Below are 57,671 nucleotides of genomic sequence, written 5' to 3' on the forward strand. Positions count from 1 at the left end.
ACTGCAACCAATCCTTCACTGAAACTTTGGTAGATATATTCATCCATACCATTTTCAACATCATACTTAATCGGTATTACCAGTTTGCCAGTAGCATCAATAAAGCCTTGCTTCGCCTTATATTCTTCTGAGCTATCAAGTTCTTCTTTGCCGACATAAGCCATGCCGTCTGACATCTCTCCGCAGCTATCGTATGTTCCAACAGCAACAACGACTTTCCCAGCATCGTTTTTGTATCCGCACCCATCAACGTTGCCTGAGTGATCATAAATGGGATGTAAGTCAGCCATAGCCATTGACGCACTAGATAACATGATTGCGCCTAGTGACGCTGTTAGTAATCGATTCATTGTCATATCTGTCCTTGCTTTCTGTTGTTGGTTGGATTGTTCTGCCCAGAAAACCGCAATTAAGCGGCTTAAAGAGGTCGGTAACCAGCTGACAGGGACACTTATTGCTTAGATACTGGAAACTTTACTTCGAACCCCAATTCTAACCTTTTCACCTAACAAAAGCATAAAATGTAATAACCTCTTAACGCTATATTTTCTATAGCGTTAAGAGGTTTTTTTATGTCTAAAATAATACTAACTGTTTAATAGTATTAATTATTTTACGATTTTAAGCTCCACAAAACTAAAGCGTTTGACACCTGAGTGGTTATTATATAACATGAATTATATTCACTAATATTTATTATATGATGAAAAATAATAAGTTTAAGGTTGGGCAAAAACTTACCAACACTAGTAAGGATGATTTGTATGTACATCCGTACGCTAGAGCCGCTTTATGTGTTTGGCAGAGACTGAGACCTAAAACTACTTATATCAATATGAAGTTTTTGGATAACTTCTACCGTCCACCACTTCGCCTAGTTGATGGAAAGAACGATGTTTTTTATTTCTTTAATGATTTCGAGAGAGTCGATCAGGTCTTAAGATTCGAGAATGATAGTGATTACCCATGTTTAATCATCCCTGAAAGTATCAATGATATTCAGCAGCTAGCATGGCGAGACGTAGTCAGTTTGATTTCCTTGAAAGATGTCAATCATCCTGATTTATTCAAGGCACTGAAAAATAACGCGCCTCAAAGTGTTATATGTCAGTTGATGCGTATTAAATATTTGACCGTAAAGGAATACTGCCGCTTTGCACGTATTAGCCAGAGCAACTATGAGTATCAACAATGCAAGTTTGCATCAGAAGAGCGTGTCATAGGCATGCCTAAAAGCATGGACTGGCTGAGTGAGGCACGCTAATGAATATGCATAAATTTGATATTGATAATGCTGAATTACAGAGAGTCCTAGAACAGCTAGTACCCTCTAACTCACCGCACTATATAAAAGTGCAAAATCTGATTGTTAATCTGCTGGATATCAATCCAAACTTTTACCTGCACATTGGTGAACATGCCAGCCTAGATACACAGGTATTGACACCGTCTGAATGTGAAGCTATTGCCTGTACAGTTATCAAAGAGAAAAGGATTGAGGATTGGGCCGTCACTTATATGCTGGTTTTGTTTTACCAGAGACATGGTCAAGTACATATTAATAATGAAGCATGGCAGTTTATGAGTGCATACCTGCAAGTCATTATTATGATTGCTGCACGTAAAGATGAGCACTCTGCCAAAATCAATCAGCTAAGTGTGCGTCTTAGAATGGGATTAAAGAACAACAACCCACAATCTAAAATCGTCGACAAGTTAATTACTATTCATGATCAACATGATTCAATGGCAAACGTACTATCAGCGTTACGTCAGTATGAAGCTCAGACAAAAAATGACGAAGCATTGGGCAAAGTCATTAATCAAAAATTAGCGGGTAAAATTGGGCAAATACGACTTGCTTATGAAGTGGTTGCAGAGAATAAAGTCTTTGTAGGTAAAACCTATACCAATTCAAAAGATAATGAGCCTAGCAAAGAACACTTTAATACGCTGTACCTTGATAGTACTGACGAACCACTAAGAGCGACAGTATTTGGCAACACCCATAAAGATGATAATGTTGCTTATGATGAAAATATTGCTGACGACGAACCACCTAAACTTTTAGACAATGACTTCAAACCTTCCAAGACAACAGCCAAATCCTCAGAGTTGCAGCAATGGAAGCTAAAAAATAACTATAGACATGCCCGCCGCAATCAATTTAATTTACCCACTAATATTCGTCAACTCAGCCTATTAAGCTATCAACTGCTATTTGCTCGGGTGTGGCAGCTTTTTACCACTGTCAGCTATAAACAGCGTCAGATTTATGTCGTTATATTACTATCAATGCTAAGTGGACGTAAGATTCAAGAAGTGGTTCATGAGCTGCAGTTGGATAAAAGTCAGCGCAAGTGGCTGAGTCATGAGAGCGGTTCGGCTAATGATAGTTATGCTATGAGTAACACTATTAACGTGACCTCGAATCGTAGAAGTCACTTATTACCGTATCGTCAGAGTTACGATAATAAATTTAAATTACCTCTGCCAATTAGATTACAAGCGGTCATTGAGAATAAGTTTTTGGTAAATAGTAATGAGATCTCTGAAGTGCTGGCAAGCTTAAAAATGCAACTAGATCTACCAGCATTATCAAACCAGCATATTGATGCTTGCCTATATACGATTATCAAGAATGAGCTTCAAGAGCCACTCCATGCCGAGATTCTGACTGGGGTTGATGTGAAGCACAGCTCACCTTTGTACTACACCAGTATTGAGACGATAAGCTTAGAGCAGACATACAGCAATGCTATACATCTATTGACCCAATATTGTACAGCGGACGTTCAGAATGAAGTTCGACCATTTATTCTATCTAGCACGAAAAGTAATCAGTACAAAAAATATATCGGTAGTGACATGACTTTGAATACTGATATCTGCCAAAGGTTCTTTGATGGTCTTGCTGAGGCAGTTGAGAGTTATAACGGTCGATTAAAACGGAACATTAATATACGGCAGGACCGTTATATTGAGCAGTTTAATACTTATGGTGTCTGGCTATGGCACATCATATTTATTCAGACTGGAATTAGACCCGTAAAGCATGCGCCTGGGCTTTTAAATCAATTTGATTTTAGGCAGCGGTTGTTATGGGTGTCCGATAAAGAAGAGCGTCAGGGACAAGGGCAAGGAAGACTCATTCCTCTAAGTGATTTCTTGATCACAGCCATTCAAAACTATATTGAATATATCAATCAATTTGCAGTCCTCCATAATGTAATTTATCCAAATGACCAATTCCCACTAGACGACATATTGAACTCTAAACAGCCAATCATTCAGCTTTTCAGTAAAAATCCTAAAGGGTTTTCTGGTATTGCGCCTAGTAAAATTCGTTATCAGACAAGGCATTTTTTTAGCCATCAAGATAATTGGCTAAGGCATCAATTACGCTCAATGCTAACAAATAAGTCTCCTGAGCATTTAATCTGCGCCTTATATGGTCATGAACATCCAGATCAGGAGGCTATGCATCCCATGTCGTCACTATCTATTAATGAGCTAAAAGAACTATCTTCTGACTTAGATAAAGTTGCAGTTGAGCTTAACCTACGACAAGTTGAGGTGAATGTATATGGATAATGCCGTTGCTCATCAGTTAAGAGAAGAAAATAGAAGCAAAAGTCATGAAGCTATCAAAAATGAGGCAAAAGTTTTGATAGCGTCGTATGTTGATGACAATCACATAACGACAGAAATAGACCTAGTTGAATGCTATCAAGCAATCGATAACGTGCTTAAGGTACGCTTTGATACCGCCCATACTTACTACTTAGCCAGACAAGGTTTTTTAGCATTCATTCGGAGTTATAACAAAAAGAATGGTACTGATTTAGATGAACCTGTGGTGCCCGTCATCGCAGAGCGCGATAATTTAATCATCTCTTATGATTGGATGGTGAATGGCGCTCAAGTAAGCCTTGCTAGTCAGCAAATGATTGAAATATGGCAACGAAAAAGAAGATTCTCAAATAATGACTTAATTGAGTCAGCACTCTACTGTAGCGTGGTATATGGTGGATTGAATGACGTAGACGCACTAAAAGCGCTCTATCAGTGGCTGCTAGGCGAACGTGAGATATATCAATTGCAGCTACCAGCAACTGATGAATTATCAGGTTCAGGTGTCAGTAGCGAGAGTTTGGCGCTAATTTTGCTCAGTATTGATGATGACAATTACGGTTGTTCTTATACGCAAGGATATACCTCAGAGGATGTATCTGCTACAAGCTTACAGCGCTATATAGAGTACATACCTGATGATATGACACTTTGCTTTTTATACGCGCTAAAAGATAAAAAGTTAAAAAAAGAAGATGTGAAGTCGTTTGAAACCATTATCAGTGATATTTGTAAAAAGCTAAAACTACAAAATAAAGATAAAAGCAAACCGCATTTATCGCAGTTAATAAAATACGCTGACTATCATTGGCGGCAGATGAAGGGTGCCGATATAGATAGTGCGCTGTCTATTGTTAGACAGGGAAAAATTAAAACGACTGGCTTAACTACAAATAAGCTTATTAATTATAATCAAGAGGTGATTAGCTCAAACCCGCTACCACTTACGTGGTCAGAGCTGTTTGTAGCAAGTTATTCAGGATCAAATAAAAGAAGTACCAATAAAAGTAATTATCCAAGCTTTAGCAAAAATCTTGTTAAAAAGGTGCAAGATGCTCTCAAATGCAGCAGGGCATCAGCTATTTTGCATATAGAGTTATTACAACAGGAGTTTACTCAACCGAATGCCATGCGTCTTTTAGGGTGGGTAAGAAGCTTATTGAACACTAGCAATAACAGGTTAAATACCATCAGTAAATACGTGGGCTGTATTGGTCGTGATTGGCTGATGCTAACGATGGATGAGACTCTTGATGAATGGTCGGATGATGACTTTGAAGCTATCTATGAGGAGATTATTCAAAGTAAGATTAAGGATGGTCGTAAATCTTCGCTACTTAAAAAAGATTCTGATTTCAACGATGAAGCTATAAGTAACATAAATGAAGATGGAGGCATTATCGAAAATGAGGTACCTGATTCCCCAAGCGTATTAAATGAGCTGGCAAGTGACATTAAAGTATCTTACTTAGATCAGCTTAAAGATACTCAAAAATTTACCTATGGTCGCCTGAGAGCATTTCATGATTATCAAATAGAGTATTACGATGCTCCATATGTGTATTTTCCATGGGGTAATAAACGTCAGGTTATAAAGGCGAGTATGATATCGCCTCGTATATATCATGCGATGAAAGAGTATCTGGTCACCTCGGATCTAGACTATGAACAGAAAAACCTTTGCTTAGTAGTCTTAAATCTGGCATACCGAACAGGAATGCGAATAAAGGAACTCATCGGTATTAAAGTTGCTGATGTAGCAGATATCTATGCTGATGAGCATGGACAACGAATAGAGCAACCACAAATATGGCTAAGACCGAATCGCTATCGAAGATTGAAAAGTAGCAGTGCAAGTAGGCTTATACCGGTTGATTGCTTACTTAAGCAAGACGAGCTGGAACAATTTATTCAGTTATATTATCAGCAGAAAAGACTAAAGCGACGTTACTTGTTTTCTCAAGGATCCGGTGATCAGCCGTTACCCAGTGTATTTGTTAGCAATCTCATGAAGTTAATTTGGGATAGATTGCTAGGAGAGCACGACTTCACATTTCATAGCTTTAGACATACTGCTATTAGTCAACTGGCATTAGTGCTACGTGAATCTTCATTGGCACAGGTGATGACGGATTATAATAACGACCAGTGCGAAAAAATAGTGAAAGGAATTCTTGGTTATCACAAAGAGCAGGGCGCTTGGTTTGGGCTGGCAAGTCTTGCAGGGCATTTAACGTGCGACACAACCTTCGAGCATTACATTCATACTGCTCACTTGCTAGCAGGGGAACAGCTCAGCAGAGCGTGCTTGCAGCTACCTATAGCCGTTTTAGAGTTAATAACAGGGCTTGGTTATTCAGCTATATATAGACAAAATAAAACTGCTTATGATGCAACGACAAAGATGGTGCAGCTAAATAAGATAAGACCATATTTACTTAAAAAGATAGCTTCCAATAAAGTACCATTATTCAAGAATATAGATGAACATGAACATAATGCTAGCCAGCAACTGTTAAACGATAATTTGAATGGATTTAAAGAGTCGAATACAAATTCAATTTTCATTCATCCTAAATATTCGGACGTCATAGGTTTTTTAGAGGAATTACAGAAGTTAAATATCAACTCTAGAAATGAGCTGTTACCTGAGATTGCTATTAGACATGGTATCAGTCTAAATGAATCTAAATGTTTATATCTGCGCGCTAGCGAGCTGTTTGATGATGACAGGCTATTACTAAGTAGGCCTAAAGGTAACAAAAATCAAGAAGTAATAATTAGAGCATTGGATAGAGCTTATCAGATGTCCACAAAGAATCCTGAGAAGTTGAGAATGTTTATTGAAATATTTGCACATAAACATAACTTAAATAACTCATCGATTCATTTTGGTATTAAGGAGACCCAGCTTGAGACGCTACAGAGTTTTATGCTAATAGGTTGTCAGCTTATTGATGCCAGTCATTGGCAGGTTAGGGCATATAGCGAGCAAGTTGTAAGTGATGTTAAAAAAGACTTGAGTCTGAACAGCTCAATACGTGTCGGTGCTCGTGAAAACTTCCACGGCTATGAGGTAAGGGTAGTGCAGAAAAAGCGTAAACGTTCTGATAAGAATTTGGCTATTACTGATGATTACTACGCTTCGTCGGGGGTGCTCAAATACCTAGGTTATTTGTTAATAGTATTGGCTATCTTTTAGTGAGATTTTAAAAGCTATGGACTAGGTTCGGTCTATAAATTTGATAAGAATTGCAGCTTTGATCTATATGAGTGCTTTTATGAAATCGCTTTGTGTCATGCCAAGATGCTCACAGTAAAAGGACTCTATTGAGTTTAAAGCGTCTCTTAACTGTCTTTGTGACACTTGAACATACTGTAGGGTAACATCATCGCTTGATTTAGTTTCGCGGTGATTGAGCAAGCGTTTAAGGACTGGATAGCTGATGCTTAAGCTATTAGCTACCGTTCCAAAAGTACGGCGTAAGTCATGTGGCCTGATATGTAGATCGATTTGTTTATCTATAGCTTTATAACTGGCACTCAAATCCTTTACATGGTCGTCGCTGGCTTGCAAAGCGCTTGGAAACACCCAACGTTTATCAGTGCTTAACCTCCACCTTTCTTTAAGTATAGCGTATAAAATATCACTAGTAGGTATCTCATGATTGTACCCATTTTTTGTATCTTTGAATGTTATTTTACCAACTTTGAGATCGATATCTGACCACTTTAAAGACTGCGCTTCGTTTAAACGCACGCCAGTCAACATAAAAAACAACATAATATCTCGTGCATTATTGCTATGAGGTGCTTGCATGTGTGAGCTTCTATCAACATAATTTAGAAGTGTTTTAAGGTACGTACCTAAATATTCTTCTTCTACATGTTTAGTGCGTGGCTTTACCTTATTCCAATCTTTCTTAGCATTGAGTATGCGCACAGGTTGCTCTTTGATTAAAAAGTCTTCGTCATCATCTAAAAAGCTATCACGGCAATAATTCCAAACTGATCGCAGAGCTCTCATCGTTGCATTAGCCTGAGCTGCGCTATACTTGCTTATCTCCTTATGTTTATCACTTATCATTGACTTGGTGATATCATTTAGAGAGATATTTAGCCAGTCTTTCAGCTTATGTAGTATTTGACGGTCATAAGTGGTAATAGTGCCTTCAGCTAAGCCAGTCTTCGTTGATTTAAAGTAGTCATAAGCTTCTTGCAGTGTTGGCACATTATTGGTCTTATCTTTCGGGTCTTCTAGGTTTTCATGAAGCCCATCATAAACATGCATGCCTTTTTTGATGTTAGCCATCATTATACTGGCTTTTTCACGTGCTTCAGTTAGTGTAATTAAATGCGTTTCTTCTACTTCGTCTCTATACAGCTTTCCATTGATGCGCTTATGCAATGTATAGCGCTTTGACTGCTTACCTACACGCAGCGCAAAACCAGTTAGTACATCGTCCATATAGATTTCGGTACCTTTAGCGGTATAGTCTATTGAATCAATAAGTTTTTTGGTAAGTTTAACTTTCATATATCACCCATGCAGCAGTATATAACCATAGTGTTAGTAGTCATCATACTTTAATTACTACAAGGGTCAAAGTATCAAGATAGTATCAAAAAATTAATTATATCAGTGCACTTGCATGAAATTTAGACAATAAAAAACCCTTACAAGTCAATTACTGTAAGGGTTTGAATTTGGTGGGCCCAGTAGGACTTGAACCTACGACCAAAGGATTATGAGTCCTCTGCTCTAACCAACTGAGCTATGGGCCCTAACGTTAGACGCACAATGATACCTGATTTTTTGAATTTTTCAAGTAAAAGATAACAAGTAATCAATAAATTTTTTATCAGTTTTGATGGTGATCAAACGCTACCGCCAGCTAGGGTCAAACTACGGCCACCATCCACTGTGATAATCTCGCCTGTGACATAACTTGCTTGTACCAAGTACAGTACGCTATGAGCAATCTCCTCAGGTTTGCCGATTCTTTGCATAGGAACTGAGGCAATAATATCTTGTTGTTTTACATTATCAAGTGCTTGATCACTATCAGACTCAGGCAAGATATTGACGCCAGGAGCGACACCATTGACACGTATGTCTGGTGCCAGCTCTAACGCTAACGACTGCACCATCATTCGATGCGCAGCCTTTGCCATATTATAGACCGTATAATTACTGAACGGTCTATCCTGCGCATGTATGTCCAATAAGCTGATAATACAACCTTGCTGATGTTTCAGATAGGGCACTAGCGCTTGACTCAATAATAAAGGTGCCTTGGCATTGGTCAGAAGTAATTCATCCCACTGGGTATAATCAATGTTACCAAGCGGGCTTGGGTAGAACCGTGACGCATTATGTACCAGTACATCTAGCTGCCCAAACGCTTCTATGATATTTTTAACAAAATCCTCTAACGCTGCACCATGATTGACTACTGCCAAATCTGCAACAATAACCACTGCGCTGTTAGCACGGCTTTTATTAAGTTGGTCAGCTAAGCTATTAGCTTCTTTTTCGCTACGATGACAGTGAATAATGACACGGTAGCCTTGACTGTGTGCTGCTCTGATAATCGCCGCACCGATGCGCTTCGCACTACCAGTTACCAGCATCACCGGAGGTTGGGTGTCAGTATTCTTTGATGGCAGAGCGTTGGATTCTTGGTTCATAGTGACAATGCTTTTTAAAATACTTTTTAATAGGCGTCATGCGCTTGTAAGTGTTCAATTCTGCTTTGACGTAATGCTGCCCCAATGGCTGGCCCTTTGAGATCTGGTGCAATATCTGTCATACCGATTGCATGAAAGCTATTCAGTGCTAGCATCATCTGACGGTGCTGCGTTGCCAACTGTAAGACGTGACTGCAGACAAGGAGCTGTGACAGCTTATCTGGCTCTTTATGAGCACTACAAGCTTGTATAAGGTCAATCTTTTTGGCAGCGCTCAGACTGTTTATCATGCTTAGCGTTTCGGCTTGCTGAGCGAATAGGGTAGCGAACTGTGTATGCGCTTTGGGGACTTTAGCTTTATTACCGATATCATTGATATCTCTTAGCGCTTTTGATTGGTCATGCGTATGTTCATTATTAAATAGTGACGGGGTCAGGCTGACTATTAACAGTGCCCAACGCTGTGCCAAGTTTAGGCGCATTTGGCCTGCAAAATATAATGCTGTCTGAACCGTCTCTCGTATATGAGTGTCCTCCCAAGCATCATGCAATGGGGCAAAATACTCTGTGAGCGCACCAATCTCAAACAATTGCTGCCAGTATACTTGCGGTGATAGTTGCATCGTTGCACGGCTCGATTCTTGCCAGATACGTTCCGCACTCAAATGAGCAAGCTCTCCTGAGTTGACCAGTTGACGCATTAGGGTCAAGGTGTCTTCCGCAATGGTAAAGCCTAAATCATAATAACGCCCATAAAATCGAGCTGTCCTTAGAACTCGTAATGGGTCTTCGCTAAAAGCGTCAGATACATGACGTAGCGTTTTGTTCTCTAAATCTTGTAACCCACCATAATAGTCAATGACTTCGCCACTGATTGGAGTGTCATCAGCGAGACTAGTGACTTCGATAGCCATCGCATTGATAGTCAAATCACGACGTTGTAAATCATCCTCTAAGCTCACATCAGGGCTGGCATGTACGCTAAAGCCTTTATATCCTGAACCTTGCTTACGCTCTGTACGTGCAAGGGCATATTCTTCGTGAGTGGTGGGATGCAAAAACACAGGAAAGTCGGCACCTACCTGCTGAAACCCTGCATCAAGCATCTCTGCGACGGTGGCACCAACGACAACGAAGTCTTTATCTTTGATGGGTTGTTTGAGCAGTCGATCACGGACAGCGCCGCCCACAAGGTAAATTTGCATAGTAGCCTCTTTTTGTTGAGCTATACGTCACCAGCTCAATTTTTATTCATCAAAAAAAACAGCCAATGCTTTATAAGTTGCATTGACTGGTTTTAGTATAGCAGAAGGGCTCTGTCAATGGATGACAGAGCCCTTTTGAACCACATATTCATACAGCGTACGACGTGTGATTACTTCTCGTTTTCTAGGTCTTGAGCTTCCGTGACCGTAAGCGCAGTCATATTGACAATACCACGTGCGGTCGCTGATGGCGTCAAGATATGTACTGGCTTATTAGTACCTAATAAGATAGGCCCAATAGAAGCGCTACCAGTCGCTGTCTTAAGTAGGTTAAAGGCAATGTTTGATGCATCAAGGGTTGGCAAGATTAGCAAGTTTGCTGCACCTTTTAGTGGGCTTGATGGCATATCATTTAGGCGGATATGTTCATTGAGTGCTGCATCCCCTTGCATTTCGCCTTCAAACTCAAAGTCTACATTCATATTGGTAAGCAGTTCATGAACCTTACGCATTTTGACAGCGCTGGCACGATTTGAAGCACCGAAGTTAGAATGAGAGACCAACGCAACACGTGGCGTGATACCAAAACGGCGTATTTGATCAGCAGCCAAAACAGTCATTTCTGCCAACTGTTCAGCGGTTGGATCTTCGTGAACATAAGTATCAGCGATAAAGATATTACGATCTTGCATCAGTACAGCATTCATCGCATAAAAATCATTGACACCTTCTTTTTTGCCAATGACGTTTTCGACATATTTTAGGTGCATCTGATAGTCACTAAACGTACCACAAACCATACCATCAGCATCACCGTTGTCGACCAATAAAGAACCAATCAAAGTGGTTTTGCGACGAACATCACGACGAGCAAGCTCAATACTGACACCGCGACGTTTGTTTTTCTCGTAATAACCCTGCCAGTAGTCTTTGTAACGAGGATCGTCATCAACGTTGACGATGGTAATATTCTCGCCAGCCTTTAGACGTAGGCCTAGCTTTTGGATATTGGCTTCGATAACTGAAGGGCGGCCAACCAAGATAGGTTGCGCTAGCTTCTCATCAACGACAACTTGCACAGCGAGCAAGATATTGTTGTCTTCACCTTCACAGTAAACGATACGTTTTGGCTCGGCTTTGGCACGAGCAAAGATTGGCTTCATCACAAACGCTGAGTTATAAACAAACTCAGACAGACGCTGACGATAGGCTTGCATGTCATCGATCGGTAGCGTGGCAACGCCTGAATCCATCGCTGCTTTAGCAACAGCAGACGCAATCTCAATGATTAGATTTGGCTCTAGAGGGCCAGGAATCAAGTAATCACGACCAAAACTCTGCATCTTTTCGATATTTCTAGCACTGGTAGTTGGCGTAGCTTCGACGTGTGCCATTGCAGCGATTGCTTTTACGCAAGCGACTTTCATCTCTTCGTTGACAGTTGTCGCACCAACATCCAATGCACCGCGGAAGATGTATGGGAAGCATAGCGCGTTGTTGACTTGGTTTGGATAGTCTGAGCGACCGGTTGCCATGATGACGTCTGGACGTACCGCATGTGCCAATTCTGGCATGATTTCAGGTGTTGGGTTGGCAAGTGCAAAGACGATTGGGTCTTTTGCCATACGGCGAACCATATCTTCTGATAGTGTACCGGGCATTGATAGGCCTAGGAACATATCAACATCGTCCATGACTTCTTCAATAGAAGTAGCTGTGATATCACGAGCATAGCGCTGTTTGGTTTCATCGAGGTTTTCACGGCTAGTGCTGATGATACCGCGTGAATCTGAAACAATAATGTTGTTTTTATCAACACCAAGTGCGCAAATGATATCTAAGCAAGAAATGGCTGCTGCACCCGCGCCTGAACAAACAATTTTAATCTCTTCGATTTTTTTGCCAGTAATCAACAAAGCGTTTAGCATCGCTGCGGCAACAATGATTGAGGTACCATGTTGGTCATCATGGAACACAGGAATGTTCATACGCTCGCGTAATACACGCTCAATTTTGAAACATTCTGGTGCTTTGATATCTTCTAAGTTGATACCCCCAAAGGTAGGCTCAAGAGAAGCAACCGCTTCGATGAACTTATCTGGATCATTTTGATCGATTTCAATATCAAAAACGTCGATACCTGCGAACTTTTTGAATAGAACGCCTTTACCTTCCATCACTGGTTTTGATGCCAATGGACCGATATTACCCAGACCTAGTACAGCAGTACCGTTAGTGATGACACCAACTAAGTTGTTACGTGCTGTATATTTAGAAGCGAGCTTTGGGTCTTTTTGGATCTCAAGACAAGGTACAGCAACGCCTGGAGAGTAGGCGAGTGCTAAATCACGTTGGTTGGCTAGCTGCTTAGTAGGGGTTACCGAAATTTTACCTGGGCGTGGAAACTCATGGTAATGTAAGGCAGCTTGTTCAAACTGCTCTTTTTCTGTACTGAGGTTATCCGTATTCGAAGTGGTATCGTCATTCATAATAATTGCCATGGTTGGAATAAATTGGAATAAATTAAATGGTGATAAAAAACAACGTCTAACCCTCCAAAAATCATTGAATGATAATAATTGGAAGGTATAAAAACGTTAAACGACTCACGACCATCAGAATCATGGTCGACGATCAAAGATCAGGTCAAAAAAGCAAACTAGCTAAAATATTCATTCTAGCATTATTGCCAATTCACTGCCTAGTCAACAACAATGAATTATGCGAATAATATAATAAAATGATATTCGTTATTTATCTCGTTGATAATGCCAAAAAATGCAGCTAGATATCAACCTTAATTTCATAATATTTCAAAATATTACAGAATTGAAAGATGTTAAGACGGGCAGCTACTAAGACGAGCAACTAATAGGCATCTGCGGTGTATCAGGTGCAGGCGCACTGCTATCTAGATCATTAGCGATATCTTGCACGCTGTAAGGATTGGCTAATAAACGAAACACTCGATCAACTTCTTCAAACTGACCTTGCTCTGCGGCAGTAATTGCACGCTGCGCCATGCTATTACGAAGGACATAAACAGGATTGTTAGTCTGCATGTCGTTAACTGCCTGCTCAAGTGGCAGCTGCTCAATCTGTGCCAGATAACGTGCTGACCAGTCTTGCCATACTTGCTGCGCCTCACTGCTTAATTCAGTGGTCATATTAGCCAGTAGCTTTTGCTCATAAGGATGATCGTTCGGCGCGACCAAACCGAGGAGCGCGCGGAAACTATTGGTATAATCGAGCAAGTTGTCTTCTAACAACGTTAACCATTCAAAAGCCAAGCTCAAGCTGTCGCTTTGGTGTGGTAGTCCAAGCTTGCGGCATAGACCTTGCTGATAATGCTGCATAAAGGTCGCTTCGTAAGGTGCCAAGCACTCAGAGAGCGTCTCACGGCTGATACCTTGCAAGCGCATAAAATGCGGCAGCCAAACGTTCAGATTCCAATGACCGATAGCGGGTTGGTTTTGGTAGGCGTAGCGACCAGTATGGTCAGAGTGATTGTTAATCCATGCAGGATTGAAGCGCTCCATAAAGCCAAACGGCCCGAAATCCAAAGTGCTACCTGTAATAGATAAGTTATCCGTGTTCATCACGCCATGTGCAAAGCCAATCAGTTGCCAGTCAGCAATCATGCGTGCAGTGCGCTCAACGACTGAGGTCAAAAACGCTGCTGTGGGCGCATCGCTATTGCGACACTCTGGATAATAAGTATCAATCATATAGTCGGTAAACTCACTGAGTAAGTCAGGTGCAAAGCTGGCAATCCATTCAACATGACCAAGGCGAATATGGCTATCAGCGACACGCATCAATGCCGCACCCGCTTCGATACGCTCACGGCGCACTCTCGTATTAGAGACAACAAACCCCAAGGCATTAGAAGAGGGGATACCAAGCTGCGTCAATGCGTGACCGCATAAGTACTCTCGAATCGTACTACGTAAGACCGCACGTCCGTCACCCATACGTGAGTAGGGTGTCAGGCCAGCCCCTTTGAGATGCAAGTCTTGAGGTTGTCCATTGCTATCGAGCACTTGCGCCATCAGCAAACCGCGTCCGTCACCCAGTTGCCCAGCCCATTGTCCGAACTGATGACCTGCATAGGCCATTGCCAATGGTTTAAAGTCAGATGGCACATATTGACCACCCAATATCTCAACCCAATTGGTCATTAGGTCTTCATTGTCTACCCAACCTAACTGCTGTGCGACTTGGGCATTGAAGTGTCCAGCACGGGGAGTGTCCAGTGGCGTGGGCGGCTGCTCATGATAAAGGCGCGTGTCGAGATTGACATAAGTATTTTGATAACGCATACAGGCCGTTTCCATTAAAATATAAAAGTGAGAATGTCACTATAACATAGCACTCATATGGCATCGTTGCACTCTGTCCATCTCTTGTAATATCTAGCCAAAAAATAAAATTAGCTACTTTGGGTGAGCTGAGTTTAGTGGATTAGTTGGTTACTGTCTCTAGGTTGGAGATCGCAACGATTGAGCCTGTATATTCCACCATTTACTACGATGATAAGATTATTAAAAGTAGAGGCAGTGACATAAACCATAAATTATAAACAAAAAAATCCCCCTATCTAGGACGGATAGGGGGAAGGAGAAACGTTACGATTATAGTAGCTGATTATGCTATTTAAGCGGCTTTTTGGCTGACACCAATAGAACGGAAAGCATTTTTCAAGTTATTGTTATGCTCAAGAATTTTTTGCTCAATCTTGGCATAATCATGCTTTAACTTATCATCAGCTTCATGCAAGCGATCAGCGAACTCTGTCTTTTTGAGTTCAATCGTTTTTGCTTTTAGCGCCTGCCACTCTGCAACAGTCTGTGTAAAGGCATCATATTCAAACTTAATACGATCTTGGAAGCTCTTCATCGCGTGAGGAAGATCAATGCCGCTATTGGTAGCCGTATCAATTTGCTGCTGTGCTGTTTTGAATTGCATTTGAACTTCAGCATGTTTGATCGTCGTATCATCCACAGTACGTAGATCAGAAGCCAAACCAATCTTTGACAAACCAGCGATCAACCATTTGGTTGGATCATACTGCCACCATTTTACACCATTACGATAGTCGTATTGGAAGAAGTGATGATAATTGTGATAACCCTCACCCCACGTAAAGATAGCCAAGAAAAAGTTATCACGTGCAGTGTTGGTATCCGTATAAGGACGATTACCAAGCATATGGCATAAAGAGTTGATAAAGAACGTAAAATGATGCGTCAGTACTAAGCGTAGTAGCCCTGCGATAACCAATGTACCCCAGACATCACCAAGCAACCAGCCAATAGCGGCAACCATACCAACGTTCATAGCAACGACCCACAGACCATAATACTTATGCTGTATCTGTAGTACTCTGTCTTTGGTCAAGTCAGGAATATTTTTGTAGTCGAACTTGCCACTAGGATAATTACGCAGCATCCAGCCGATATGACTGAACCAGAACCCGCGTTTTGCTGAATACGGATCTTCTAAACGATCATCGACATGACGATGATGGACACGGTGACCAGAGACCCAGTCAAACGCAGAGCCCTGTACCGCTAGGGTAGAACCAAGCAATAAAAAGTTTTTAACGACTGGGTGCGCTTTATAAGCACGGTGCGCCAATAGACGATGGTAACCCGCTGTGATGCTCATACCTGTCCATACCATGAAGGCACCAAATACGCCCCAAACAGGTGCGCTCACTTCATGAGTAAATAAGTACCATGGTGTAATGATAGCAGCAGCGATTGGCGTCGCTACCAAAATAGTCGCTGGAATCCAGTTGATCGGCGCTTTTGTAAATTCAAACTCGCGCATATCAATGCTTTGCTCTTTTGTCAGAACATCAGTTTGCTCAGAAGCGTTAGCGTAGTTGCGTTTTGCGGTAGGCTGCTCGTCAAGAGCCATTTGCGCTTTCTTTTCATCAAAACGAGTCTTGAAACGCGTGACTTGAGTGCTGGCGTTCTTTACAAACGTATCGCCAGATTTGATAGCGAAACGTAAGCCTTTCAGCGGTAAGCCAAGTGCTTTTTTTGCAATCATATAATATCCCTAACGGTATTAATTTAAGTCCCCATAGTACCTGAAAAAACGTATAAAGTGAACACTTATACACTATAAAAATATTGCTAAATAACAATAACTTGTATGAATTATAGACTGTATGAGTCAAAAATGCCGGTGACTTGTCAGGCATTAAGGGAAAGTGTAAGTAACGCTATAGATATGTAGGGACTGTGAGGGTGAAAAAAGAGATTTATTCAAAAGTGGGAAAATATGGATAGACGGTTCAAGGTAATAATAAATGACGTGGAAAGTCAGTAATAATCACGTCGGTATTCCAGCTTATAAGCTGCTCGATCGTATGGATATCATTGACCGTCCAAGCGCTCACAGGCAACCCATAACGGTGACTATGTTTGATAACGGATTGCGTCAACAAAGGATAATGAATACCTAACTGAATACAACCAAGCTGCAAAGCGGTGTTTGTCGCTCCTGCCAAGGCATCTGGCGTGCGAATCAATAATCCTCGTGGTATGCGAGATAATAGTTTGTGGCGTTGTAACCGATTATGCAGCTCTACATCAAAGCTGGTCAGCACCACTGGTAAGCTGGCAAGCGGTGTATCGATAAGCTCTTGAGCCAGTGCATTAACCAACACTGCATAATTGGTTCTATTGTGAGTTTTAATCTCAAGCTCAATCACCCTAAATCCGCTCAATACAGGTGCTATATTGGCTAAAGTCATGATTGGCTGCCCAAACTGTAAGCGGCACTGAATCTCTGTGAGCCCGAGCTGATCAACTCGCGACTGTTGACCGCACATACGCTCCAAATCATCATCATGGAACACAATCAAGTGACCATCCGCATTCAGTTGAATATCAAATTCAACCCCTGCCAAGCCTTGTGAAGTCAGATTTTGAGAATACTTAAAGCCTGAAAAGGTATTCTCTAAACTCTCTCCGCGAGCGCCACGATGACCTAATAAACGCGTGTTTTTAAAATTTACCATATCACATGACTACTGACTGATTTTACGACTCATCATATATTGTCATGACATTAACGTCTAATAGAATTTATGGCGTGACCAATGCACTTTGTGTCTGATGATTTTCTAGTATTTGTTATGTTTTTGCAACCAAACGCAGGTTTTACCCATAATGAGGGGCGCTATTTGTATATCCATGGGCTACACTAATGACCATTTCAACCAAACACCGTATAATGATGTGGTTTTCAAATCTATCGCAGACAGTTAATGACACCATTGTTTTATAAGTCTGCAATGCAGTTTGAGTGTTAAATACTGTCCATCAGTGGCGGTAAGAACCAGTAAATTGGGAGTAAAGTAAATATGAGCGTAGCAAATATAAGTTTGAGCAAGTGGCATAAAGTGGCTGGAATCGGAATAGTATGTAGTTTGGCGCTTGCAGGCTGTGATCGCTCAGAGAAAGAAGATACTGCCGATACGGCAGAGATGACGGAACAAGAGCCAGTAGCGACCGAAAGTACCGTCGCTCCTGCGATCAATTGTGATGACCCGATGGTACAAGACCGTCTAAAGTCTGCTTTAAAAAATACACTCAACCAGCAAGCACAAGCGTTGGCTGCTAATTATGCAAATGATGCCGAGATTAGCCTAGAAAGCGGCGTTGTTACTGAAAAAATAAATGGCGTGGTTATCGATGTACAAAACGCTGCCATACTACAAAAAGCCAATGACAATGGTATGACAACGTGCCAAGCAAGTGTCAGCATGACACTGCCAAGTGAAGATTTGTATCAAGCCAGTCAAGTGCAAGCGGCTAACAATCAGCCAAGCCTGCAATCTCGTTTGGCGCAAGACAATATCCGTATCAATAACAACATGCTTGTTGATGACGCCTTTACTTATGTTGTCGGTACTCAAGGCGGGCAAGTGCGCACACGTATTGCTGGACAGCCAGCATTGATTACTGTGGTTTCAGATGTGATGGCAGGCTCTGTGTTGAAATCTGCGATGGATGAGGAGCGTGCTGAGCGCCGTGCAGCAGCCCAAAGCAGTAACAATAATACTCAAGCAGCACCCGCTCGTCAGCAGCCTAGAACCATCACGCCAGTTGAGCCAATTCGTCCTACTGAACCTGCGACGCCGCCAACCATCAATAAACCGACCAGCAACCAAAACAGCTCGACAGAAAACAATCAAGCAGCGGCTACTACTGAGACCAAAAAACCAGTAACGCCAGCGACGCCAAAAGCAGTGCCGAAAGATGAAACCATCGATATGGTTATCATTGAAGATGATAGCGCTACTTATTAATTTGCAATTTTATGAGTAGTTAGCAACTGGTAGTTGATAGATGCTGCTAGGTAATAAAAACCCCGCAACATGAGTGCTGCGGGGTTTTTTATCAGCGAAAAATCAACCTAGTTTAAAGAATGCTAGCAAGATTAGGTTTGATTCACTAGCGGTTGTCAGCGAAGTTTTGCAAGACTTGACTGTCCCATAGTACTTCAGAGACTTGTTCGGGATCCGTACAAAAGCGCGCGGCGACAAACAACCAATCAGATAAGCGATTGATAAAGCTGATGGCAGTACGGCGTATGGCTGCCGGGCGCTGCTCCTGCAATAACACAGCTTGGCGCTCAGCTCGGCGGCACACACTACGTGCTACATGCAACTGGCTCACTAGTACAGAACCTGTGGGTAAAATAAAGTCTTTTAGTGGTGGCAGCGTGGTATTCATCATATCGATTTGTTGCTCTAGCCACTCGATATGAGTGGCATTGACGCCCTCATATTCTGGCATGGCAAGCTCACCGCCGATATTGAACAATAGATGCTGAATAATAACTAGGGCTTGAGAAAAATCCTTGCTGATAGACTGGCCTTTGTTTCTTTGTAGTTGAGCACGCACCAGTCCGATATGTGAGTTGAGCTCGTCGATATCACCCATGACACCGAACAGATTGTCAGCTTTACTGAGTCGACTGCCATCAGCCATACCAGTGCTGCCATCATCTCCAGTACGCGTGTATATTTTGCTTAATCGATTGCCCATCTTTATATCCTTAACGGTTTTTATGATTGAATGGTGGTAGTTGCCTACTCATTGTAGTATTTTACGCCTGTTTTCGCTAAGATAATGGGTTACGTTAAAATTATAATCATACTATCAGTACGGCTTGCTTATTTGCTGCGGCTGATATTTTCAATCTATTTATTTTATTTATGCTAAAAGGCTCTTTTATTATGACCACACCACTTGCAGATGCGATGTCTCAACTTGCTATTTATGACTCACTGACTGGCGGCAAGCGTCCGTTTGAACCACTCAAAGCAGGTAAAGTGGGTATGTATGTGTGTGGCATGACCGTCTATGATTATTGTCATATCGGGCACGCTCGAATGATGATTGGGTTTGATATGGTGGTACGTTGGCTCACTCAATTGGGTTATGACGTCAATTACGTGCGTAATATCACTGATATTGATGACAAAATCATTGCGCGCGCTGCCGAGAATGGCGAAGAGATTGGGGCGTTGACCCAGCGCTTTATTACAGCGATGCATGAGGATTTTGCAGCCCTTGGCTGTTTGGCGCCTGATGCTGAGCCGCGCGCGACCGACCATATTGATGATATGCAAACCATGATCGAGACGCTGGTCACAGGTGACTATGCCTATGCAGGCGACAATGGCGATGTTTACTATGCTGTCGATAGTTTTGCGGATTATGGCAAACTGTCGAAGCGCAATCTTGATGAGATGCAGGCAGGTTCACGTGTTGATGTCGAAAATGATAAGCGCAATCCATTTGACTTTGTGCTCTGGAAAGCGGCGAAACCTGATGAGCCGCAGTGGGCCTCACCTTGGGGGCAGGGGCGTCCGGGTTGGCATATTGAATGCTCGGCCATGTCTACCAAGTGCTTGGGCAATACCTTTGATATTCATGGCGGCGGTCACGACTTGCAGTTCCCGCATCATGAGAACGAAATTGCCCAGTCCGAGGCGGCAACAGGTTGTGAGTACGCGCGTAATTGGATGCATGTTGGGTTTATCAATGTTGATGGCGAAAAAATGTCCAAGTCGTTGGCTAACTTTTCAACCATTCGCGATGTCATAGCAAAATATCTGCCCGAAACCGTGCGTTTTTTCTTGCTATCTAGCCATTATCGTAGCCAAGTTAATTTCTCTGATAGCGCATTAGATGAAGCTCATAATAGCCTAAGCAGGCTATATAATGCATTAAAATTGGCTGAACAGCAAAAAGGGCAAGCAATCGTAATTGATAAAAACTTGACCACCGAAGCTTATCGTACGGCTGCTGGACAAGATTTTATCAAAGCCATGAATGATGACTTCAATAGCTCAACGGCGATTAGTGTTTTATTTGGTCTGGCACGCGACATCAATAAAGCCATCAAAGCTGAAGAAGTCGATACAGCATGGCAGTTGGCGCAGCAATTAAAAGCATTGGCACAGGTATTGAATATCTTACAACAACCCGTGCAGCAGTTTTTGCAAGCGGTGATTGGTGATAAAGCAGAAGATGGTTTGACTGATACGGCTATTGATGGGTTAATCGCCGAGCGTGCAGATGCCAAAACCAACAAAAACTTTGCGCGTGCTGATGAAATACGCGAGCAGCTAAAAGAGGCTGGTATTGAACTTGAAGACAGCCGTGCAGGCACCACATGGCGCCGTGCATAGATATTATATAGACGCTGTGCATCAGATTACATACGCATGCTAATAAATTAAGTCAGCTCACGCTGGCTTTTTTTTGCAGAGTGCTTTAGGTTAAAGCATACCGAATGCACTTTTTATATCCGTTCCTTTTGTGGACCAGTGGCTTTGAAAATATGAATACTCTTAAAAATAGTAATGCTGATGATCGTGGCATAGCAATGGATATTGACGGTGGTCACCGCCGCGATGTAGAGCGTAATAGCACCCGCTACAATGCACTGCAGGTAGTTTTAGGGTTTCTTATTATAGCCATCAGCGCTATCTATGTACCTGCCAGTGCGGCAAATGAGGCAGTCCCAAATGAGGAAGGCCGCTCACAAGTCGCTAGCAAACCTGACAATTTGGCTGAGTACGCTGTCCAACAAATAAATACAATCAAAGACGAAAATATTAGCGTCTCTGGTATTACTGAAGAGATATTTGATCCCACTGAGCGTAGCGCGGTACAGCAAGCAGGGACATTGCAAGGTGATGTGGGACTGACAGGGGAGTATAGCGAGAATTATTACTTACTCAACAAGCTCAATGTCGGGTTACCACCATTAGCTGAGCCACCAAATTTGGCGACGCCGCTTGCGACTTTGGAGTTTTTTCAATCTGCGGTGATGAAGCAGCAGTATGATTTGGCCGCTTATGCACTCAATATGAATCTGATTGATGAGCAAAACCAGCGTACCCGTTCGCTTGATTTGACCAAGCAGCTTGATTTTTTACTATCCGAAAAAGAGCTATACGTATTTGATGATATGCCCGATCGTCCTGATGGTCTGATCGAGCCACCACTGGGTAACGATAGTAGTGTCATGGGTATTCCTAGACGCTCTATCCAGCTGGGTTATATCGAGTACCGAGAACGCCGTGTTCCTGTTTACTTGGAGCGGGTAAGGGTAGGTGATCAGGCGCCAGTTTGGATGTTCTCTGCACAGACAGTGGGTAATATTGAAAACTTATATAAACAATATCATCCATCAGAGTTTGAGCGTTATCTACCTACTTGGTTAAAATTCCAGTTTTTTGGTATTGCCTTATGGGAGTTTTCAGCGCTCATCCTGTTTTTCTTATTTACCATGGGCGTCGGTTGGATATTAAGTAAAAGCACGGAAAAACTCATCAGCCGTTATGTTGATAATGAAAAATACAACATCTCTGCTAGCAGTGCCAATGGTGTGGCAGATTTGGTCAGCAAACTGACCGTGCCACTAACCTTTACTATCAGTTTTTCGCTCGTTTTTACCTTAGTCTCTGGTGGTTTTCCTTATCTAGATGCAGTGGCTTCATCAACTCGTCCGCTGATTTGGACGGGGTTGGTATTCAGTGCGATGTGGCTAGGCATTCGTGCCATCAATTTCTTTGCCAACCGTTACCAAGACATGCAGATTGAAAACCTAGGAGAGGAGCATTTTGATAAAGTGCGCCGTCGTCGCACTTATGTGTCGATATTCCGCCGCGTTTTCATTTTTGTCATGATATTGGGTAGTATCTGGATAGGACTGAGTGAGTTTGCCAATATGGAAGGTCTTGGCAAAACCTTACTGACTTCAGCTGGTATTGCTGGCGTGGTCATTGGTATCGCCGCTCAGCCCATATTGGGTAACATTATTGCTGGGGTGCAGGTGGCAGTGACGCAGCCTGTACGGATTGGCGATAGCGTGATAATGGATGGCAATTTCAGTACTGTGGAAGATTTGCGTTACACTTATGCCGTACTCAAAACATGGGATGAACGCCGACTAATCGTGCCGATGCGTGAGTTGATTACCGAAAAAGTTGAGAACTGGTCTCATACCGAAGTGCACCAGACCTGTCCTGTGTTTTTATACATCGACTATGGTGCAGATATTGAGGCCATTCGCCAACAGTTCATATCAGTGACAAAGGATAATGAGCTATGGGACAATAAAACTGAGCCTGTAGTCTTTGTGGTTGAAGTGACAGAAAACACCATTCAGCTGCGCGGCGCTGTTGCCTCAGTAGGCCCCATTGAAGCATGGACGCTCGCTTGTGAAGTACGAGAGCAGATGCTTGGCTACTTGCATGAGCAGCAGAATAAGTATTTACCGACAGAACGTTTTACGTTAACAGAAAATCCTTAACGCTCAGAGAGAGTTAGTCGCTATAAAAAAGCGTCATTAACTATACAGTGCATGTTTGTCATCGGCAAAGATGTAGAAGATGTATTTGTGTAAAATAATCTGACAAATATAGTATGTCAGAGGGGTGCTTATTTGTTATAATGTGGCGTTATTTTTATAGGATAACTGAGTGGTTAGCCATGAGTCAGCACTGTGTATGCAGTTGCAATGATTGATATGCCTAACTCTGAGCTCCTACCCATCAAAATAACCACCACTAGGGGTCTGTATGTTGCGAATTGTCGATGAAGCCTTAACCTTTGATGACGTTTTATTATTGCCAGCCTATTCTGAAGTTCTGCCAAAAACTGCCGATCTGTCTACCCGTTTGACCAAAAACATCACGCTAAACCTTCCGCTGATCTCTGCGGCTATGGATACAGTCACTGAGTCTGAGATGGCCATTACTATGGCACAGCTTGGCGGCATGGGTATCTTGCACAAGAGTATGGATATCGAAAAGCAAGCAACACAAGTACGCCGCGTCAAAAAATTTGAAGCGGGTACGGTTGTTGACCCAATCACGGTACACCCAGAGATGACGATTGGTGAATTGCTACGCTTGACGCAAGACAATAATATCTCAGGCGTACCTGTGGTCGAAAAGGGTACAGATAACGTAGTAGGTATTGTTACTCACAGAGATTGGCGTTTTGAGACCAACTTGTCATTGCCAGTTAGTCAGATCATGACACCAAAAGAGCAGTTGGTCACCGTACATGAAGGTGAGAGCAACGAGAATATCAAAAGGTTGCTACATGAGCATCGCATCGAAAAAGTCATCGTTATCGACGACAACTTCCGTTTACGTGGCTTAATTACGGTCAATGACTTTGCCAAAGCCGAAAACAATCCAAATGCGTGTAAAGACGAGAAAGGTCGCCTGCGTGTCGGTGCAGCGGTTGGTACAGGTGCAGACACGCAAGCACGCGTCGAAGCATTAATCGCTGCTGATGTTGATGTGATCGTAGTAGATACGGCGCATGGTCACTCAAAAGGCGTGATTGATAAAGTTTCTTGGATCAAGAAAAACTATCCGCATGTTCAAGTTATCGGTGGCAACATCGCAACAGGTGAAGCGGCACTTGCACTACGTGATGCTGGCGCTGATGCGGTAAAAGTTGGTATCGGCCCTGGATCTATCTGTACCACGCGTATCATTGCCGGTATCGGTGTACCACAAATATCAGCTATTGATAATGTTGCTAGTGCATTGAAAGACAGTATTCCATTGATCGCTGACGGCGGTATCCGCTACTCAGGTGATATGGCAAAAGCGATTGCGGCTGGTGCATCGTGCATCATGGTAGGCTCATTGATGGCTGGTACAGAAGAGGCACCAGGTGAAGTTGAGCTGTTCCAAGGTCGTTATTACAAAGCTTACCGCGGTATGGGTAGTCTGGGTGCGATGTCAGGATCAAACGGCTCATCAGATCGTTATTTCCAAGATGCCAAAGATGGTGTAGAGAAACTCGTACCAGAAGGTATTGAAGGCCGCGTTCCTTACAAAGGACCTGTCGCTGGTATTGTCAACCAATTGGTTGGTGGCCTACGCTCATCAATGGGCTATACAGGCTCTGCGACTATCGAAGATATGCGCACCAACCCACAGTTTATCAAAGTCACATCGGCAGGCATGAAAGAGTCGCATGTTCATGATGTACAGATCACTAAAGAAGCGCCGAACTACCGAGTAAACTAATCAATATTTTATAGCTCTGCATTGTTTGAGAACTGGCTCAGTTGCAGAGCTGTAGTGACGTTGAGATACAAACAGCCAACAATGCTCTGTTATTGTTGGCTGTTTTTTTGTAGAATATAAAAGCATATTATTACAATAGCAGTATTGCCTGCGTATACGCTTGGCCTTTTATTTTTAGACTTGAGGAACATACATAATGAGTTACTTTGGCACTGATGGTATCCGTGGAACATTTGGTGAATTGCCTATTACCCCTGACTTTATTTTAAAACTGGGTTATGTGACTGGACAAGTGCTCATAGAAGCCAACGAAAATTCTACGCGTAAACCAAGTGTGGTCATCGGCAAAGATACGCGTCTCTCAGGTTATGTCATTGAAGGTGCTCTGCAAGCAGGTTTTAACGCGGCTGGCGTCGATGTTTATATGCTTGGTCCATTACCAACGCCAGCGATTGCACATTTGACTCGCAGTTTTAATGCCGATGCGGGTGTGGTTATCTCGGCGTCACATAACCCTTACTATGACAATGGCATCAAGTTCTTTTCAGGTAGTGGTAAAAAAATTAGTGATGAGATGCAGATAGCCATCAATGACAGATTAACGGCAATCATGAGTGATGCTAATAGCAACAATGCCACGATGCCCATCCTTGACCCTGCAAACCTAGGAAAAAACCGCCGGATTGACGATGCAAAAGGTCGATACATTGAATTTTGCAAAGGCAGCTTCCCATATCAGTATGATCTCAGCCATCTGACCGTCGTGGTTGATTGTGCCAATGGTGCAGGCTATAGCGTCGCACCTAGAGTCATGCGGGAGCTTGGTGCTAATGTTATCGCTATCAATAATACTCCAGACGGCATCAATATCAATGCTGAGTGTGGCTCTACCCATCCTGAAGGTCTGCAAAAAGCGGTGCTTGAGCATGAAGCAGATGTCGGTATCGCGCTTGACGGTGATGGCGATCGCATTGTGATGGTTGATGAGACAGGTAAGCTGGTTGATGGTGACGGTATCTTATATGTGCTCGCGACCCAAGGACTCACCAAAGCGAAAGGCGTCGTTGGTACGCTCATGAGTAATATGGGATTAGAGTTGGCATTAAAAGCAGCAGATATTGACTTTACTCGTGCAAAAGTAGGTGACCGCTATGTCATGCAAGATCTGGAAGCCAATGGCTGGATACTAGGCGGTGAGCCGTCTGGACATATTCTGTGTCTAGACAAAAGCCGTACAGGTGATGCGATCATAGCAGGGTTGCAAGTATTGGCTGTGATGCAAGCGCAAGGACGTGCACTGAGTGAGCTGGTCGAAGGGTTTGACGTACTACCACAGAAGCTGGTCAATGTACGCTTGTCTCAGATGCAAGACCCATACAAGCATGAAGAACTGGTCGCCGCTTTTGACAAAGCACAGACGACTTTAGAAGGTCGTGGTCGTCTTCTTATTCGCCAATCAGGCACAGAGCCTATGATTCGAGTCATGGTTGAGTCCGATGATGAAATAGAGTGTGATGTAATGGCAAATGATTTGGCCGATCTTATTAAGTCAGTGCTAGGCTAATAGTATTCAAGACTTAATACTCAAAACTTAGTATTCAAAGCTTAACACTCAAGATAACAATGTTGAAATGTCATAATTTTATAATAAGGAATGACCATGAGCATGGACTTTACCGACCAGCGCCTTTCATATGAAAAAGGTGAGCTTGATCAACAGTCAGTACCAGCGTCACCATTTGAGCTATTTAAGGCTTGGATGGATGAGGCAATAGCGCAAAAAGTGCAAGAACCTTATGCTATGAGTTTGGCAACCTGCGGTGCAGACAATAAACCTAGCGTCCGTATTGTGTTACTACGTGAAATTACGGATACAGGTATCGTTTTTTATACCAATTATGACAGCGCAAAAGGACAGGACATTGTAGAAAATCCCAATGCTGAAGCGCTGTTTTTTTGGCATGAGCTGGAGCGTCAAGTTCGTATCAGCGGTCGTATTGCTAAAATTGATGCTGAAAAATCTGCTGCCTATTTCCAAAAACGTCCACACGATAGCCAGATAGGTGCTTGGGTCAGTCAACCGCAAAGTGGTGAAGTGGCGAATCGTGAAGTGATGGAGCAAACGTTCGAGCAACTGCAATCAGAGTATTCAAATGGTACTAGCGTACCAACACCAGCGTTTTGGGGTGGGTATGAGATTACGGTTGAAAAGATTGAGTTTTGGCAAGGTCGCGCCAACCGTATGCATGACCGCATCGTATATACGCAAAATAATGATGATAGTGAGAGCGTTGAACGCTGGACGACCAAGCGTCTACTACCATAGTGTTTGGCTGATTTTGAAATCCTAGATCATTTAAAAATATGAAAAAGCCACTCTAAATCCAGTTTCTCGGGTATTTAGAGTGGCTTTTTTATATCAGTTATTTGCTTTATTTAGCATTGGTATCGACATCCACAGAGACCGACATACCAGGACGCAAGCGTGCAAGCTCAGGTTGATTTGGATCCAAGTCGATACGTACCGGAATGCGCTGCGCAATTTTTATATAGTTACCTGTCGCAGGGTTGGCAGCACCTGCACTAAACTCACTGCCAGTGGCTGGTGAGATGTTGCTCACGTGACCAGTAAATTTGGCACCGCCAAGCGCATCCACATGAATAGTAGCTGGTTCGCCGATTGCCATACTGGCTATTTGGGTTTCCTTAAAGTTTGCGATAATCCAAATGCCTTTTGGCACGATATACATGAGCTGAGTGCCCGCGCTAACGTACTGGCCTTCTTTGACACTGACTTGGCTCAGCTGACCGGACTCAGGTGCTGTGATGATTGTATTATCGAGATTAATTTGTGCTTGCTTTACACCTGCCTCAGCACTTTTGATATTTGCATCTAGCGAGGGTTGGGTGCCACTGGTTTTGGCGCGGTTTTGTTGCGCGGCTTGTAAATTGGCTTCAGCCTGTTGCACACTTGCCTGTGCTTGAGCAAGTTGCGCCTTGATATGAGCCACTTCTGCTTTTGATACCGCACCGATAGCATCTAAGCCTTGATAGCGATTGACGTCTTCACGAGCGCTCTCGACATTGATTTTGGCACTATATAAGTCTGCTTTTCGTGCTTCGATTTGTGCTTGACTGGATTGCGTGTCTTGATCATTGGTAGAGCGACTGGTGATAGCCACTTCAGTATTGGCCTCTGCTTGTTCAAGTTGCTGCTGAAACGTTCGATCATCTATTTTTATCAGTAGATCGCCCGCTTTTACATCAGCAAAATCCTGCACCGCCACTTCGGTGACATAGCCGGAGACTTGCGGACTAATAATAGTGGTTTGACCTTTGACAAAGGCGTTATTGGTTTGTTGCACCGTAGGCGTAAATGGTGGCAGCTTCCAAGCATATAAAATCAAGGCTACACCAATGACAATCAGCACAATCAATAATCCTAAATTTAGGTAGGATTTTTTCTTGGGAGACCAGCCAGCCGTATTTGAGATCGGCTCTTTTGGCGGCATAGGCGTTTCATTATCATCGTCTTGATTTTCTATAGAGCCGTCTACAGAGTTGTCCTCACGCACGCTATCAGGCGTATCAGTAGCTGCTTGTATCTCGGATGTATCAGTTTTCTTTTGCGTAGCGCTTGCAGCGGTTTCTGCTGGAACCGTAGCAGACTCTGTACGTGTGTCTGTTGCTGGAGCATCAGTTGACGTCTGAGGTATTTTATTAAGCTCATTTGGTTTTTCTTGGCTCATGACGTACTCCTAAATGTTAATAAGCAAATATCTGAATATTCTGACTGTAAATGAATATGATAAAAAATCACTAATATAATAAGTTGAATTATTTTGTTTCGCGCATCTTGGCGATGACAGCGAGCTCTTTGGCCAGTGGATTGCGCTTATGATAACGGTTATAAAGATAATTGAGCAGCAAAATAATCGTAACGGCAGTAGCAAGACAGGCCATCAGAAAAAACAGATCGCTGTATGCTGCGACCGTTGCTTGGCGCTGAATGCCTTGCAGTACTTGGCTAACTGCACCGATATTTGCTTGGGCCGCGTCAGTGGTCTGATTCGACAGCATATTACGAGTGCCTGCCACCTGAGCGCTAAATGCAGGATCGCCCAAATTCAATGAGCTGACCATATCTGCATAATGCATTTGTGTACGAATGGTCGTAAATGCTTGAATGGCTGCCGCACCTGCCAGTCCGCCAACTGTTTGGGAGATGCCAAAAATCACTGAAAAACTAATAATATACGCAGGACCACTGCCAATAGCCCGCAAAAACCCTTCAAAAACCAAAGGCCCCATGAAATACACCGCAGCAAAGGCAATCAAAAACTGGCTGAGATAAAACATATAGGGTGCTGAATTAATTGACACACCGACATCCATCCAAGACCCTAAGGCAATCAATGCCACTGCAAAAATAACCGGTCGGCGCAAATCCATCGCGTTGGTACTAAAAATACTAATAATCAAAGCCAGTGCACTGGCGGCTATAATAACAGCATAAAAAGTAACCAGCTGATCGTTACCGTAGCCAAGGTTAGCGAGTAATCCTGCCGCGCCGACGTTTTGCTCAGATAACAAAATCCGCATGACAGCGCCCGTCACCATAAAGGCAATAATATTGCGGCTACGCATCCAGCGCACTTGTAGCATCGGGTTTTTGCGATGCGTCTCAATCCATAACGCGATGCTAATCCCGACGATAGCAATCATCAGTGGATAGACGAGCCAAGGTGTCGTCCACCATAAAATCCTACCTTGTACCAAAACGACAGCCAATGCAGCCAGACCACTGGCAAAAAAACCAAAGCTTACAAAATCCAATTTCTCAAATACTTTTTCTGTATTCCCTGGTGGTAGCTCTAATATATTAATCAGCCCAAAACAAATCAGCGCCAGACCAAATTGAAATAAAAATAAGTTCTCAAGCTGACCGTCGATGGCGAGGTAGGGTGAGATGACACGTGATAATGGAATACCAAACTGCACCAGACCAAAACCCAATATGAGGCCACTAGTACGTTTGACGGTTGGCATACCTTGCAGACAATAAAATAAGCCCAATACGGTCATACCACTTGCCACCATACCACTAAGGCCCCTAGCGACAATCTCTAAATAGTAGGGCTCAATGCTAATATTAGGTGTGTCTAAAAAGTGACTACTGATCAGCCACTGTAGACTGGTGGCGGCTAACAAAAATGACAGGGTAATTTTGCTAAAAAGCGACATGCCAAATTGCTGACGAATTTTGTACAGTAGAACGGTGATACAGGCATTGGTCATATTGTAACTGACCGATATCCAACCACCTTCAGCTGGCGTTAAACCCAGCTGACCCTGAATTTGCGTCAGATTTGCGACAAGTAGACCATTTTGGAAGCTGGCTGTGAGACCCACAAAAATACCAATAAGCAAGTAAAATACTTTACGGCGTGCCGGATGGTCAGGATTGGCTGGAGAGCCCACCATTATTGGCTGTTCGTGGGGCTTAAACTGGTATTCGTTACTCATGGGCGTACCACAATCTGTATAAGGAAATAGAGTGACATAAGACAGATGCCAGACGGAGAGTCAGGTCAGTGCAGTTGGTATGTATAGCGTAAAACGCCAGTCAACTCACTGATGGTATCTGAAAGATAACCCAAAAAATTCAGAAAGGATTTTATCACAACTTTTATCGTGCTTTTGTCATCGACACGTAATTCATGGATGGTGTCAGACAATTTGTTTGGTTGCTCTATAGCTTAATGCTCTCATATGACATTGATGACTATAATGCGATGGTTATTCATGCAAGCACAAAATAAAGCACGCATAAAAAACAGCTCTATACAGAGCTGTTTGTATGTATCAGAAAATTGGTCTGTCAGTTATGATGAAATGCTAAACAGATTGATCGTACTTAGCCTCTAGCTGCATAGCGCGCTGATAGCTATCGAGACTGGCCAGTTGTTCAGCATACTGTCTGATATGCGGATAAGCGTCGAGTTTTTGGCGCTTAGCGAGAATGATTAAGTCAAATGACAACATAAAGTCAGCACCACTTAGCTTATCACCCACAATGAACGACTTGCCTTTGACCGAAGCATCCAGATATTCAAACAATCTGGTTTTTTCTGTATCGATATAACCATTCAAAAACTCATTGTCATCAATGCCTGCTTTTTTGGTAAATAGCTCAAGCATTAATGGCAACATCAGCGAGCTTTCTGCAAAGTCAATCCACTGCAAATAGTATCCATAATCTGAACTATCTGTAGCAGGGCGCAGACGCTCTGGCGCGAATCGTTCAATCAATAACTCAGTAATCGCACCGGACTCAGCGTAAATCTGTCCATCCATCTCGATAACCGGAGATTTACCGAGTGGATGTACTGCCTTCAGTGAGTCTGGTGCCAAATGAGTCTTGGCATCGCGCTGATGACTGATCACTTCATAAGGCACGCCGAGCTCTTCTAAGAGCCAAAGCGTACGTAATGAGCGAGATTGATTAAGATGATGTAGGCGAATCATGATATTAACCTTTGAGCTTGCTAATCAAACGCTTAGCCGCTTCTTCTGATGACGCTGGGTTTTGACCTGTGATCAATAAACCATCTTCGACCACAAACTCTTCCCAATCAGCGGCTTTTTCATAGTTACCGCCATTGGCTTTCAAGGCGTCTTCTACTAAGAAAGGCACCACGTCTGTTAAGCCAGCAGCTTCTTCTTCTGAGTTGGTGAAACCAGTAACGGTTTTACCTTTTACTAAGTACTCGCCATCAACTTTAACGTTTTTAAGCGCGGCAGGTGCATGACAAACAAAAGCAACAGGCTTGTCTTGCTTGACGAAATTCTCGATTAATTCGATAGAGTGCTTATCTACTGCCAAATCCCACAATGGACCGTGACCACCTGGATAAAAGACTGAATCAAAATCTTCTACTTTCATGTCAGCAAGTTTTTTGGTATTAGCCAAGTGCTCTTGCGCATCTTTGTCGTCTTTAAAACGCTTGGTATCTTTGGTTTGCGTGTCTTCGGTATCGCTACTAGGATCTAGGGGTGGTTGACCACCAGCAGGAGACGCTAAAGTGACATTAGCACCCGCATCGAGAAACGCATAGTAAGGGGCTGCAAATTCTTCTAGCCAAAAGCCAGTTTTTTTACCAGTATCGCCTAGGCGGTCGTGTGAGGTTAGTACCATTAAAATATTCATAATTATCCTTATTTATTGTTTATATGTGAGTAAAGTAAATCATTAACAGCCACGTTTTTATTGATAGAGGATTCATTCAAATGGCGAGCCAAATAACTAAAAAATTATCAATATAAGTCGTGACCGCTAATATTATTCCTGCTTCGGACGTAACTTTCAGTAGTGATCTTAGCGAGTTGTGTTGTTAAGTGGTTATTAATAAAAAATCGTTACCTATCGCTTATTGCTTAACAAAACTTACCTAACATCAATTACTGAACGTCAGAGACTTTGACCACTGTTTTACCAAAGTTATCACCGTTTAACATACCGACAAAGGCTTTTGGTGCATTGTTTAGACCATCAGCGATGTATTCTTTGGTTTTGACGTCGCCTGATTCTACCCATTTGCTCATCGTTTCTAAGAACTCTGGGAAGTGGTCGCCATATTCTTCAAAGATAATAAAGCCTTTGATGGTGAGGCGGCGGCTTAAGATAAGGCCAGTCAATACGCTCAAACGATCCTTACCTTCAGGCAGTTCGGTCGCATTGTACTGGGCAACAAGGCCACAGACAGGAATGCGAGCATGAGCATTTAGTAAAGGCATGACCGCGTCAAACACATGGCCACCGACGTTTTCGTAATAGATGTCGATACCATCTGGGCATGCCGCTTTTAATTGCTCAGCGAAGTCATCGGCTCTGTGGTCGATACAGACATCAAAGCCAAGCTCGTTGACCGCGAAGTCGCATTTCTCTTTACCGCCTGCTACACCAACGGTGCGCAGACCATATTGATTACCCACTTGACCGACCGTAGCGCCAACAGGTCCCGTGGCTGCAGCGACAACCAACGTTTCACCTTTTTGTGGTTTACCGATATCAGTCAGACCCATGTAGCCGGTGAAGCCGGGCATACCTAATACACCCAAACCATAAGAAGGGTTTGCCATGTTTTTATCAAGCTTAAGAACACCTTCGCCATCGCTGACGCTGTAGTCCTGCCAGCCGGAATTTGATACCACCAAATCACCGACAGCAAATTTATCGATATTAGACTCGACGACTTGAGCAACTGTGCCGCCCATGATGACGTCACCGACTGCTAATGGGTCAGCGTAGCTTTTGGCATCGCTCATACGTCCACGCATATATGGGTCTAATGACAGATATACCGTGCGTAATAACATCTCGTTATCGTTTGGCGTTGGGATGTCGCTGGTTGTCATGTCAAAATTGTCAGCGGTTGGTTCGCCGTTCGGGCGGCTGGCAAGTTTGATTTGACGGTTGGTTTGTTGGTTCTGTTGTTTGTCGAAGCTCATTGTAGGACTCCTTTATATTTATTCATTGTGATTATTATAGTGGTATCAAATGTAGTAGCTACTCAGCATGGAATAGCTAATACTATAGATAGCATAACGATATATACTTATTGTTACTGTCGCGATTTTTCTTATAATTCTTTTGACAGTTCTTGCTATAGCGCCTATTAAGACGCTTTGCTAGTTACAGCGCGTTGCAAGATACGACGTGAAACGTCTAAATCGTTTTTGCCGTGCTCACCAAGTTTGACCATGTTATGTGCATCAAGTTGCTTGATAATTGGATCAATCGCTGACTCAGTCAAATCGACGTCTTCTAGGCTAACTGGTAAACCAAGCTCGCGGAAGAAGTTTTCAGTATAGACAATGGCCGTTTCGATGATTGCATCGTCGTCTTGATCAGTATCAGTGATGTTCCATACGTTACGTGCATACTGCAGCAGTTTTTCTTTTTTGCTTTCTTTTAGCTCACGCATCACTGATGGCAATACGATGGTTAGTGTACGTGCATGATCGATAGCGTGTAGTGATGTGAGTTCATGACCGACCATGTGAGTTGTCCAGTCTTGTGGTACACCAGTACCGATCAGACCATTCAATGCCATCGTCGCTGTCCACATGATGTTCTTACGTGTTTCTAGGTTGTCTGGATCTTGCTTAACAACTACACCTTCATCGATAAGGATTTTAAGCAAGCTTTCAGCAAAGGCATCTTGAACTTTAGCATTGACTGGATAAGTCAGATACTGTTCCATTACATGGACGAATGCATCAGCAACACCATTCATAACCTGACGTTCAGGTAGTGTAAGCGTTTTGACTGGATCTAGGATTGAGAATTTAGGGAAGGCCAGTGGGTTACCAAATGGTAGTTTTGCTTGACGTTCGCTATAGTTAATAACGCCGCCTGAGTTCATCTCAGAACCCGTTGCTGGGATGGTCAATACCGCACCTAGGTCAATAGCAGAATCGATGTTTTTGCAATAACCCGTTAGCGCGTCCCAAGCTTGGTCACGTGAGACAGTACCATCTTCTTCAGTCAATGAAGAAACGAGTGCAACAAATTTACTGCCATCAATCACTGAGCCACCGCCAACTGCTAATAAGAAGTCGATGTTGTGCTCATTCACCATGTCGGCTGCTTTTAATAGTGTGGTGAATTCTGGATTGGCTTCGATACCACCAAATTCAAATACAGTACGGTTACCGCTAGCCGCTAATGCAGTTTTTACTTCATCCAAAGTACCGGTACGCTGTGCTGAACCACCACCGTAAGTAATGAGAACGCGTGCATCAGTAGGGACTAGGTCTGATAATTGTTCGATTTGACCTTCACCAAAAACGATACGGACTGGGTTGTAATATTGAAAGTTATTCATAAAATTCCTAATGTTGATAAAAATGGTTTCGCCAAATATGTTGACGTTAAACAATGAATGGTAAGCAATGCTTATTTTGCATTTGCTCTAAAGCTTGATGCGCATTGTACACCAATTAGACCAGTCGTCTAGTGTTTGTTTATAAATGATTACAAAACTCTCATACAACGTTTTTATCAAGCATTGGGTTTCTAAATAACAATACGATGTGTAGGCGCAAACATAAGCCCCCAATTTAGGGGCTGCAATATCAAGAACATTACTGTTTGTTATCAACGTCCCATTTGAGTCGTCGTCATTTGCCAGATCTCAGCTAGAGGCGTATTTGTTTGACTGATCTTAGCCATTAGGCTGGCACCAAGCCACGCGAAATACCAGCGTTTGGCCATACTCTCAGCTGATATATTATCGTGACGAGGTACAGACCCGTCCATCCATCCTGCCTTGATCTGCTCGGCGAGCCACATGGTTGTCTGCTGATAGCCCCTATCAAGCGCTTTACGCATAGTTTCTGACATATCAGCCACTTCTGCGCTTAGTTTAACCACTAAGCATCTCTCGTGATCACAACCGTTCTGCTGGGTGTCGTACCAGTTTTGGAAGTAATCATATAGCTTTTGTTGGGCGCTCACGTTTTGTGCGTCGATGATATCAAGACGAGCTTTATATAAGCTGAAGTAATGATTGATAATGGCCTCGCCAAACGCTTCTTTTGAGGCAAAGTAATGATAAAAAGAGCCTTTAGGCACGCCAGCTGTGTCTAAGATTTGTTTGAGGCCGACAGCGGTAAAGCCTTTTTTGGCTATTAATTGGTAACCAGTAGCAAGTAAGTGGGCTTTAGTATCGGGTGTGGTGCTAGTGTCTGTGATATTAGACATAAATAGAATTCTCTCCCTTGATAGTCATAGTAATAGGGTCGTCAGGTTTCATTTGAGCGTCATGTTGGTGGCATATTCTAATGATATATATTTATATGGGTTACGTTTTATCAACAATATTGGCTGAAAAAATAGTCTTGTTTTATTAATAGCTATGGTAGCATTAGACCAGTCGTCTATCAAGGTGGGTTTTGTTCTTATCAGTTACCATAAAGTTTTCGCTTCAATTCATGATTAACTATAACTATGAATCTCCCACCTACAAGACAGCTCCAACTATTTTGTTCAGAGTACTGAAAATAAATTTTTATACAATAAAGCAAACATGAGGATAATTATGTCAACCAACGATAATAACAGTAACGCCTATAGCGATTTTCATTTGCAATTCATCGGCGGTGAATGGCAAAAAGGTAAAGATGATAGCATTAATACCAACACTAATCCCTACAATGGCGATACGCTTGTAGAGATTCAGCAAGCGACTAAAGATCAACTAAATGAAGCATACGACGCTGCTAGCCAAGCTCAAGCCGAATGGGCGAAAACGACCCCAGCTGAGCGTTCAGCTATTATGTACAAAGTGGTCAGTATCCTAGATCAGCGCCAGGACGAAATCGTTGACTGGCTGATTAAAGAATCAGGCAGTACACGTATCAAAGCGATGGTTGAATTTAGTGCGACGCGTGCGATTACCCTTGAAGCAGCGACATTCCCTAACCGTGTCCATGGTGAAATTCGCCCATCGAACACTCCTGGTAAAGAAAACTTTATATATCGCGAGCCAATCGGGGTGGTAGCAGTCATTAGCCCATGGAACTTTCCGCTGCATTTGACCCAGCGTTCTATCGCACCAGCATTAGCACTTGGTAACGCAGTGGTGCTCAAGCCAGCAAGCGATACACCAGTGACAGGTGGCCTGCTCTTGGCAAAAGTGTTTGAAGAAGCGGGTCTGCCAAAAGGATTGCTAAATGTCGTGGTTGGCTCAGGTAGCGAGATAGGCGATGCCATTGTCGAGCACAAATCGCCAAGCTTAGTGTCATTTACAGGTTCTACCTCAGTGGGTAAACATATCGGTGAGCTTGCGAACGGCGGTGAGTATATCAAGCAAGTCGCGCTTGAGCTGGGCGGTAACAGCCCATTCGTGGTACTAAAAGATGCTGATATCGAGCAGGCAGTAAAAGCCGCGGCCTTTGGTAAATTCTTGCATCAAGGTCAAATCTGCATTGCCATCAATAGAGTAATCGTAGAAGACGAGATATATGATGACTTTGTCGCGCGTTTCTTGGCACACGTCAAAACACTAAATGTCGGTGATCCTAGTAAGCAAGATACGGCTGTTGGTCCTATCATCAATGAAAAACAAGTCAAATCGCTCAAAGAAAAAATCGCTAAAGCGCAGGAAGAAGGCGCAACAATGATACTCAGTGGCGAGATCAAAGGCCAAGTCGTACCGCCGCACATTTTCACTGAAGTCACTCGCGAGATGGATCTATCATGTAATGAAGTGTTTGGACCATTGGTTGGTATCATTCGTGCCAAAGACGAAGACGATGCATTATCAATCGCCAATGACTCTATGTATGGCCTATCTAGTGCCGTATTCACTGCTGATATGCAAAAAGGTCTGCGTTTCGCTCGTGGTATCAGAGCAGGTATGACCCATATCAATGACATCTCAGTGAACGACGAAAGCAATACGCCGTTCGGTGGTGAGAAAAACTCAGGTATCGGTCGCTTTAACGGTGAGTGGGTACTAGAAGAATTCACCAGAACGCATTGGATATCAATGCAAAACGAACCACGTCAGTATCCGTTCTAATAGAATTGTACTACGATAAATAATAAAAAAAGACCGCTTCGATAGCGGTCTTTTTTTGTGTGATATATGAGAGTTTTACCCAAATGCATGGATACATTCGCCAGTGAAGAGAGGTTTATCTGGCATGAAAGCCCAGCAATCCTTCGATCTCTTCGATAGTCATACGTCTTACCAGTGCTTGCTCTTCTACTGACAAGCGATTGGTATGTTCTTTTATCATGGTATGGATGCTCCGAGATATCTCAGAGGTCGTGGCGTAATACATTTGTGGCTGCTCTTTCGTCAATCTCATCAAAAAACGATTGATAAGTTTACGTTTCTCGTCTGATTTATTTTCTTCAGTCGTAGTATTATTTTGAGTCATGGTATTCTCCTAGAGGTAAGCCATTTAAGCAGTCGAGCTTATGAGAGTCAATGGTTATAAGTAATTTTTGGGGCTAAGCGCATCACCTTACAAGTACTACGCTCGTCTCATGGTTGAATGCTCAGTGTGTTTTACATCGTATATGATATTTCAGATTTCAAGACTAAAAATAAATGAGCGCTAAATGGCCAAAAGGATAGGGTATGTCAAATGAATCAGCGAATAATTCAGAGAACAACTCAAAGAATAATAACGTCACATTGGTACTATTCCACAACGATCTGCGAGTAGCGGATAATGCGACATTGTCAAAAGCCGCTGAGCTAAGCGGTAATGGACAACTGCTGCTTGTTTATGGAGCATCATTGGCGGATGGGTTGAGTGATAAAAATAATCATCCTGCTTATCATTATGACACTATGGGTGTCGCCCGCCAGCAGTTTTTACAAGAGAGCTTGATTGACCTAAATGCATCGCTAGAGCAGCTTGGTAATAGATTACTGTATTTGCAACAAGCTTCCGCAGTGTCAGATACCTTTGCGCAGTTGAATGAGCTCATTAAGGCGCAGCAGGTTACCGATATCTGTGTCAGTAAAACAGACGACTATTATCAAAACCAAGTCTATGCGCTACTACAGAATAAACATCCACAGATATGTTGGCATATCGAGACAACGGCTACTTTGTTTGACGAGTTACCGCTAGAGAGCTTACCCAAAAGCTTTACGCAATTTCGCAAAAAAATTGAAGCAGATTATGATTTGCTGCATGCCGAGAAAGATATAGTGATTTATCCAACGCCAGAATCACTTGCTCCATTGCCTGACAATATGCAGAGTAGGGACGAGTACTTTTTTGAATCGCAGTTGTCTAATGAGATAGAAATTGATAAGACATTAAATCAAGCATCTAACTTTACAGGTAGAGAGTCAAATGGCCTCAAGCACTTAGATACCTATTTTGATTCTGATGCGCCGAGCACTTATAAGGCCACACGAAACGCGCTTGATGAGTGGACACATTCCACTAAGTTCTCCGCTTGGCTGGCGAACGGCTCTTTGTCTGTCAATACCGTATTGAATCGACTGCGCCGTTATGAGCGTGATGTCATTGCCAATGACTCAACTTATTGGATATGGTTTGAGTTACTTTGGCGCGAGTATTTTTATTGGTATGCTGTCACCCATCAGCAAAAGTTGTTTTGGTTCAAAGGTATTGGTGAGCACACGCCATCAACTCAATTTGATCAAAAGCCTTTGGAGAAATGGAAAAGTGGAAAAACGGCGTACCCCATCGTCAACGCCTGTATGCATCAACTGAAGGCAACAGGATATATGTCAAACCGTGGACGACAGCTAGTGGCAAGCTGCTTTATCCATGAGTTAGGTCTTGATTGGCGTTATGGGGCGGCTTACTTTGAGCAGCATCTTATCGATTATGATGTCGCCAGCAACTGGGGTAACTGGCAATATCTAGCAGGTGTGGGGGCGGATCCAAGAGGATGTCGGCAGTTCAATCTTGATAAACAAACCCAGCAATACGATCCAAACGGTGAGTTTATCCATCAGTGGCAAGGTGAGTTAGAATAAGATGTCTCATTCATATATGCTAGAAATATCGATAGACTAAATACGAGGTAGATTCATATCATGAAAAAACCCAGTCCTTATCTAACCTTTGCAGGTGCTATTCCGTTTATTGCTTGTGCGCTCCTGCTTGTTATAGGCATTAGTGACATACCTATATTGGGCGCAACGGCTGATATATTAAGCGCTTATGGTTTGGTAATTGCGTCGTTTATGGCCGGATCGCAGTGGGGTAATCATTTAAGCTTGGCTGATGATGATAAATGGGCTATCCGATTGCCTTTAGTCAGTAATGTGATTGCAATTGTTCTGTGGCTCGGGTTTTTAATGTTACCAGTGGTCGGTTTTATCTGGTTACTGGTCATTGGGTTTACCAGCATGTGGATGATTGATTATGGGCTCAATCGCGCGCACATTATCACGCCAGATTATTTCAAAGTGAGAACCTATGTGACGGCGATAGTGATTGTGTCTCTGATAGTAGCTGCTATGCAATGATAAGTAATGTAATCAGGTAGATTAAATATTATTCAATAAAAAGGGTCGCCATATTAGCGACCCTTTTATATTGGAAAAATATATCTATTAATGTAAAAACTATGATTTTTCTAGCTTAGGACGGGCTTTCTCAATAGCTTTAACCAATGCTGTTTCAAACTCGCCATCTTTGAACCTCACAAGATAAGAGTGTGCTGCGCAAAAATTGCGAACGTCGCGCCATTCATGGGCTAGATGGGTCGCCCAGTCGCAATATTGTGCGCCCGCATTTGGCTCATTTTTGAGTGCTTTTTTGGTGGTAGGATGCAATATTAGCTCAGGTAAGACGGCTTCTAATAGCTTCATTGGTGGACTCATAAACGTATCATCAACGTGTAAGCTTTGGCTGGCAGGATGATAGGCCAATAGGGAGCCTGCATGAATCATCTCATTGGGTGCGATATAATGGATACCTTCTGACATTGAAAATTTGAGCTCAGGATAGCGCTCAGCAACCGCGTCACTTTCTACCAAATCATCTGCCCAATTTACTTCTGGTATTTTCTTTGGATGACGTTTACTGCCATAAAATGTGGCTTGCGGAAAGTCTTTTGCCATATGGTCACAGTGTACGGTATGGAATGGATGAACGTTTAGGACAGCTTCGACATCTCTACCATTATTGGTGAGCGCCATTACCTCGTCTCGAACGTCACCTGTTAAGGCGTAGCTGTCCAAAAATATAAAGCGTCCTGAGGATAGCTTGACTAGTGAGCACTGGGTACCAATGTTTATCACACCGCCGATACGGAATGACCCGCGTATGTTCCAAAATCCTGCTCCTAAATCATGAATTTCATCTGACATTTATCGTTTTCCTTATTTAATATATTGAATCGACAAGTGATTATTTTTCTTGTCGCAATGTTTATGTTTTAAGTTTTTCTTAGAGTCGTTATTTTGCCTCAAGCTCACTACGAGCATTATCAATGGTAGACAAAAGCGCCGCTTCAAACTGACCTTCTCCAAACACCACTAAGCCTGAATGCGCGCCGCAAAAATGACGGACATTACGCCACTGGTGCGCCAGCTCTACCGCCCAATCACAATAGTGCTTGCCAGCGTCTGGCTCATCTTTGAGGGCTTTTTTAGTAGTTGGATGTAAGCCTAGATTGGGCTGTACCGCATCAAATAGCTTAGAAGGTGGTATCTCAAACGTATCATCGACATATATACTTTGGCTAGCAGGATGATAGACCAATAGTGAGCTTGCATGGACAGATTCATCAGGTGCGATGTAGTAAATGCCTTGAGGTAGGGAGAACTTCAGCTCAGGATAACGCTCAGCGACTGCGTCACTTTCGACCAAATCATCTGCCCAGCTTACTTCTGGTACTTGTTTTGGGTGTCGACTACTACCGTAAAACGTGGCTTGCGGAAAGTCTTTGGCCATTTGTGAACAATGTATCGTATGAAATGGATGAACATTTAGGACGGCTTCGACATCTTGGCCATCATTGGTCAATGCCATCACTTGCTGACGAACCTCGTCTTTTAAAGTATAGCTGTCTAAAAAAATAAATCGGCCTGATGATAGCTTTATAAGCGCACATTGGACGCCGATATCTATGATGCCGTTTTTTATAAATGACCCTCGAATACTCCAAAATCCTGCACCTAAATCGTAAATCTCATCATTCATTGACATGACTCCTTAATGGTTTAGTTGTTCAATTATTTTACTTATTGATAGGTAGCACCCTATGATTATTGATTTTTGAGCACCTAAAGTCTGTAATAGAAAAGATATAAGCAATGTAGATGTGTAAAAATAAAAAAGAGTTGTTAGGTAAATGTCATCATTGAGGGTATAGATCCGATTTTTTTATTCTAAATGGAAAGTCTAATCAAGCGCCAATAACACATTTAAACCTGAGTATATCGGTTGGTGTGCTAACATGATTTCTTGTCACTATGATAAGTCTTTATCATTTATGACCATGCTCTTCCTTTATAAATTTGCGTTATATTCCTCTATCACCCAAGCCAATGACGCCTCCCTGTCATAGCATAATCAATATAGTCAGCTCCCTTGTGAATAATTCTACAGATAAAAATCAAAAATTTGTACCAAAGACAGCAGCATCATCCAGTCACTCTACTTCGTGGATATTAAAGCTCACGATAGGCCTGATTGGTATGTTTGCCTTTTTGCAAGTGTACTCTATCCAAGCCGTGCTGCCAGTCATGATGGTGGATTTTTCTGCGACGGAAGTGCAAGCGGGTATGATCGTTGGCGCTACTGTATTGGCCATTGCCATCATGTCACCATTTTTGGGCATGCTCTCAGATGCAGTCGGGCGTAAGTCGTTTATCGTCGGTGCTTTGTTATTTTTGGCCATACCAACAGCGCTGGTTGCCCAAAGCTCTAGCATTGAATGGGTCGGTATTTGGCGTTTTATGCAAGGACTGTCTGTACCCGGTATTACGGTGGTGACGATTGCTTATATCGGTGAGGAGTTTGAGGGCCGGGCAATGACTGAGCTGATGTCCTTTTATGTATCAGGATGCGTGCTTGGCGGTTTTATGGGTCGGTTCTTGTTAGGGCATTTGCATGAGTTGATTGGCTGGCGTGACGGTTATTATGTGATGACAGCGATGACGCTACTGGGGGCGATATGGGTCGGCAAGATGCTACCATCGTCCCGTCACTTTGAGGCCAATCCCAATTTTCGCTCAGCGATACAGACGCTGGGTGAGCATGTCACCAATCGTTATGTGGTGACCGCTTGTCTGCTTGGCGCTTGTGTACTGTTCTCCCTTGTTGGCTGCTTCACTTTTATCAATTTACATTTGGCGGATAAGCCTTATGAGCTTGGCACGGGTGCGCTCGCCAATATTTTTGCTGTATATTTGCTTGGTGTTATTATCACGCCACTATCGACGACCTTGCTGCGCCGGTTTGGTTCAGCACGTACGGTTCGGGTAGCCATTATTATCTCCATGATTGGGGTACTGTTGACCTTGGTGACTCCACTATGGGGGGTAATCATAGGACTTGCTGTTATGTCATCTGGTGTGTTTATTACGCAGTCAGCGACCATCAGCTATATCGCTGTCAATGTCAAAAAAGGTCGCTCATTGGCATCAGGCTTATATTACATGGGCTATTACACAGGCGGTACGCTTGGAGCGTGGCTGGGTGGTATAGCTTACGCGCGAGGGCAGTGGTCTCTTACCGTATGGTTGTTATTGTTTGTGCAGATATTGGCGTTATTGATAGCCAGTTTTGGGATGATTAAAACCACGAGACGCGCTACTTAATGGTATGTAAGGCATCGTCTTTGTTTGGTTGCTCGCATTATGATACTTAATGTAAGGTTGCTTTACATGGTACTGCTTTTTTCTTACTATCAAAGAGGTCTTTAATCTTATTGCGGTCAGTGAAGCTTGTTTCTTTTACTGCGCCAAAGCCGATCGGTATTTAGCAGGACGCTATCAATAGTAATCAGAATGACTCTACATTATAAAAATAGTGTGGTTATAGCGGTTCATTCTGTATTAGTATGTCTTATTGCTACTTATTTATTACTATCTATAACTTATAAGCGCGACAAACAAGGAAGTTAGGTCTATGTCAAATATGTACCATGGTGCTCCCTCTGCCTATGATTATCCACTACTGGTCAAGCAGCTCTTAAACCGTGCAAAAACAGTGTCACAAGACCAAGAGATCATCTATGCGGACAAAAAGCGACTCACTTACAAGGATTTGTTTGAGCGTATCAATCGCTTGGCTAACGTACTCGCAGACTTGAATCTTGATGCAGGTGATATCGTTGCCGTTATGGACTGGGACAGCAATCGCTATCTTGAGTCTTATTTTGCGGTACCGATGTCAGAGTACGTTCTACAAACCGTCAATATCCGTCTATCACCAGAAAAAGTCCTCTACACCATCAACCATGCCAAGCCTAAAGTGCTGATGCTCAACTCTGAGTTTGCGCCATTGGTCAAAGATTATCAGTTTGAAAACTCTAGTATCGAGCACATCATTTGGCTGGACGATAATGGTGTGACCGCTGAAAGGGTTTTTGGCAGTAATCAAAGCCGCGTGACAGGCGAATACGAAGCATTGCTAGAAGCTGCTGATAGCCATTTTGATTTCCCAGACTTTGATGAAAATACCATCGCGACAACCTTTTACACCTCAGGTACGACAGGTAATCCAAAAGGCGTCTTCTTTAGTCACCGTCAGTTGGTACTGCACAGTCTGGCAGAAGCTGCAACATTGGGTATGTTGCCGAACAAGCAAGGTGTTAGCTACGGTGATGTTTATATGCCAATGACGCCGATGTTCCACGTACATGCATGGGGCTTCCCATTTACGGCGACGATGGTGGGGCTAAAGCAAGTCTATCCGGGACGTTATGCACCTGATAGCTTGCTGGATTTGATTATCAATGAAAAGGTGAGTATCACACATTGTGTGCCAACGATTTTGCAAATGGTACTCAAAGAAGCACAAGATCGCGATGCCAGTTTTAATGGACTAAAAATGATCATTGGTGGTTCAAGACTGACCGAAGGGCTAGCAAAAACAGCAATGGCCCAAGGTATCGAAGTTTATACTGGCTACGGTATGTCAGAAACGGCACCGCTTATCAGCCTGACTGAATTTAGTCTCAATGAGCCTGAAATGACTGAGGATGAAGACATTGCCCGTCGCTGTATGACAGGTAAGCCGGTGCTTATGGTCGATGCGCAAGTATGGGGGGAGGGCAACAAACCTGTCGGCAAGGGTCAAGAGAATACGGGTGAGCTGGTGCTACGGGCACCTTGGTTGACCCAAAGCTATCTCAAAAATGACGACGCTGGTAAGGAGCTGTGGGAGAGTGGCTATATGCATACCCAAGACATCGCTTACATACGCCCAGATGGTTATATTAAAATCACGGATCGCCTAAAAGATGTGATCAAATCAGGTGGTGAGTGGATCTCATCGCTAGAGATTGAGACTATTTTATCATTGCATCCATCCGTAGCGGATGTTTCAGTGATTGGCGTTCGGGATAAGCAATGGGGCGAGCGTCCGCTGGCTTTGGTGGTATTAAAACCAAATGCTCAAGAAACCAGTGCTGACGACATCAAAGCCATTGCAGAAAAAGCGGTAGAGCGCGGTATCATTCCTAAATATGGCGTACCAAGTCAGTTTAAGTTCGTTGATGAACTGCCAAAAACCTCTGTTGGCAAGCATGACAAAAAAGTCATGCGTGAGATGTATGCCAATCAAACTCAAGTATAATATTATCTATCGATTGAATGTCGAAACGCTTGTGCTCATCAAAATGTAATGCGTGTTGCACGCTTAACAGTTGACCTTTGTGATGGGCTCTGCTACATTTTAAACCGATACATAACGTATCGGTTTTTTAATTCTGGCAAGGATGACCAGTATTTATCAGGACATTGTCTACCACACTCAAAACAGTGTAGCGTTGATAAAGCCAATCGCGTATAAAGATCATATCAGGCGATGCAAGTGCGATAACAACTTACCAATGCGCCGATTATAAAACAATATTATTCCATTTCTCGTTTATGCTAAGGACAGCTATTATGAGCGACCACGCCCAACACCCAGTCTCTACTCAAGCGGCAGACATGCCCACGTTCGCTGATATCTATCACGATTCCATTATGGATCGAGAGAATTTTTGGGCTGAGCAAGCAAAGCGCATCTACTGGCATAAAGAGCCTGAGCAAATTCTCGATGACAGCAATCTGCCTTTTGCGAAATGGTTTGTTGGCGGTGAAACCAATCTTTGCTATAACTGCGTTGATCGCCATCTAGCAGACCGTGCAGAGCAAGATGCCTTTGTGTGGGTGTCATCAGAGATCAATCAAGAGTTAATAGAAACCTTTCCAGCGGTCGTTGATTCGTTCAAAGATCTGGGTAATAACGTTGAGTTTTATACAGATTATGCCAAGCGCCGCCTGACTTATAATGACTTATACAAAGAAGTTAATTACTTCGCAGACGTGCTACAGCGTCATGGTATTGGCAAGGGCGACCGTGTCATTATCTATATGCCAATGATTCTAGAAGCGGCATATGCCATGCTGGCTTGTACTCGTATTGGTGCTATACACTCAGTCGTATTTGGCGGATTTGCCGCGCATAACTTGGCTATCCGCATGGATGATGCTGAGGCAAAAATGGTCATTACAGTGGATGCAGGTCTGCGTGATGGTAAGGTTATTAATTATAAGAACCTCGTCAATCAAGGCGTTGAACAAGCAACAACCAAGCCTGAGCATGTATTAGTTGTCAATCGTGGTATTTTACCGTTTGAGCCGAGAAATGTTGATGTAGATTATGCGACTGAACGACGTCGTAGTTGCGAGGCCCATGCAGTCGTGGAACCAGTTTGGCTTGAATCTAATACACCGTCCTATCTGCTTTATACCTCTGGTACGACTGGCACACCGAAAGGGGTGCAACGTGATACTGGTGGTCATGCCGTCGCGCTGACGACATCGATGGATTATGTCTACGACGGTAAAGCAGGCGAGACGTTTTGGGCGATATCAGATATTGGCTGGGCAGTCGGACATTCGTATACGATTTATGCGCCATTGCTAGCGGGTATGACCAGTGTCATGTATGAAGGCTTACCACACTTACCGAACCCAGGTATCTGGTGGCGTATTGTTGAAGCCAATAAAGTTAATATCCTGTTTACGGCGCCTACAGGCGTACGCATGCTCAAAAAGCAAGATGAAAGCTGGATGACGCGCTACGATGTGTCTAGTGTCAAGTCGTTCTTTTTGGCAGGTGAGCCGCTTGATGAGTCAACGGCTAATTGGTTGTCTCAGCATTTAGGCGTGCCGATTTTAGATCACTATTGGCAGACAGAGTCTGGCTGGCCGATCTTGAGTCATACACCAAAATTCAATCATAAACCGCATAAGCAGGGTTCGCCCGGTTATCCTATGTACGGTTATGAGGCGCAAGTCATCAATGAAGAGACAGGTGAACCTTGCAGCGCGGGCGAAAAAGGATTGCTTGCGATTAAAGCGCCGCTGCCACCTGGTTGTCTTACCACGGTATGGCGCAACGATGAGCGCTTTGTCAGCAGTTACTTTGGTCTGTTTGATGGCCAGCAGTATTCTACCTCAGACTATGCAGTGACAGATGAAGACGGTTACTTTTACATCTTGGGGCGTACCGATGACGTGATAAACGTCGCAGGCCATCGAATAGGCACGCAAGAGATTGAAGAAGCAATTAGTACCCATCCAGAGATGGCAGAATGCGCTGTGGTAGGTATTCAAGATGAGCTAAAAGGTGAGCTACCAATTGCGTTCTGCGTCCTAAAAGATCAATCGCAAGTCGAAACTACCGAAAACCGCTTCCGCATTGAGCAGCAAGTGATAGGTGCTGTGGTCAAATCCTTAGGCGGTATTGCAAGGCCAGCGGCCATTTATTTCCCGCAAGCGTTGCCAAAGACGCGTTCTGGTAAAATTTTACGCCGATCTATTCGGGCGTTAGCAGAGGATAAGCCTACAGGCGATATGTCGACGCTTGATAATCCAGCTGCTATTGATGCGATTAAGCAATCGATGAAGGACTATTAGTTGGTATAGGATAGCAACTATGTTGGTAGCGCCTAAAAACTAGGCTGATTTTTTAAAGCTCATGAGCAATCATGGGCTTTTTTGTTTTTGTTATTTGGGCAAATCCCCTTTAACAAAACAAACTTAGCGAAAATTGCGATAAAGCGCTTGACCGTAAAATTGATTTATTGTTATAGTCAATAACGATACAAAATAAATCATTTTAAAATTTGGTTTTCTATAAATATTTTACAAATAACTATTTATAGCGCTTAACTTTTAATGAATACCCAGATGCCGTCACACGGTAGTCTCGCAAAAAAGATAAGGATATCTTATGCACCACGTTCAGCAGCTCATCAATGGTCAGTTCGTACAATCAAACACCGACGAATGGATTGATATCACCGATCCAGCGACCCAAGAAGTCATCGCAAAAGTCCCGCAAACCACCAATGATGAGATTAATCAAGCGGTTGCCGCCGCACAGACAGCATTCGAAACATGGCGAAAAACGCCAATCACCACGCGTGCTCGTATCTTTTTAAAGTATCAATCTCTTATTCGCGAGCATATGGATGAGTTGGCAGAAATCTTGACCGCAGAGCAAGGCAAAACGATTGCTGATGCGCGTGGCGATGTGTTCCGCGGCCTAGAAGTGGTAGAACATGCCGCTGGTATTGCCAATTTGCAAATTGGCGATTTTGTAGAAAACGTCGCATCAGGCGTTGATACATATAGCATTTGGCAACCACTCGGTGTTTGTGCTGGTATCACGCCATTTAACTTCCCTGCGATGATTCCACTATGGATGTTCCCAATGGCGATTGCTACGGGTAATACATTTATCCTAAAGCCTTCTGAACAAGATCCGATGGTGACTATGCGCCTCGTGGAGCTGGCGATTGAAGCGGGTGTACCAGAAGGCGTTCTTAATGTGGTGCATGGTGGCAAAGCAACCGTCGATGCTATCTGTGACCATCCAGATATCAAAGCGGTTTCTTTTGTGGGTTCTACCAACGTTGGTAAACATGTCTATGAGCGTGCCAGCCAATCAGGTAAGCGTGCCCAGTGCATGATGGGTGCAAAAAACCATGGTGTGATCTTGCCTGATGCAAATAAAGAACAAACGCTCAATCAGCTAGCAGGCGCAGCATTTGGCGCCGCTGGTCAACGCTGTATGGCATTATCAGTGGTCGTGCTAGTAGGCGCAGCTGGTGAGTGGATTGATGAAATCAAAGCCAAAGCAGAAAGCTTAGTCGTCTCAGCAGGTAAGAATGACAAGGATTTGGGGCCATTGATTTCTCCAGCGGCAAAAGCCCGTGTCGAGCATTTGATTGGAACTGGAGTAGAAGAGGGCGCAAGCTTAATACTTGACGGTCGCGGAATTACTGTTGAAGGGTTTGAGAACGGTAACTTTGTTGGCCCAACTATCTTTGATAATGTCACAAGCGACATGCAAATTTATAAAGAGGAAATATTCGGACCAGTACTGTGCATTATGCGCGCTGATAGCTTGGACGAAGCAATTGCACTGCTCAATGCCAATCCACATGGCAATGGTACCGCAATATTTACCCAGTCAGGAGCGGCAGCCCACAAATTCCAACAAGACATCCAAGTCGGTCAAATTGGTATTAATTTGCCAATTCCTGTGCCACTACCAATGTTCTCATTCTCAGGTTCACGTGGCAGTAAGCTTGGCGACCTAGGTCCTTATGGCAAGCAAGCCGTACAGTTCTATACTCAGACGAAGACAGTGACGGCACGTTGGTTCGATGATGAAGCGAGCCGCGGTGTTAATACGACAATTTCGATTTAATCGTCGGATTACTATATTTTCGGTATAACGTTAATACGACTTGCGGTACTATTGAACGCAATTTTATTATCGTTATGCCGTTATCATATAGCGCTAATGTCTTATAAAATCTCTGACCAGCAATTTTATTATCGTTATGCCGTTATCATATAGCGCTGATGTCTTATAAAATTTGTGACTAACACTTTTACTGAAGCTTTTATCAAATCTAAGCCTTTATATCTGATCTATAAGAACAAGGATGACCCTATGGATTTTTCATTGACCGATGACCAAGTTGCCTTTCGCCAAACGGCCCGTCAGTTTGCACAAAAAGAGCTCAAGCCGAACGCTGCTGAATGGGATCGCACCTCGCATTTCCCAGTGGACATCATCAAAAAATCTGGTGAGCTTGGCTTTTTGGGGCTATACACCAATCCAGAATATGACGGCTTGGGCCTACCAAGACTTGACTCAGCAATGGTATTCGAAGAGCTGGCATGGGGTGATACATCCGTGGCGGCTTATATGAGCATCCATAATATGGCCGCATGGATGATCGGCGAATATGGCAGCGAACCCTTATGCAAAAAATATTTGCCTAATATGGTTAGTGGTGAGTGGCTTGGCAGCTATTGCCTAACAGAGCCAAATGCAGGGTCTGATGCGGCCTCACTACGTACCAAAGCCGACAAGCAGGGCGATCATTACGTACTAAATGGTGAAAAAACCTTTATCTCTGGCGCAGGCTCAACTGATGTATTGGTGGTAATGGCGCGTACAGGTGGTGCTGGGCCAAAAGGTGTATCAGCATTTGTTGTAGATGCCAACAGTGCTGGTATCGAATATGGCAAAAATGAGCACAAAATGGGCTGGAAAGCACAGCCGACACGGACGATTAGCTTTAAAGATGTCAAAGTCCCAGCAGAAAACCTGATAGGTGAGGAAGGCCAAGGTTTTCGTATCGCGATGAAAGGACTCGATGGTGGTCGTATTAATATCGGTATTTGCGCAGTAGGAACGGCACAATCTGCATTAGAGACGGCAACTAGTTACGTGCAAGAGCGCAGTCAATTTGGCAGTCCAATCGCAAGCCTACAGTCCGTACAGTTTAAACTTGCTGATATGTTGACTCAGACCATCGCAGCGCGCCAGATGCTCTATCTTGCGGCGAGTAAAGTCGACAACAATGATGGGCAAGCGTCTACCTACTGCGCAATGGCAAAGCGTCTCTCCACCGATCTTTGTTTCGATGTTGCCAATGAAGCTCTGCAATTGCACGGCGGCTATGGGTATTTAAACGAATATCCACTTGAGCGCCACGTACGCGATTTACGTGTGCATCAAATTCTAGAAGGCACCAATGAGATCATGCGCGTGATTATTTCGCGCCAAGTCTTGCAGGATGAAGGGTTAAGTCAACTGCGCTAATTTATCTCGCTTTACTAAAACAAGGATGTTTTATGACAGAGTATACAAATCTGAAGCTATCAATTGATGGTCATACCGCCATATTGACGTTGAATAACCCACCGGCACATACGTGGACGATGGATAGTCTGCATGCACTTAAACAGCTCATCACAGATCTCAATGCCAATGACGATATCTACGCATTAATCGTGCATGGAGATGGTGAAAAATTCTTCTCGGCTGGTGCAGATTTAAACAATTTTTCAGATGGTGATAAAGGCCGCGCAATAAGCATGGCGATTGCATTTGGCGAAGCGTTTGAGGCCCTGTCTGCCTATCGCGGTGTCAGTATTGCCGTCATCAACGGCTATGCGATGGGCGGCGGATTGGAGTGTGCGCTCGCCTGTGATATCCGTATTGCAGAAGCGCACGCTCAGATGGCACTGCCAGAGACAGGTGTGGGGTTACTGCCCTGTGCAGGTGGTACCCAAAACCTACCTTGGCTAGTCGGTGAAGGTTGGGCCAAGCGCATGATACTGTGCGGTGAGCGCGTCGATGCAGATACGGCACTGCGTATCGGTCTGGTTGAAGAGGTCACTGCAAAAGGCGCGGGACTACAAGCCGCTCAAGATTTGGCAAAAAAAGTCGCTAAGCAATCACCCGTCGCTGTCAGTTATTCCAAAGCACTTATTCAGGCGGCTAGAGACACACCGCCTGCACAAAATCTTATCCATGAGCGTGAAGCTTTCGTCAAGCTATTTGACACAATGGATCAGCGCGAAGGTGTACAAGCCTTTTTAGAAAAGCGTCAACCCAGTTGGCAAAACAAATAATCAGCGGTCAAAACGCTTGAGCCATTTTTATTATTTAATTTTGTAGGTCACTTTTATGACAGCAGCTACGACATCGACTAACGACACCAACAGCACTAACGCGCAAACATCAGCCAATAATACAGCACAAGAAGCGTCTGTATTGTTCAATACTGAACCGACAGATTGTGGGCATTTGATTGGAGTCGTGACACTCAATACACCAAAATCGCTTAATGCGCTCAGTGTTGATATGTGCCAACTGCTAGCAGCGCAGTTAGAGCAATGGCAAGCGGATGATCAAGTAGTGGCGCTTGTGTTAAAAGGTGCAGGCGATAAGGCCTTTTGTGCTGGCGGTGATATCCGTAAGCTTTATGACAGTATGTCTACTAGTGCACCAATGCCAAACCCTTATGCTACTGAGTTTTTCAGTCACGAATATCGTCTATATCGTCAAATGCACTTTTACTCAAAACCTCTAATATTATGGGGTGATGGCATTATTATGGGCGGCGGTATGGGGCTGATGGCAGGATGCAGTCATCGTGTCGTCACTGAGCGTACGCGTTTTGCTATGCCTGAGATTACTATTGGCCTATTTCCTGATGCTTCAGGCAGTTGGTTTTTGCAGCGAATGCCCGCCAAAACAGGTTTGTTCTTAGGTCTAACTGGCGCGATGTGCAACGGTAATGATGCACTGTTGGCCAACCTAGCAGAGTATGCTGTTGCAAGTCATGATTATGATGCTGTCATACAATGTCTTAAGCAGAGCGACTGGCAAACGCTAGATAGTGCCAGTAGTTCAAACAAGTTCCATCATAATAGTGCGCATAGTATCGTCAGCCGTGCACTGGCTAGGCTACCAGTAGCCGAACTGCCTGATAGTAAACTTGCGATGTACTGGCAGCCTATTCAGCAATTGATGAGCAGCGGTGGTTTGGCAGATATTGATGCCTTGCTACAAAGCGATGAAGCGCTTACAGTGTTGAGCAAAGACTTTGCAGAAGACAGTTGGACGCAGCGAGCAGTCGCAACCTATCGGCATGGTTGCCCAGTAACGGCAGCGTTAACCTACGCGCTGTATCAAAAAGTCTCTGATTTATCGATCGAACAAGTACTTTATTTAGAAACCAACGTGGCAGTACATTGTGCAGCCAATCCTGATTTCAAAGAAGGCGTGCGGGCATTATTGATTGATAAGGATAAAGATCCGCAGTGGTCGCGCTCATTGGTAGACTGCCTAAGTGTAGAAGGCCAAGCGTATATCGATAAGCACTTTGCCAATCCTTATACAAACAGTGAGCACCCTCTAGACGGTTGGTTGAGTGAGGAAGCTTTGGGCAGTCAGTATGTGCGCTAATTATTTACAGACAACTCAAAAAGTAAGACAGATAACGTTTTTTAAAACTTTTAAAAAGCATCATAAAACATGATGTAGATATATGACTAACAAATATTGTCAAATGGTATGTAGCAATGGCTACATCATAAATCATCAAGGAGTGATGAGATGGGTACAAAGGATACAAGTACAATGAATAATAACTCTAAACCAAATATTGCCTTTATTGGGCTTGGTAATATGGGTGCGCCTATGGCAGAAAACTTATTAAAGGCAGGCTATACACTTTCTGTCTTCGATCTGTCTGACGCAGCAACCCAGCGCTTAGAAAAAGCAGGTGCTCGCGTGGCACAGAGTCCTAAAGATGCGGCGAGCAATGCTCAAGTTGTCATTAGTATGTTGCCGGCGGGTCAGCATGTGCATTCTGTGTATCTGGGTGATAGTGGCGCTGATGGGTTATTGGCAGAATTACCAAAAGGTACGCTTGTGATTGACAGTAGTACGATAGCGGCTGCTGATGCTAGAACAGTGGCAGACGCTGCAAGCCAGCTTGGCATCGACTTTTTGGACGCCCCAGTATCTGGCGGGACAGGTGGGGCGATTGCTGGTAGCTTGACCTTTATTGTTGGTGGTGATGACGACGCTTTTGCCAAAGCTGAGCCGATACTTGCTGTAATGGGAAAAAACATTTTTCATGCAGGCGAGCATGGCGCAGGACAAGTTGCGAAGATTTGCAATAACATGCTGTTAGGTATCCTAATGGCAGGCACGGCAGAGGCGATTAATTTAGGAGTCAAGAACGGTCTAGATCCCAAAGTATTATCAGATATTATGCTACAAAGCTCAGGCCGTAACTGGACATTAGAGGTCTATAACCCTTATCCGCAAGTTATGGAAAACGTCCCATCTAGCAATGGCTACCAAGGTGGTTTTATGAGTAAGCTGATGCAAAAAGATCTCAATCTTGCCATGCAAACGGCTCAAGATACTCATGTAGACACGCCAATGGGTGCCAAGGCAACAGAGTTATATGCCACGCATGCGCTTGAGAACGGTGATAAAGACTTCTCTAGTATTATGGGCTGTCATGATGCCTCGGTATTGTTTTAGGATTATCTTAGAAATAACGACTCATATACTCAATCACTCTTAATATCATGAATAGTGAGAACTGATTAAAGAAAGCGTATTCGATGAAAAAAGGTTCATGCTATGTTTATAGCTTGAACCTTTTTTTAATTTGATCATAGTAATGAATGAGTAATGACTCCATTAGCTTTGTAGATCATACACGAGAGCTTGGATATCTTGCGCTGCTTGCTGTAGTCGAGGCACATGAGTCAGCAATTCGTCGAGCGATACGCGTATCGTCGGTGCATGCAGGTACAATGAGGCCAGATAGCGCGACTTTTTGTCCAAGACAGGCACCGCCACCGCCACCATCTCAGAGATAAACTCCTCGTTATCAATACCAATGCCAGTGGTAGCGATACGATCGAGCTCGGCATTCAAGGCGTCAATATCAGTGATGGTGTTTTTGGTAAATTTATCTAATGGTAGACCTTGCAGTATTTTATTGCGACTGGTGGTAGACAATTGGCTCAAATACAACTTGCCAGTTGCTGTACACCACATGGGCGACTTCGCTCCTACAGGAAGGTATATCTGCAATGGTAAAGTCGTTTGTGCGCGGTTGGTATAAATCATATTCATATGATAAGGAACACCGATACCGCAAGTTTCTTTGAGCTCATCAACCAGTTTTTGCAAAATCATCTGGCGCTCATTAAAGAATAACCGCTGCTGCCAAAGCTCAACGCTCAGATTGCGTACCCGTTTACCAGGAACAATACCGCCACCGATATCAACGGTCAAAAAACCATCGTCGACCAAATTCTGAATCAAACGGTGTATGGTTGGTTTAGGAATATCCAACTCTTGCGATAGCTCAAGTGGAGAGAGAGGTTTAGAAGCATATGACACGGCTTCTATGATCTCTAACACACGGGTAATCGAGGATACTTTAGGCATATAAAAGGCTCAGTAGTGGTAAAAGGGATGAGGCTGACGAGACTATAACGTTTTCATAACGAAGACAAATAGTAATAAATCTGCATTCCCACAGTAGATCTATCGCTATGTCTAATTTAGCACAATATCAAGCTGAGACAAGGATTAGTGACACTATATAAGAACATTTGTACTGTTAGCTTCAATATTTACAATTTTTTCTAAGCGAAACAGTAGACACCTCAACTCACATACTGCAACATTCTGTAGTAATAAGCTATATAACTGGTGTTGAGTTGAGCCGCTGACTCAGACATTATGATGAAACATTTTGTAATACCCTCACATGAACATTAAGCCAATCAATATTCATGTCTACACTGATTAATTGCTTTGAGAGGGTTTTGTAACAGGAATTCAAAGTTTTGCAGGTTGGTGTAGCAATTATTACAGTAACTATGCAATCTTTACATAACGGCAAATAAAAAGCGCATCCTTGGGGGTGACTTTTTGAGTCAAAATTGTTTTAATCTCTTCAACAAAATGGTGGTTTAAAAAAGAGCAAAATTATCATTTTTTACGGGCGAGTTATTTCACACTTTAGGAGAATAATTATGAAACTTATTAAACTTACAGCTATCTCTGCTGCTGTTCTAGCATCAACTGCTGCATTAGCAGCTGATCCAGTTATCGTTGTTGACGACAATGATGCGGTAGTATACGAAGCAGAGCCAGTTGCATATCAAGCAGCACAACCTTCTTATGCATACAACTCTGATGCTGGTATTGTACGCAACACTACTGGTGCTGTTGTTGGTACGACCAAAACTATCTTTAACACACTAACTCACCCAGCTTCTGTTAGTGCTGAAGCCGGTACTTTGGGTTATGGTGCTAGTCTTGGCTTTAGTGTGAACGACAAAACTGAACTACAAGCTGGTTGGGCAGGTGGCGATGCTGCTGAGCTTTTCGGCGGTGATTTTGATGCAAACGATGTAAACTATGATGTTGACACTGACTTTAGCAACCCATATCTAGGCGTGCAGTTACGTCCTATGGCTAACTGGTTCACTATGGGTGCTGGTATCATCGTTCCTGATAACGAAATCACAGCTACTGCTAATGCTAAAGATGCAGGCGATAATGGCTACTATCCAGTTGACGGCGCTCGTTACTTCGTAGGTACACCTGATGCTGGTCAAGTTGATGTAGCGCGTGGCGATATTACAGAAGTTGGTGGCGTGCAAGCTGATCTTGAGCATCGTAACAAGCTAGCTCCTTACTTAACTGTTGGTTTCCGCCCTAACATCACTAACAACTTCGGTGTATTTGGCGAGCTAGGTGCTGCGTATCTTGGTAAGACAACAGCAACTGTTAATGCTAACGGTGCTAACGGTGCACTTGCTGAAGATCAAATCAAGAAAGAATTAGAAGACGAGAACTATCTTGAGTGGATGCCAATCGTTAAACTTGGTGCAACTTACCGTTTCTAATCTAATCACAGTGTAAATACTGTCATTAGAAGAATCGAAGTGTGAAAAAACGACCCTTTTTAGGGTCGTTTTTTTATGTCTAAAAGAAAGTAAAGATAATAACTGCGAGAGCATTGTCAGATATGATCAAAAAACAACGACTGTTTGGTTCGATTGCAATATGGCAATTTGGTGATTGGATTGATTATCAGTATGACTGATAGTAACGAAGTCTTTATTTATATCATCAGTCAAGGCAGGGATCACATCAGAGTAATCTATACCTAAACCTTGTGCCAAAGTATACTGATGAATCTTGATAAAGCTTTCTTTGATTTGCCATAGTAACTTTGCAATATAATCACGCTGATTTTTTGGTAATGTCTGTAAGATAGTAATTTCATTATCTGAGTAAAAACGCTTGACGATATGCCAAGCGACATCATTGTGCTCGATGTCGATGCCAGCAGGGCAACGACGACTGATGACCGCTGCTATTTTGCTGTATGAAATAGCACCGATATTTTGATTAGATTTTTTATTGAATTCATTTTTATTATGAGCGGCTGTATGGCTAAAACAGACGTAATACTTGCTTTGGCGAAGACGATAGGGAAAGCTCGACTCATCTAAGGTATCGCTGATTTCTAGCTTATTAAGTAGCGTTTGTAGTAACTGTCTCACACCTTGGCGCTGCTGTTGACGTTGCCTGCGAGCGATACTGCGTTTTGATATTGGTTTTTGTACTACATGATAATGCCATTCGAAATGACGAAGCTCAGTAAAGACTATATGTGATGATGGACATACTGATAACCAGTATGAGTTATTCCACGCGCTGTTAATTCCTACAGGATTGGATAAGTTGCTTACTTGAGCAGTCACGCACCATGCTTCGCGGTCGAGCTGAATGTATTGGATTTGAGTTAGATTCATGGCTGGTATTATCATGATTGGTCATTAATATTTTTAATTGAAAACGAAATTTTTTTAGGAATATAAATAATATGCTTGAAATTAGGTATCTTACATTTGAGTTTGAAATATTTATATCTTACC

The 57,671-nt window shown here is 43.2% G+C and carries 42 protein-coding genes and 1 tRNA gene (1 of these 43 only partly in view); 21 read left to right on the top strand and 22 right to left on the bottom strand.

Annotated elements, in window-relative coordinates; translation table 11 throughout:
• Positions 1–356, bottom strand: partial view of a WG repeat-containing protein gene (locus QO189_RS09615; RefSeq protein ID WP_371532562.1) — the 5' end (the start) only. 748 nt of this gene lie to the left of the window's left edge; 356 of the gene's 1,104 nt are visible here — the first part of the coding sequence; the start codon lies at positions 354–356; its stop codon lies off the left edge, out of view.
• A 344-nt stretch (positions 357–700) separates the two neighbouring features.
• Between QO189_RS09615 and QO189_RS09620 the strand changes: the two genes are divergently transcribed.
• The 3 genes from QO189_RS09620 to QO189_RS09630 are packed head-to-tail and all read left to right on the top strand — an operon-like array spanning position 701 to position 6,835.
• Positions 701–1,264, top strand: coding sequence for a hypothetical protein (locus QO189_RS09620; protein WP_201550956.1), 564 nt, complete (start codon positions 701–703; stop codon positions 1,262–1,264).
• Positions 1,264–3,594: a hypothetical protein gene (locus QO189_RS09625; RefSeq protein ID WP_371532563.1), complete on the top strand. Its 2,331-nt coding sequence runs from the start codon at positions 1,264–1,266 to the stop codon at positions 3,592–3,594. Before QO189_RS09620 ends, QO189_RS09625 begins: the two co-directional genes overlap by 1 nt.
• Positions 3,587–6,835: a tyrosine-type recombinase/integrase gene (locus tag QO189_RS09630; protein WP_371532564.1), complete on the top strand. Its 3,249-nt coding sequence runs from the start codon at positions 3,587–3,589 to the stop codon at positions 6,833–6,835. Before QO189_RS09625 ends, QO189_RS09630 begins: the two co-directional genes overlap by 8 nt.
• 63 nt (positions 6,836–6,898) lie before the next feature.
• Here QO189_RS09630 and QO189_RS09635 read toward each other — a convergent pair whose 3' ends face one another.
• The 8 genes from QO189_RS09635 to QO189_RS09670 form a co-directional block, all read right to left on the bottom strand.
• The gene (locus tag QO189_RS09635) at positions 6,899–8,170 is read right to left on the bottom strand and encodes a tyrosine-type recombinase/integrase (protein ID WP_371532565.1); all 1,272 of its coding nucleotides are present in this window, start codon (positions 8,168–8,170) and stop codon (positions 6,899–6,901) included.
• 171 nt (positions 8,171–8,341) lie between these two features.
• A tRNA-Ile gene (locus tag QO189_RS09640) sits at positions 8,342–8,418 on the bottom strand.
• A gap of 93 nt (positions 8,419–8,511) precedes the next feature.
• Entirely contained in the window at positions 8,512–9,324 is an 813-nt protein-coding gene (locus QO189_RS09645; protein WP_371532566.1) for a pteridine reductase, read from the bottom strand.
• 26 nt (positions 9,325–9,350) lie between these two features.
• The gene (locus QO189_RS09650; protein ID WP_371532567.1) at positions 9,351–10,529 is read right to left on the bottom strand and encodes a tRNA nucleotidyltransferase; all 1,179 of its coding nucleotides are present in this window, start codon (positions 10,527–10,529) and stop codon (positions 9,351–9,353) included.
• Positions 10,530–10,699: 170 nt separating this feature from the next.
• Positions 10,700–13,018, bottom strand: a complete 2,319-nt coding sequence (locus QO189_RS09655) for an NADP-dependent malic enzyme (RefSeq protein ID WP_238038955.1) — start codon at positions 13,016–13,018, stop codon at positions 10,700–10,702.
• Between the two features lie 366 nt (positions 13,019–13,384).
• Entirely contained in the window at positions 13,385–14,851 is a 1,467-nt protein-coding gene (locus tag QO189_RS09660) for a YdiU family protein (RefSeq protein WP_371532568.1), read from the bottom strand.
• Positions 14,852–15,185: 334 nt separating this feature from the next.
• Entirely contained in the window at positions 15,186–16,364 is a 1,179-nt protein-coding gene (locus QO189_RS09665; RefSeq protein ID WP_201598791.1) for a fatty acid desaturase, read from the bottom strand.
• Positions 16,365–16,836: 472 nt separating this feature from the next.
• Complete coding sequence (locus tag QO189_RS09670; RefSeq protein WP_371532569.1) at positions 16,837–17,565, bottom strand: glycerophosphodiester phosphodiesterase; 729 nt, start codon at positions 17,563–17,565, stop codon at positions 16,837–16,839.
• Between the two features lie 345 nt (positions 17,566–17,910).
• Here QO189_RS09670 and QO189_RS09675 point away from each other — a divergent pair, with 345 nt between their 5' ends.
• Entirely contained in the window at positions 17,911–18,858 is a 948-nt protein-coding gene (locus tag QO189_RS09675) for a hypothetical protein (RefSeq protein WP_371532570.1), read from the top strand.
• Positions 18,859–19,003: 145 nt separating this feature from the next.
• On the opposite strand, the gene QO189_RS09680 is transcribed toward QO189_RS09675, so the two are convergent.
• On the bottom strand, positions 19,004–19,600 hold the full coding sequence (locus tag QO189_RS09680; protein WP_071001732.1) for a cob(I)yrinic acid a,c-diamide adenosyltransferase: 597 nt from the start codon (positions 19,598–19,600) through the stop codon (positions 19,004–19,006).
• A gap of 191 nt (positions 19,601–19,791) precedes the next feature.
• On the opposite strand from QO189_RS09680, the gene cysS reads away from it, so the two are divergent.
• From cysS to pdxH, 5 genes are all read left to right on the top strand, one after another.
• Positions 19,792–21,252 carry a cysteine--tRNA ligase gene (gene cysS, locus QO189_RS09685; RefSeq protein ID WP_371532571.1) on the top strand — a complete coding sequence of 487 codons (1,461 nt, stop codon included), beginning with the start codon at positions 19,792–19,794 and terminating at the stop codon, positions 21,250–21,252.
• Between the two features lie 152 nt (positions 21,253–21,404).
• The gene (locus QO189_RS09690; protein WP_371532572.1) at positions 21,405–23,384 is read left to right on the top strand and encodes a mechanosensitive ion channel family protein; all 1,980 of its coding nucleotides are present in this window, start codon (positions 21,405–21,407) and stop codon (positions 23,382–23,384) included.
• A 268-nt stretch (positions 23,385–23,652) separates the two neighbouring features.
• Complete coding sequence (gene guaB, locus QO189_RS09695) at positions 23,653–25,125, top strand: IMP dehydrogenase (RefSeq protein ID WP_058024512.1); 1,473 nt, start codon at positions 23,653–23,655, stop codon at positions 25,123–25,125.
• 196 nt (positions 25,126–25,321) lie between these two features.
• Positions 25,322–26,689: a phosphoglucosamine mutase gene (gene glmM, locus QO189_RS09700; protein ID WP_371532573.1), complete on the top strand. Its 1,368-nt coding sequence runs from the start codon at positions 25,322–25,324 to the stop codon at positions 26,687–26,689.
• Between the two features lie 102 nt (positions 26,690–26,791).
• Positions 26,792–27,451 carry a pyridoxamine 5'-phosphate oxidase gene (pdxH, locus tag QO189_RS09705; protein WP_371532637.1) on the top strand — a complete coding sequence of 220 codons (660 nt, stop codon included), beginning with the start codon at positions 26,792–26,794 and terminating at the stop codon, positions 27,449–27,451.
• A gap of 106 nt (positions 27,452–27,557) precedes the next feature.
• Here the strand turns inward: pdxH and QO189_RS09710 are convergent, their stop codons facing one another.
• The 7 genes from QO189_RS09710 to QO189_RS09740 all read right to left on the bottom strand — a co-directional run bounded on the left by QO189_RS09710 (position 27,558) and on the right by QO189_RS09740 (position 35,893).
• Positions 27,558–28,874 (bottom strand): HlyD family secretion protein, encoded by a 1,317-nt coding sequence (locus QO189_RS09710; protein WP_371532574.1) that lies wholly within the window; start codon positions 28,872–28,874, stop codon positions 27,558–27,560.
• Positions 28,875–28,962: 88 nt separating this feature from the next.
• The gene (locus QO189_RS09715) at positions 28,963–30,651 is read right to left on the bottom strand and encodes an MFS transporter (RefSeq protein WP_371532575.1); all 1,689 of its coding nucleotides are present in this window, start codon (positions 30,649–30,651) and stop codon (positions 28,963–28,965) included.
• A gap of 372 nt (positions 30,652–31,023) precedes the next feature.
• Positions 31,024–31,653 (bottom strand): glutathione S-transferase family protein, encoded by a 630-nt coding sequence (locus QO189_RS09720; protein ID WP_371532576.1) that lies wholly within the window; start codon positions 31,651–31,653, stop codon positions 31,024–31,026.
• Positions 31,654–31,657: 4 nt separating this feature from the next.
• On the bottom strand, positions 31,658–32,335 hold the full coding sequence (locus tag QO189_RS09725; protein ID WP_371532577.1) for a type 1 glutamine amidotransferase domain-containing protein: 678 nt from the start codon (positions 32,333–32,335) through the stop codon (positions 31,658–31,660).
• 251 nt (positions 32,336–32,586) lie between these two features.
• Positions 32,587–33,636 carry an NADP-dependent oxidoreductase gene (locus tag QO189_RS09730; RefSeq protein ID WP_371532578.1) on the bottom strand — a complete coding sequence of 350 codons (1,050 nt, stop codon included), beginning with the start codon at positions 33,634–33,636 and terminating at the stop codon, positions 32,587–32,589.
• 167 nt (positions 33,637–33,803) lie between these two features.
• Entirely contained in the window at positions 33,804–35,015 is a 1,212-nt protein-coding gene (locus QO189_RS09735) for an iron-containing alcohol dehydrogenase (RefSeq protein WP_371532579.1), read from the bottom strand.
• A gap of 272 nt (positions 35,016–35,287) precedes the next feature.
• Entirely contained in the window at positions 35,288–35,893 is a 606-nt protein-coding gene (locus QO189_RS09740; protein WP_238038969.1) for a TetR/AcrR family transcriptional regulator, read from the bottom strand.
• A gap of 337 nt (positions 35,894–36,230) precedes the next feature.
• Here QO189_RS09740 and QO189_RS09745 point away from each other — a divergent pair, with 337 nt between their 5' ends.
• Positions 36,231–37,715 carry an aldehyde dehydrogenase family protein gene (locus QO189_RS09745; protein WP_371532580.1) on the top strand — a complete coding sequence of 495 codons (1,485 nt, stop codon included), beginning with the start codon at positions 36,231–36,233 and terminating at the stop codon, positions 37,713–37,715.
• Between the two features lie 115 nt (positions 37,716–37,830).
• On the opposite strand, the gene QO189_RS09750 is transcribed toward QO189_RS09745, so the two are convergent.
• Positions 37,831–38,079, bottom strand: coding sequence for a hypothetical protein (locus tag QO189_RS09750; protein WP_010201084.1), 249 nt, complete (start codon positions 38,077–38,079; stop codon positions 37,831–37,833).
• Between the two features lie 203 nt (positions 38,080–38,282).
• Here QO189_RS09750 and QO189_RS09755 point away from each other — a divergent pair, with 203 nt between their 5' ends.
• Complete coding sequence (locus tag QO189_RS09755; RefSeq protein ID WP_371532581.1) at positions 38,283–39,668, top strand: DASH family cryptochrome; 1,386 nt, start codon at positions 38,283–38,285, stop codon at positions 39,666–39,668.
• Between the two features lie 60 nt (positions 39,669–39,728).
• Positions 39,729–40,163 (top strand): DUF3429 domain-containing protein, encoded by a 435-nt coding sequence (locus tag QO189_RS09760; protein WP_371532582.1) that lies wholly within the window; start codon positions 39,729–39,731, stop codon positions 40,161–40,163.
• A 99-nt stretch (positions 40,164–40,262) separates the two neighbouring features.
• On the opposite strand, the gene QO189_RS09765 is transcribed toward QO189_RS09760, so the two are convergent.
• Positions 40,263–41,009 (bottom strand): hypothetical protein, encoded by a 747-nt coding sequence (locus QO189_RS09765; protein ID WP_371532583.1) that lies wholly within the window; start codon positions 41,007–41,009, stop codon positions 40,263–40,265.
• An 88-nt stretch (positions 41,010–41,097) separates the two neighbouring features.
• Positions 41,098–41,844: a hypothetical protein gene (locus tag QO189_RS09770; protein ID WP_371532584.1), complete on the bottom strand. Its 747-nt coding sequence runs from the start codon at positions 41,842–41,844 to the stop codon at positions 41,098–41,100.
• Positions 41,845–42,236: 392 nt separating this feature from the next.
• On the opposite strand from QO189_RS09770, the gene QO189_RS09775 reads away from it, so the two are divergent.
• From QO189_RS09775 to mmsB, 8 genes are all read left to right on the top strand, one after another.
• Complete coding sequence (locus tag QO189_RS09775; RefSeq protein WP_371532585.1) at positions 42,237–43,466, top strand: MFS transporter; 1,230 nt, start codon at positions 42,237–42,239, stop codon at positions 43,464–43,466.
• Positions 43,467–43,776: 310 nt separating this feature from the next.
• The gene (locus tag QO189_RS09780) at positions 43,777–45,447 is read left to right on the top strand and encodes a fatty acid--CoA ligase (RefSeq protein WP_371532586.1); all 1,671 of its coding nucleotides are present in this window, start codon (positions 43,777–43,779) and stop codon (positions 45,445–45,447) included.
• 314 nt (positions 45,448–45,761) lie between these two features.
• The gene (locus tag QO189_RS09785; protein ID WP_371532587.1) at positions 45,762–47,783 is read left to right on the top strand and encodes a propionate--CoA ligase; all 2,022 of its coding nucleotides are present in this window, start codon (positions 45,762–45,764) and stop codon (positions 47,781–47,783) included.
• Positions 47,784–48,099: 316 nt separating this feature from the next.
• Positions 48,100–49,584, top strand: coding sequence for a CoA-acylating methylmalonate-semialdehyde dehydrogenase (locus QO189_RS09790; RefSeq protein ID WP_371532588.1), 1,485 nt, complete (start codon positions 48,100–48,102; stop codon positions 49,582–49,584).
• Positions 49,585–49,833: 249 nt separating this feature from the next.
• A complete protein-coding gene (locus tag QO189_RS09795; protein WP_371532589.1) occupies positions 49,834–50,994 on the top strand; it encodes an acyl-CoA dehydrogenase family protein in 1,161 nt (386 codons plus the stop codon).
• Between the two features lie 32 nt (positions 50,995–51,026).
• On the top strand, positions 51,027–51,809 hold the full coding sequence (locus QO189_RS09800; RefSeq protein WP_371532590.1) for an enoyl-CoA hydratase: 783 nt from the start codon (positions 51,027–51,029) through the stop codon (positions 51,807–51,809).
• A gap of 55 nt (positions 51,810–51,864) precedes the next feature.
• Positions 51,865–53,148 (top strand): enoyl-CoA hydratase/isomerase family protein, encoded by a 1,284-nt coding sequence (locus QO189_RS09805; protein ID WP_371532591.1) that lies wholly within the window; start codon positions 51,865–51,867, stop codon positions 53,146–53,148.
• Between the two features lie 174 nt (positions 53,149–53,322).
• Positions 53,323–54,240, top strand: a complete 918-nt coding sequence (mmsB, locus tag QO189_RS09810) for a 3-hydroxyisobutyrate dehydrogenase (protein ID WP_371532592.1) — start codon at positions 53,323–53,325, stop codon at positions 54,238–54,240.
• Positions 54,241–54,402: 162 nt separating this feature from the next.
• Here the strand turns inward: mmsB and QO189_RS09815 are convergent, their stop codons facing one another.
• The gene (locus QO189_RS09815; protein ID WP_371532593.1) at positions 54,403–55,161 is read right to left on the bottom strand and encodes an IclR family transcriptional regulator; all 759 of its coding nucleotides are present in this window, start codon (positions 55,159–55,161) and stop codon (positions 54,403–54,405) included.
• A 593-nt stretch (positions 55,162–55,754) separates the two neighbouring features.
• Here QO189_RS09815 and QO189_RS09820 point away from each other — a divergent pair.
• Positions 55,755–56,633 carry a hypothetical protein gene (locus tag QO189_RS09820; RefSeq protein WP_371532594.1) on the top strand — a complete coding sequence of 293 codons (879 nt, stop codon included), beginning with the start codon at positions 55,755–55,757 and terminating at the stop codon, positions 56,631–56,633.
• A gap of 126 nt (positions 56,634–56,759) precedes the next feature.
• Here the strand turns inward: QO189_RS09820 and QO189_RS09825 are convergent, their stop codons facing one another.
• Entirely contained in the window at positions 56,760–57,563 is an 804-nt protein-coding gene (locus QO189_RS09825; protein WP_371532595.1) for a 4'-phosphopantetheinyl transferase superfamily protein, read from the bottom strand.
• Positions 57,564–57,671: the final 108 nt, after the last annotated feature.

Origin of the sequence: Psychrobacter sp. Arc29 (assembly GCF_041431175.1) — a bacterium.
Taxonomy (GTDB): domain Bacteria; phylum Pseudomonadota; class Gammaproteobacteria; order Pseudomonadales; family Moraxellaceae; genus Psychrobacter.

Bases quoted from the DNA above. Each gene is read 5' to 3' on its own strand.
- QO189_RS09620 (WP_201550956.1), top strand. From the start codon at position 701: ATGATGAAAAATAATAAGTTTAAGGTTGGGCAAAAACTTACCAACACT.
- QO189_RS09625 (WP_371532563.1), top strand. From the start codon at position 1,264: ATGAATATGCATAAATTTGATATTGATAATGCTGAATTACAGAGAGTC.
- QO189_RS09630 (WP_371532564.1), top strand. From the start codon at position 3,587: ATGGATAATGCCGTTGCTCATCAGTTAAGAGAAGAAAATAGAAGCAAA.
- QO189_RS09635 (WP_371532565.1), bottom strand. From the start codon at position 8,170: ATGAAAGTTAAACTTACCAAAAAACTTATTGATTCAATAGACTATACC.
- QO189_RS09645 (WP_371532566.1), bottom strand. From the start codon at position 9,324: ATGAACCAAGAATCCAACGCTCTGCCATCAAAGAATACTGACACCCAA.
- QO189_RS09650 (WP_371532567.1), bottom strand. From the start codon at position 10,529: ATGCAAATTTACCTTGTGGGCGGCGCTGTCCGTGATCGACTGCTCAAA.
- QO189_RS09655 (WP_238038955.1), bottom strand. From the start codon at position 13,018: ATGAATGACGATACCACTTCGAATACGGATAACCTCAGTACAGAAAAA.
- QO189_RS09660 (WP_371532568.1), bottom strand. From the start codon at position 14,851: ATGCGTTATCAAAATACTTATGTCAATCTCGACACGCGCCTTTATCAT.
- QO189_RS09665 (WP_201598791.1), bottom strand. From the start codon at position 16,364: ATGCGCGAGTTTGAATTTACAAAAGCGCCGATCAACTGGATTCCAGCG.
- QO189_RS09670 (WP_371532569.1), bottom strand. From the start codon at position 17,565: ATGGTAAATTTTAAAAACACGCGTTTATTAGGTCATCGTGGCGCTCGC.
- QO189_RS09675 (WP_371532570.1), top strand. From the start codon at position 17,911: ATGAGCGTAGCAAATATAAGTTTGAGCAAGTGGCATAAAGTGGCTGGA.
- QO189_RS09680 (WP_071001732.1), bottom strand. From the start codon at position 19,600: ATGGGCAATCGATTAAGCAAAATATACACGCGTACTGGAGATGATGGC.
- cysS (WP_371532571.1), top strand. From the start codon at position 19,792: ATGACCACACCACTTGCAGATGCGATGTCTCAACTTGCTATTTATGAC.
- QO189_RS09690 (WP_371532572.1), top strand. From the start codon at position 21,405: ATGAATACTCTTAAAAATAGTAATGCTGATGATCGTGGCATAGCAATG.
- guaB (WP_058024512.1), top strand. From the start codon at position 23,653: ATGTTGCGAATTGTCGATGAAGCCTTAACCTTTGATGACGTTTTATTA.
- glmM (WP_371532573.1), top strand. From the start codon at position 25,322: ATGAGTTACTTTGGCACTGATGGTATCCGTGGAACATTTGGTGAATTG.
- pdxH (WP_371532637.1), top strand. From the start codon at position 26,792: ATGGACTTTACCGACCAGCGCCTTTCATATGAAAAAGGTGAGCTTGAT.
- QO189_RS09710 (WP_371532574.1), bottom strand. From the start codon at position 28,874: ATGAGCCAAGAAAAACCAAATGAGCTTAATAAAATACCTCAGACGTCA.
- QO189_RS09715 (WP_371532575.1), bottom strand. From the start codon at position 30,651: ATGAGTAACGAATACCAGTTTAAGCCCCACGAACAGCCAATAATGGTG.
- QO189_RS09720 (WP_371532576.1), bottom strand. From the start codon at position 31,653: ATGATTCGCCTACATCATCTTAATCAATCTCGCTCATTACGTACGCTT.
- QO189_RS09725 (WP_371532577.1), bottom strand. From the start codon at position 32,335: ATGAATATTTTAATGGTACTAACCTCACACGACCGCCTAGGCGATACT.
- QO189_RS09730 (WP_371532578.1), bottom strand. From the start codon at position 33,636: ATGAGCTTCGACAAACAACAGAACCAACAAACCAACCGTCAAATCAAA.
- QO189_RS09735 (WP_371532579.1), bottom strand. From the start codon at position 35,015: ATGAATAACTTTCAATATTACAACCCAGTCCGTATCGTTTTTGGTGAA.
- QO189_RS09740 (WP_238038969.1), bottom strand. From the start codon at position 35,893: ATGTCTAATATCACAGACACTAGCACCACACCCGATACTAAAGCCCAC.
- QO189_RS09745 (WP_371532580.1), top strand. From the start codon at position 36,231: ATGTCAACCAACGATAATAACAGTAACGCCTATAGCGATTTTCATTTG.
- QO189_RS09750 (WP_010201084.1), bottom strand. From the start codon at position 38,079: ATGACTCAAAATAATACTACGACTGAAGAAAATAAATCAGACGAGAAA.
- QO189_RS09755 (WP_371532581.1), top strand. From the start codon at position 38,283: ATGTCAAATGAATCAGCGAATAATTCAGAGAACAACTCAAAGAATAAT.
- QO189_RS09760 (WP_371532582.1), top strand. From the start codon at position 39,729: ATGAAAAAACCCAGTCCTTATCTAACCTTTGCAGGTGCTATTCCGTTT.
- QO189_RS09765 (WP_371532583.1), bottom strand. From the start codon at position 41,009: ATGTCAGATGAAATTCATGATTTAGGAGCAGGATTTTGGAACATACGC.
- QO189_RS09770 (WP_371532584.1), bottom strand. From the start codon at position 41,844: ATGAATGATGAGATTTACGATTTAGGTGCAGGATTTTGGAGTATTCGA.
- QO189_RS09780 (WP_371532586.1), top strand. From the start codon at position 43,777: ATGTCAAATATGTACCATGGTGCTCCCTCTGCCTATGATTATCCACTA.
- QO189_RS09785 (WP_371532587.1), top strand. From the start codon at position 45,762: ATGAGCGACCACGCCCAACACCCAGTCTCTACTCAAGCGGCAGACATG.
- QO189_RS09790 (WP_371532588.1), top strand. From the start codon at position 48,100: ATGCACCACGTTCAGCAGCTCATCAATGGTCAGTTCGTACAATCAAAC.
- QO189_RS09795 (WP_371532589.1), top strand. From the start codon at position 49,834: ATGGATTTTTCATTGACCGATGACCAAGTTGCCTTTCGCCAAACGGCC.
- QO189_RS09800 (WP_371532590.1), top strand. From the start codon at position 51,027: ATGACAGAGTATACAAATCTGAAGCTATCAATTGATGGTCATACCGCC.
- QO189_RS09805 (WP_371532591.1), top strand. From the start codon at position 51,865: ATGACAGCAGCTACGACATCGACTAACGACACCAACAGCACTAACGCG.
- mmsB (WP_371532592.1), top strand. From the start codon at position 53,323: ATGAATAATAACTCTAAACCAAATATTGCCTTTATTGGGCTTGGTAAT.
- QO189_RS09815 (WP_371532593.1), bottom strand. From the start codon at position 55,161: ATGCCTAAAGTATCCTCGATTACCCGTGTGTTAGAGATCATAGAAGCC.
- QO189_RS09820 (WP_371532594.1), top strand. From the start codon at position 55,755: ATGAAACTTATTAAACTTACAGCTATCTCTGCTGCTGTTCTAGCATCA.
- QO189_RS09825 (WP_371532595.1), bottom strand. From the start codon at position 57,563: ATGATAATACCAGCCATGAATCTAACTCAAATCCAATACATTCAGCTC.